The sequence below is a fragment of the Exiguobacterium sp. KKBO11 genome, from assembly GCF_001644945.1.
Taxonomy (GTDB): domain Bacteria; phylum Bacillota; class Bacilli; order Exiguobacteriales; family Exiguobacteriaceae; genus Exiguobacterium_A; species Exiguobacterium_A abrahamii.
This window is the reverse complement of record NZ_LUCU01000033.1, coordinates 1-57,388: the sequence shown is the minus strand read 5'-3', so window position 1 is coordinate 57,388 and position 57,388 is coordinate 1. Positions and strand designations below refer to the sequence as shown.

Below are 57,388 nucleotides of genomic sequence, written 5' to 3'. Positions count from 1 at the left end.
GCGCCTTTTGGTGATACGCGTTCGTTAATCCCAGTCGCTTACCGCGTCGATACAAAACATAGTAACGCCTTGATCTTACTCGAATATGAACTTGTCGTGCAGTATTCGGAATACAGCAACTCTTTAGGTTTCCATTCCCTGAAGAAAGGCGAATCGAAACGTCTAATCCAAGTCATCGATCGCTATAAGAAGTGGAAGAAGAACATGAAGAAGCGCGCGTTCAAGTTCCGTCGTTTTACATTTAAGGCGATCTATAACGTTACGAAATGGACGCAACCAATTCAAGAGAACAAAGTCATCCTCGCTTCGGATTCGCGGAGTGATATCAGTGGGAACTTTGCTTATATCTTGGATGAAGTCAAACGCCGCGATTTAGATCTTGATGTGAAAACCTTCTTCAAACCGAATCTTCAGTCTCGTCGTGATTGGCGTGACAAATTTGCCTTGCCATACCACTTAGCGACAGCAAAGACGATTCTTGTCGATGACTTCTATCCGATGATCTACCCGTTGAACATTCGTAAAGGCAGTGATTTGGTTCAAGTCTGGCATGCCGTTGGCGCCTTCAAGACATTCGGGTATAGCCGTCTCGGAAAACCAGGTGGTCCAAGCGCGAACTCGCTCAGCCATCGAAATTATACGAAAGCGATCGTCAGCTCGCATAATGTCGCCCGTCATTATGCTGAAGGCTTCGGGTTACGGGAAGATCAAGTCATCGCGACCGGTATTCCACGGACGGATATGTTCTTTGATCAACCGTTCATCGAGGAAGCGAAAGCACGTATCTATGAGGAATATCCCATCTTCAAACAAAAGAAAGTCATCATGTTCGCGCCGACGTTCCGAGGAAATGGTGCGAAGAGTGCCTATTATGATTTTGATCAACTCGATCTCGATGCGCTGTACGAAGCACTTCATGAGGAGTACGTCTTCGTCCTTAAACTGCATCCATTCATTCGCCGCCGAATGGAGATTCCAGAAGTCTACGCTGACTTCTTCCTCGATTTAACGGATCATCGTGAAATCAATGAGTTGCTGTTCGTCTCAGACATCTTGATTACGGATTACTCATCGACGTGTTTCGAGTTCTCCCTATTGAATCGACCGATGTTGTTCTTCGCGTATGACCTTGAGGACTATATCTCAAAACGTGATTTCTATTACGACTTCGAGGAATTCGTTCCGGGTCCAATCGTCAAGACATCAGAAGAGTTGATTGAACGGATTAAAAACAAAGACTTCGAAATGCATAATGTCAAAGCATTCGCAGAATATTTCTTTGAACATCAAGACGGAAAATCGAGTGCCCGGTTTGTTGATCAAATCCTGCTGGGTGAGAAAAAATGAATCGCCCCATCAAACCAGTGACCACGCCAACGTACGATCATTGGCTTGGGAACTATAAGGTCTTACTCATCTTCATGGTCGTCTTTGGTCATTTGATCGAGACGTTTCGAGATTTACCGGGAAACGATAGTGTGAGGATGGCGTATAACGTCATTTACTTGTTGCACATGCCTGCCTTCATCTTCATGAGCGGCTATTTTTTCAAACAAGTTCGACCTCAACGCATCCTCGCATTCGTTGCCCTGTATTTCATCTGGCAATCGATTCACGAAATCTATTTGTCCTACACGCAGGATGATTCCTTACATGAGATGCTCGATGGGTTACTCCATCCGCTCGTTCCGAATTGGACGCTTTGGTATCTGCTCGGGATCATCATTTGGCAAACCGTCACCCCGGCATTCCAGGTGATGCGTTTCCCGCTGATCGTCAGTGTCTTATTTGCTTTGTTGATCAATGCCAATCCAGACTCGATCACGAACTTCCTGTCGTTACAAAAAGTCGTCAGTTTTTATCCGTTCTTTTTGATGGGTTACCTCGTCAAAGAGCGTGGTTGGTTAACTGACGCTGGCTGGCGAAAGCAGATGACAGCACCGATCGGTCGACTGACCGGACTAATCGTCTCGCTCTTGATTGCCGTCTTCATGATTCTCTGGACAAAAAATGGATTTGATACGGTCTGGCTCTTCTACCGCGACACCTACGGGGAATTTGAAGTCTCGCTTCTAAAGGGAGCAGCGATTCAATTGTTCCTCTATGCCGTCAGTACGATCATGATCTTCTCGGTCTTGTTGCTCGTGCCGCACCGGTCATTCGGAGATCGATTCGACCAGATCGGCATACAGACGCTTGCGATCTACTTGATTCACTCGTTCATCGTCCGTTTGTTCCGTGATTCGGTTCCACCAGCCATTACGGAGTCGCCACTGTTACTAATCGGACTGTCCTTCTTGCTCGCTACCGGATTCGTCTGGTTGCTGTCGAGTCGACCCGTCGTGACGATCTTCCGACCGTTGCTATCACCGAACATCAAATGGTTATTAAAAAAAGAACAATAAGTCTGAACTGACTTCATCCTTCTCAAAGGATGGAGTCTTTTTTGAATCCTCGACTCGTCTACATTGACAGGTCCTTTAGCTTGAATCTAAGATAATGAAGGTGAAACAAATAACCGCTTACAGAAAGCGGGTCGAAAGAAGGGGTCCCCTTGCACGCGGATCAACGAAAAAAATTAACGGTCCTCATGATCAATATGTTTATTGCGATCGGGAGCTTCGGGATCATCATTCCGATTCTACCCGCTTACTTAGCTTCGATTGGACAAGGTGGGACGGCGGCTGGATTAATGATCGCCATCTTTGCAGGAGCACAACTCGTCATGTCACCGATTGCCGGAAAATGGGCGGACCAATACGGTCGTCGCAAGATGATCATCTATGGATTGATCGGCTTGACGCTCTCGATGTTTGTCTTCTACTTCTCCAATTCCGTCACGGTCCTCTACATCTCGCGCGCAATCGGCGGTGCCGGTGCTGCACTTCTGATTCCAGCGATTTTTGCTTACGTCGCGGACATCACGACGATGGATCAACGCGCAAAAGGAAACAGTTACGTCTCAGCTGCGATGTCACTCGGAATCGTCATCGGTCCTGGAATTGGTGGATTCCTTGCCGAATACGATTTAAAATTGCCACTACTTGTCTCAGCGATCGTCTCAGGTCTTGCCGTCTTATTCAGCGTCCTGTTACTTCAAGAAAGCGAAAAACACGATGCGACAGCGATGGCACCAGACGAAGGTTCAATGCTCAAGAAACTGGGGACATCATTTAAAAAACCGTACTTCGTACCGCTCGTCATTACACTCGTCATGAGCTTCGGTCTCATGGCATACGAATCAGTACTTGGTCTATTCGTCGATGACCAATTCGGTGCTTCACCGAAAGACATCGCGATCATGGTGACGTCGACCGGGATCATCAGTGTCATCGCTCAAATCTTCATCGTCGATAAGCTGTCACGTAGTCTCGGAGAAGGAAAGGTCTTGAACCTATTCCTGTTCATCGCAGCGCTCGGCTTCCTATTGTCATTATTGACATCAAGTTACGGTGGATTCTTTGCGATCACTCTCGTCATCTTCCTTGCGACATCAATTTTACGTCCCGTCTTGAATACGATGATTTCAAAACTCGCTGGTAATGAGCAAGGCTTTGCTATGGGGATGAACAACGCCTACATGAGCATCGGGAACGTGCTCGGACCGACGCTTGCAGGTGTCCTATATGACGTCAATATTCTCTATCCGTTCGCACTCGGTCTGATTTTCCTCGTCGTGACGTTCATCGGATCGTTCATCTGGCAGAAACGTCAATCGCGTTTAATTAAAAAAGTCGAACAAACTTCTTAAAGTCAAAAAAGCAATGCGTTCCCGATTTTTTATTTCGGAAGCGCATTGCTTTTTCATTCATTCATTGCTTTTAAATCACCTGTTCCAAAGTCAGCATCAAAGGCACGACACCAAATGACGACACGGCTATGTTTTGTCAAATCGACGTCTTTTGGAATCATATAGTTCTGATTTCCTTGATTCCCTTTTAAGGCACCGAGACGAATTCCATCTGCTGTATCTTCACCGGGTTCGACCAAATACACAAACAGATCCGGACCGTTCGTCGTTTGAAAATCTTCAAAACGTAGGTACAATGCACCGTCTACAGTTAGCGTCTTGATGTTCCCTGATGTTTTGTAATTTTTTTCACCGTCCATGAATTGGGCCTGATAATTCAGCTTCCGTTTCTTCAGGAGAAGGTTGTGACGTTTCGGGGGTGTTTTCCTCCTCTTTTTGTTCCACTATCGAAGAACCTGGTGGCAGTCCTTCATCGACTGATTCATTCAAAAAAAGAGGTGATGCGAGCCACCAAACTAAAGCCAGTACGAAAACAATGACGATTCCCACGATGACTTTTGATCCTGTTCGCACTACTTCCACTCCATTCCTCTATTAGAGAATCGCAATTTAACCATATTGTTTTTGATGTTCCCGTTTTAACGCCAAGTACTCTTCATCCGCCCGAATCAAATCCCATTTTTCTTGGAAGATGGCCGCAGATTTTGCTTTTTCTTCGTCGATCTCGCGCGTGTGCAATTCTTTGGTCTCTTTATCTTTATATTTACGCCCACCCTTATAGTTCGCGTAACGTCGTGCGCGCGTATGTCCCATCTGAATGAACTTCCGCGCCATATCCATGCCGACGAAGTCTCCGTCTTCTTTATAAGCTAAATACATCTCATAAATTTTCTCAGACGATTCCTTTGCGATGTCCGGCGTCTTAAAACGCCAATGCGGCAAAATCTCACTTTTATAAGGTTCGACGAGTAAGACCCCTTGCTCCCCACGTCCAACCCGGTACTTTTCCGGCTCCTTACGAAAATCCGTCGTCTTGAAATCGAGATCGTAATCAAACGCCATCCCGGTCACGCTCCCTTCTACTTCGAAACGTTCCCTTCCCGTCCGTTCATCAATCCTCGATCCGGTAGAGTCCTTGCGTATAAATCGTCGCTAAGACGTGCGCAATCTCTTCGATCGTCGCTGTCGCCTCTTCACGGACGACTTCGAATAAATACATCTCATTCGCAAAGAACCAACCACGGGCGACGAGTTTCGAGTCGACATCCTGCCGCGCAAGTCCTGTCTCCTGCGCATACTGGATATCCTGACTGATCCGATCAATAAAGCGTTCCCGAATCGCTTTCCATTTTGCACGGACGATGTAAGACACGCCGATTGCTTGCTCGACAATCCGTAGTATCGCTCGTTCTTCTTCCGCGAGACGTAAGAAATCCGTCGCTTGCGTCACGATGCGTTCCTTTGCCTCTAGCGGCGTCGTCGGTTCGAATGTTCGTTCCGCGATCGCGTGGAAGCGGCTCATGACATCTTCCATCAGGACGACGAGCAGCTCATCTTTTCCTTCAAAATGGACATAAGCCGTTCCGTAGCCGACGCCCGCTTGTTTAATTACTTGTGAAATCGTTGCCGTTTGAAACCCTTGTTCTAAGAAGACGTCACGTGCCGCACTCAACAGTTTCTCGCGTGTCCGCACCGTGCGCAGATGACGTTTATCGATTTTTTCTGGTTGAGAAGATGACATATCCTTCACTCCTTTTGTTTTCTCTATTCGATAATATTGACACAATGTCAATTTGTTTGCTACGCTTTTGTCAAAATTGATTGAGCATTCATTTGAGGAGGATGACGTATGACACTGCAAGCAAAACGGACCGATGCTGTTGCTCGGGATGAGCAAGATGCACTCGCTGCCTATCGTGATGAGTTTTATCTGCAACCGGGTAGTATCTATATGGACGGAAACTCGCTCGGCTTATTGTCGAAGCGTGCCGAGAAGACGTTGCTCGAGTCGCTATCAGACTGGAAAGAACTCGGAATCGATGGCTGGATGAAAGGACGTCATCCTTGGTTTGAATTATCGGAACGTCTCGCTGCTCTCAACGCTCCGCTCGTCGGCGCACAAGCTGAAGAAGTCATGGTCACTGGTTCGACGACCGTCAATCTCCATCAACTCGTCGCGACATTCTTCCAACCAACAGAAGGACGAGATAAGATTTTAGCGGATGCGCTGACGTTCCCGTCGGATATCTATGCCCTCCAAAGCCAACTTCGCTTACGTGGTCTGGATCCGGAGACACATCTCATCCAAGTACCGAGTCGGGACGGTCGCTTTTTAGAAGAAGACGATATCATCGCCGCGATGACGGATGATATCGCGTTAATCGTCTTGCCGGCGGTACTTTACCGAAGTGGACAAATTCTCGATATGGAGCGTTTGACGAAGGCGGCACACGACCGTGGCATCCTGATTGGCTTTGATGGTTGTCATTCCGTCGGAGCCGTTCCCCACGCATTCCATGACTGGGGCGTCGACTTTGCCTACTGGTGTAATTACAAACACTTGAACGGTGGTCCTGGAACGGTTGGTGGATTATTCGTCCACGAACGTCATTTCGGAACGTTGCCTGGTCTGACGGGCTGGTTCGGTTCGCGGAAGGATAAGCAGTTCGATATGGATCATACGATGACACCGGCGGCGCATGCCGGTGCCTTCCAGATCGGGACACCACACGTCTTAAGTCTCGCTCCACAAATCGGTGCGTTAGAGATGTTTGACGAAGTCGGTATCGAAGCCGTTCGGACAAAATCACTCGCGCTGACGCAGTACATGATGGAACTCGTCAAGCAGGAACTCACACCGTACGGTTTCGTCATCGGAAATCCGATTGACGATAAACGCCGCGGAGCGCATCTCAGCCTCGAGCACCCGGAAGCAGCACGGATCTGTAAAGCACTCAAGGAAAATCGGATTATCCCCGATTTCCGGGCACCAAACATCGTCCGTCTAGCACCCGTCGCGCTCTACAATACGTTTACCGATGTCTATGACGTCGTCGCGACACTCAAACGAATCATGGAAGATAAAGAATACGAACGTTTCGCGAATGAACGCGAAGTCGTTGCTTAAGGAGTACACCATGGAACAACCTACTGAACTACGGCGTGAACTCAAGACACGCCAACTTACGATGATTGCAATGGGCTGTGCGATCGGAACTGGTCTCTTCCTCGGAAGTGGGCTTGCGATCGGGCTTGCCGGACCGAGCGTTTTGATCAGTTACGCAGTCGGTGCCTTCATCGTCCTACTTTTAATGGGCTGTCTGGCTGAAATGACGGTCGCCCATCCGACATCTGGCTCGTTCGGTACGATTGCCGAACGATACATTAGTCCTTATGCGGGTTTTCTCGTCCGCTATTCATACTGGATCGCAAATGTTCTCGCGATCGGCGTTGAGGTCAGTGCGATTTCGATCTATATGAAATACTGGTTCCCGGGCGTTCCCGGAGTCGTCTGGATTCTCGTATTCGCTGCCGCGCTGATCTATATCAATGCCACAACAGTCAATACGTTCGCGACCTTCGAATACTGGTTCTCAGTCATTAAAATCAGTGCCATCTTGCTATTCATCCTTCTCGGTGCCTACTTGGTCATCGGTAGTCCAAGTCCTGAGATTGGTCCACAAAACTTCACGAACGACGGTGGCTTCATGCCGTTCGGTTTCTCAGGTCTCTGGATCGCAATCTTCATCTCCCTGTTCAGCTTCCTCGGAACGGAATTGATTGCCGTAACTGCTGGTGAAGCGAAGGACCCGGACGTCGCCGTACCGAAAGCATTAAAAGCGACAGTCTTCCGTCTCTCGACGTTTTATGTCATCACGATTGCTTTGATGTTGATGATCGTCCCGTGGCAACAAGCGGGCGGCGTCGATCAAAGTCCATTCGTTAAAGTAATGGAGATGCTATCGATTCCGTATGCAGGCGGCATCATGAACTTCATCATCCTGACGGCGGCACTGTCTGCGATGAACAGTCAGCTGTATGCTTCGACACGGATGATGTATTCCTTATCGAAGGCAACGTATGCGCCAAAAGTATTTGGTCGTTTGAATCGAAAAGGTGTACCGCTCTTCGCACTCGCCGTATCAACGCTCGGGATTTTTCTCGCAGCGATCATCAGCAGTCAATCGAGCGTTTCTTATCCATTCATGATGGGAATTTCGATGTTCGGGGCGATTTTCACATGGTTCATGATTTTCATCTCCCACCTGTACTTCCGTAGAGCATGGGAACGTGAAGGTGGACGGACGTTACCGGTCCGGATGATGGGCTATCCGTATTTGACTGCCCTCGGTGCATTGTTGTTATTCGCACTCGTACTAACGACATGGTTCACAGATTTTCAAATCGTCTTGAAGTTTGGTGTACCGTGGTTAGTGTTCTTATCGATCGCCTATTTCTTCTGGAAGCGGGCGCATCCGGAACAACCACAGACCGCTGAAAAACGAAAACTGAATTAATTCGATAAAGGGGATGAATGGGAATGACAAAGACAGATCCTACGTCTATTGAAGCATCGATTCAAACGGATTTTAAGAAAGATATGTCCTACGGGGATTATTTGCAACTAGATCCATTGCTTACGAGTCAACATCGCTTATCGGGGCATCATGACGAGATGCTGTTCATCATCATTCATCAAACGAGCGAACTATGGATGAAGCTGATCCTGCATGAGATGCGAGCAGCGACGCAAGCGGTCGCAAACGATGATCTCGAATCATCGTTTAAGATGCTCGCACGCATCTCAAAGATTCAGCACCAGTTGATTCAGTCGTGGAATGTTTTGTCGACCTTGACCCCTGCCGAATATCTGGAATTCCGTGATGCGCTCGGTCACTCATCCGGTTTCCAATCGTATCAAAACCGCCAAATCGAATTCGCGCTCGGCTTCAAGAATGAGCAGATGCTAAAAGTGTATGCGCATGACGAAACACTCTATCCGATGATGCTGAAAGATCTGAAGACACCAAGCATCTACGACGAAACAATCCGGGCGATGGCGCGCCATGGGCTACCGATCGACCAATCCGTCCTTGATCGTGATGTCACGCAAGACTGGACGCCGAATGCAAGTGTCGAAGCAGCTTGGGCGACCGTCTATCGGGATGTCGAACAATACTGGGATCTGTATGAGCTCGGTGAAAAACTACTTGATATCGGGAGCCAGCAGCAGATGTGGCGCTTTAACCATATGAGTACCGTCGAACGGATTATCGGACAAAAGCCAGGAACGGGTGGTTCTTCTGGCGTCAGTTATCTACGACGTGTGCTCGACCACCGCTTCTTCCCGGAACTGTGGTCAGTCCGCACGACATTATGAGGAGGATGAAGCGATGACACGATGGATTGATGTTTCACAACCACTTGATCGCCACGTCACGACGTGGCCGGGGGATACACCGTTTGAAGCAACATTGACATGGAATAAGGCAGACACCGGTTCCGTCAACGTCGGAAAGGTAACGATGAGTCTGCATACTGGCACTCATGTCGACGCGCCGTTTCATTTTGACGATGCCGGACAAAAAATCATCGATCTTGATCCGGATCTCTACATCGGACATGCGCGCGTCATTTACTTACCAGGTCGTACAGACATCACAGCTGCTGATTTAGATGGCTTTGAGCTAAATGACGTCCAGCGCCTGATCATCAAAACGGATGGTTGGATCGACAAATCAACTTTCCCGGAAGCGATTCCCGTCTTGACGCCAAGTCTTGCTGAGCGTCTCGGGGAACTCGGAATTTCGCTGATTGGTCTCGACTTACCAAGCGTCGATGCGATCGATAGCAAGGAAATGGCAGCCCATCACGCACTAGCGCATCATGGAGTCCATATCCTTGAAGGACTCGTTCTCGATGCGATCACGCCTGGTGATTACCACCTCAACGCCGTCCCACTCCCGCTCGTCGATGGCGACGGTAGTCCCGTCCGTGCCTTACTTCGTCCATACTAAAAAATCCGTCCAGCAGACTCTCTGTTGGACGGATTTTTTGTTACTTAGGTAGTGGTTCGAACAAACTGGCTTCGATTTGACGAACGACATGTCCAAGGACTGCAAGCGATGGATCGACCTCGAATCCTTGATCCAGAGAATGATTCGCTCCTTCAATAACATCAATCGTCAGTTGTGAGGTGCGACACGTTTCAAGTGCCGCTTCATCATAAAACTTATCGGCTGTTCCGATGACAAGGAGTCCAGCTTGCGACGATGTGGCGATTTGATCGACTACTTCGGCTTCAAGAACGGGTGTTAAGAAGACGAAGCGTGCTGTCTGTAGATTCGGCTTAGCAAGTAATGCCGCTAGCGGAATCGTTCCTAACGACTTTGCGATGAACTGGACGTTTTCGTATGTATGCGTCGCCAGCACTTCTGAGACGACAGCGTCGACCCGGCGCGTCATGCAGGCATTCGATTCAGCGTCTGTCATCGAAAAGAGCTCTTCCGTCACATAGTGAATACAGATGACATCGATGCCTCGAGCTAGTAGCGCCATCCGGCTGTAGTAAAAGTAAGGATGGTCGTACAGGTACGATGCTCCCGAGAGCAAGAAGCAGACCTGTTTGGACCCCATTTGAAAATGATCATATGAAATGGTCGTCTGATCGACGACGATAGATGATTGTTCGATATGCATGAAACCCCTCCACGTTTTTTCTAGACTTTACCATTTCAAAAGTAGACTGTCATGTCTTTTTCGGCTCTCGCTTATAAACTAAAAAAGGCGATGCACCACATGGGGTCACCGCCAATCCTATATCTTTATCCAATCGGAGCAAAAACGGACTGTTCGACTTGTTTTAATTCATAGAACGCCCCTTGTCGCGCCATCAATTCGGCATACGTTCCGACTTCGATGACGTGACCTTGATCCATGACAATGATTTGATCCATCGCTTCAAGACCTGCTAACCGGTGGCTAACAAGGACAAGTGTCGCGTCCGCTGCCCGTGCGAACAGTCGATCGAGAATCATCTGTTCCGTCAAAGCATCGACGGAAGACGTTGGTTCGTCAAGCAAGTAAAGCGACGCTTCCCGCAAAAGCACACGGGCAATTGCTAAGCGTTGTTTTTCTCCTCCAGACAAGTTCTCGCCTTTTTCAAATACACGATCGTTTAATTCGAACGTCGTTAATCCGACATCATCGAGCGCTTGACGCATCGCATCATCCGTCGCTGCTTCGTTTGCGAGCAATAGATTATCGCGAAGCGTTCCATAAAAGTAATGATTCTGTTGCAAGACGACATTTGCGTGTTGCCAAAGCCCTTCCGGATCAACCGTCCGACTATCTTGACCAGCAATCGTTAATCCGTCTGTCGGATACATCCGTAACATCAATTGAAGTAACGTGGATTTCCCAGAACCACTCGCCCCGACGATTGCCGTCTTCTTGCCGGCAGGAATCGAGACGGTAACGTCACGTAAGACCGGGCGCGGTGCATCAGGGAACGTGAACGTCAATGCATTCGTTTCAAAGGATGGTGCCTGATCGAGAACGAACGTGTCATAGATTGGCTCCGCTTGTTCGGTCACGACTTCATCGAGTCGTTTCGCAGCATGGCGGCTATCTTCAAAGAAGCCTGGTAAAATCGCCATCGGTGCCGCATTCTCGAAGACCGTCAGTGATGTCATGACGAGTAATGCAAGGAAGACACCTTCGAGTTGTCCACTCGCGACGAGATAGGCACCGACACCAAGAACGAGCCAAGAGATGATCAGCGTCACCATCGTATTCAAAGCCAAGTTCGAGACGGCATGTAATCCATTCCGTTTTTCTTCCTCGACATATCGTTTCGCGACGGCATTCAGGTCCTGTTCTTTTTGATCAAGCTGCTGGTAAATCTTTAAGTCACGATAGCCTTGGAACAACTCTGTCACTTCTGTCGACAAGTCACCACGGCGGACACGAACTGAGCGTGCGAAACGCTGTTCGCGGTACGCGAACCAACCCGGAATCAAGAAACCCGTCAGAATCAAACCAAGTAGTAGAATCCCGGCAATCGTCCACGAGAAGAAACTGACGAAAAAGATCGTACAGAAGAAGACCAGCAACAAGACGATCGGTGGATAGAGAACACGTAAGAACGTATTTTGCAGACTTTCGACGTCACCGACGATCCGAGCAAGTAAGTCCCCACTCCGGTATTTACCGAAAATTCCTGGCGCGAGCGGCTCGAGTCTCCGGTAGAACGACGTCCGGATATCACTAAGGATCGTAAACGTCGCCCGGTGCGAATAATAACGTTCCGCATACCGACTGACGGCGCGCGTCAGACTCGAGATTTTTTGCAGAGCAATCAAGACAGCAAGCGTCTGGATCGGTGGCAACAAGGCTGCCTTTGAAATCAGGTATCCACTTGCTGCGAATAAACCGACCGCTGTCACACCGGCGAGGACACCGAAGAAGATCGACCAGGCGATATCGCGTTTTTGATGCACCATCAACCGAAAGACTCCTAATAATTCCTTCATCGTGTTTCCTCCCCTCTCTGGACGCTACGCATCCGCGCATATTCCGAATCGCGACCAAGCAATTCATCATGGGTGCCACGATCGACGATTCGTCCGCCGTCGAGAACGACGATTTGATCCGATCGTTCAATCGTATGCAAACGGTGCGCGACAGTGATGACCGTTGCCGATTGTCCGAGTTGCTCAATCGCTTGTTGAAGCAATCGCTCCGTTTTGACGTCGAGTCCTGTCGTCGGTTCATCAAAGACGATGACGTTCGGTCGTTTCAAGAACGCGCGTGCCAACGCAACGCGCTGTTTCTCGCCACCTGATAGACCACGTCCACCTTCTCCGATCACCGTGTCGATCCCTTCAGGTAACGTCGCAATCAGCTCCTCGAGCCCTGCTGCCTGCGCCGCCTCAAAGATCTCTTCCGGCGTCGCTTGACGGAGTTCACCGATCGCGATGTTTTCTGCCAGCGTTCCGGCATACAGATACGGATGCTGCGAGATGTAGCTCAACTGACGGAACCAGCTCGCTTCCTCCACCTGACTGCGATTAATCCCGTCGAGCAGAATCCGTCCTTCTTTTGGATCCGCGAGTCCGGCAATCAACTGTAAGACAGTCGACTTACCGGCACCACTGCGACCAATCAACGCCACCTTTTGATACGGCTCAATCGCAAGTGTCACGTCTTGTAAGGCAAAACGTCCTTCTTGATACGTAAAATCAACTTCATCCAAAACGATTCGTGGTGGACAGTTCATCGCAAGTTCTGATTGACCAAAGGCAACAGGACGATCGTCTGCCGTTAGTTCGGCTGCAATCTGTTTCGCTGCCGCGACACTACCGCGTCCTGTATGGAAGGCAGCACCCATCTCTTTTAAGGCAAGATAGTACTCTGGTGCCAATACGAGCATCAGGAATGCCGGGATGAAGGTGATGCTTTGGAACAGAATCAAGCGTAGACTGACTTCAAGTGCGATCATTCCCATGCTGAGCATCGAGATGAACTCAAGCATCAACGACGACAAGAAGGCGAGCTTCAAGACCGTTAACGTCGCATCCCGGAAATCAAGACTGCTTTTTTCGATGACGTCACGTTGTCGTTTCGCACGACCAAATAACTTCAAGGTCGTCAGTCCTTGCAATGTATCAAGAAACGTTCCCGAGAATGCCGTCATCTTCTCGAGTTGAGCATCCGCCCGCTTTTGCGTCATGATGCCGATGATGATATAGAACAACGGAATGAACGGTGCTGTGATCATCATGACGAGACCGGTGATCCAGTCATAGCTGAATGCCGCGATCAAGACCATCAAGGGAACGATCGTCGTCTGAACGACTTTCGGCAAGTATTGACTGTAATAGCTGTCCATCTCGTCTACTGCGTCGAGCAAGACACTGACCTTCTGTCCTGCTTGCCCTTGTAGCATCATCTCGACCGAGCGACCCGTGTATTTCGCGACGAGTGCTTCCCGAAGCGCCTGCTTCATGTGTGCCGATAACGTCGTACCGAGACGACCGTTCCAATACGTCACGGCGACCCGGAGCAACAGCATCCCGAGGACGACGAGTAGTAACGGAATGACGGCTTCAAACGGTTGTTCCTTCAGGAAAATCCGATCGACCGTCAACACGATACCATACGATTGACCAACGACCGCAACCCCCATCAGGAAAGCTGCAATGATGAATTGAATGAGAAAACTACGTGGAATCTGAACGATTCCTTTTAATGGATTCATATACAAACGTCCTTTCACAAAGTGTGAACGACTTTTAGTGAATATTTTCACATATCGTACATTTAGTATACCGAATCCGGAACGGGGATGCCATGCAGATGCTGTCGAAAAGGTGTGACGGTTTTGTGAGAGCATATGACTCGACAATTCTTTCGTATAAAACTATTATGGATATACATTATCCACGTTTAACAAAAGGAGACTTCTCATGCAAATGAAAACTGGGGTTGAGCAATCCGTCTATGCGATGTTGCTCTTGACCTTCCTTCCGGATCGCGCTGTGTTGCCCGGTGAATTCATCAGCCAGCAACTCGGTGCCTCGCCAACCTATTTTCAAAAGCTCTTACGAAAACTCGTCCAGGCGGATCTATTGTATTCCGTACCCGGTGTCAAAGGGGGCTTTCGCTTACGACGTCCGGCAGACGAAATTCAAATCTTTGACGTCTATCAAGCGATCGAGGGCAAACAAACGTTGTATGCGTCAAGCGGTGTCTTCGAGGATTTGATGGGAATTCAAGAACAGGAAATCGGTCTACTCTCGAATCTGATGACAGAGGCGGAAGAGGCGTGGCAATCGACGTTGAAGCGCGAATCGATCGGCTCGATCCGTCAAGCGATTGATGCCTCCTGTCCACCGGAGCATTTAGAACGATTGCATGCGTTAATCACAGACCGGATGATGACACTTTAATGTACAGAAAGAGGTTTTTACTATGGTATTGAATCGTTATTTCGACTTATTCGACGCGTCACGCACAGACGCACATGCTTTCGAGGATCTCGTTTCCTTATTCACGACAGACATCACGTTCGTCCTGAACGGACAACCAAAGCACGGCATCGACGCCTGGAAACAGTTCGTCCGTCATGTGTTTACGGCGAATCAAGACATTAAGCACATGTATGCAGGCTGGGAAGAAACAACACCAGGAACATATGAAACACGCTGGGCAGTTTGCGGAAAACGGGCAGACGGTAGTGTCTTCACGCAAGACGGAAAAGATATCGCACGTCTCGATGAAAACGGACGGATCGCTTACCTGGAGAACGTTCCAGATGATCCGACGATGTTCCGTTCATAAGATGGCTTTTAAATACAAAAAACCTGTGTTCCGCGTAAGCAGAACACAGGTTTTTTGTATTTAGCGCTTCAGTACGAGCCGTTTCAACAAATAGCCCGTGATGACAAGTAATGATGCAATCGCGATATAGACCATGTAGACCAACAAGTCTGGCGCAAATCGTGACACGATGTACGTCAATACGACGACAGCCGTATACAGCAATAAAAATAGACTGATCTGCTTCAACTTCGACACTCTCCTTTGAATCCTTCCCTCTTCTTTACGGAAACGACTGGAAGATGTTTCAAAAGGACTGTCGTTGCTCTGTCTTATAGATTCTTCGCTTTGAATGTGTCTCCACCTTCGATCGTGCCGTTATCAAAGCCTTTTTGGAACCAACGCTCCCGTTGCGCCGATGTGCCGTGAGTGAAACTTTCCGGTACGACATATCCTTGTCCTTTCTCTTGTAACGTATCATCTCCGACAGCATTCGCTGCCGTCAACGCTTCTTCAAGATCGCCTTCTTCGAGCAAGTTTTCTCCTTGCGCATGATGCGCCCAGACGCCGGCATAATAATCGGCCTGTAGTTCGAATCGAACAAGGTACTTGTTGAACTTCTCCTTACTCATTTGCTCTCGAAGTGGCATGATCTCGTCCGACTTTCCGAGTAACGTCTGGACATGGTGTCCGACCTCGTGCGCAATGACATAAGCCATTGCAAAATCGCCCGGGGCCCCGTACTTCGTCTGCAGTTCGTCATAAAAGCTTAAATCAATGTATAATTTCTGATCACCGGGACAATAAAAGGGACCGACGGACTTCCCTGCTTGTCCGCAAGCCGAACTGACTTGATCCGTATATAAGACGAGCTTCGGTTTTTTATAGGTCTTACCATCTTCTTTGAATTCTTTCGTCCAGACCCGTTCCGTATCCGCTAAGACGACGGAGACGAAGTCCGCTGCTTCCTTTTCCTGTGCTGTTTCTTCATACGTCGTATTTTGCTGATTTCCACCGGTTAAGTCTCCGAGTAATTCAGCTGGATTACCGCCCATCAAGGTGATGACGATCAGCAGGATGATCCCAACACCACCACCGATGCCGGCAATTCCTTTCCCTCCCATTCCCCGTCGATCCTCAACGTTCGAACTCCGCTCTCTTCCCTTCCATTTCATACGCTTTCCTCCTACTCGTTTCGTTGTAGGTCTTTACCCGGAAGCATTCGTCCGTAACGCTCCGTCTTAGGATGGACGTTCCTTCTCATATTCATTGCTAAAATAAGTACATCCATTTCTAGGAATATCGCCCTCCTGTAGAGAAGAAGTTCAGCACGGATTTTCGCAGAAAGGAGTTGTCCGATGCACTCGTTCCGTCAACGTCTCAAGAACTTCATGCATACGTACCGTAAGGACATCCTTGTCCTATCTGGTATGTTTGTATTCATCCTAATTTATAGCTTCCCGTTGTTTCGTTCCGGTATGGTGACGTTCAGCGATCTATCCTTCGGACTGTCCTCACATCGCTATTTAGAAGAAATCTACGGTGCCTGGAACAACCGCTGGAGCACGACGACGCTTCTGAATGTCGCACGACTTCTCTACATCCTACCGTTCTATGCACTCAGTCTATTGTTTGGCTCTTCCGGTCCTGTTTTGATCAAGTCGTTCATCATTGGACTGTTGACGATTTCTGCCCTATCGATGTTCGCTTTTACGAAACGGCTCCATTCCGTTTATATCTCGAAACACTTTTCCTATCTCTCACTGATCGCCTTCGCAATCGCTGCGTTGTTTTATGCCTTAAACCCATGGGTGATCACACGGATTCAACATATCTATTTATTGTGTGGGTATTCCGTCTTCCCTTACGCTTTGATGTTGTTCTTCAACATCTTCGACCCGAAGTTTCGGGAACAGCTCGATCCCAGTTTTCGTTTGTCTGATCAGTTGAGTCGACGAACATGGATTGATATCACCGGACTATCGATCGTCTTCGCCTTCATGGCGGCGGGAATTCATTATTTCTTCTTCTCACTGATCTATATGGGTATCATGGTCGGACTTATTTTTCTAAAGACGAGTTGGACACGTCGCAAAGAACGGATTTGGTCACCGTTACTGTGGTTTTATGTTCGGGCAACCTGTGCGTTTGGTCTCGTTTTTCTACTATTCAACGGGTATTGGTTCTTGATGTACGTCGGCTCGATTCTGACCGGATCGCAAGCCTCACAGCACAACATCAATGTCTCCGATACGTTGATGTTGTTCAGTCGGCACTCGAGTTGGACGAATGTTTTATTTTTAACGAGCTATTGGTGGCCGATGTTTGATTTGACGACGTTACCGCTGACGTTTTGGATTGCTGGCGCCATCACGCTTTTACTCATTTTACTAGGAGCTATCGTCGCATACCGACAACCAATCCACCTGTTCTTCGGTCTACTCGCGATTCCGCTAATCGTCTTTGCGACCGGTACCCATGAGCAGGTTGCGGATGCGTTCGTCCTGTTCGTGACGAAGACACCATTGATCGGCGCGATGTTCCGCGATCCGAATAAGCTGGTTGGTCTCTTGATGGTCAGTTACAGCTTACTGCTTGCCGTCGGGTTGAACGCTGTCTTTATCCGTGCGTCCCGGACGATTCCACTGAAGTTGTACCGGGTCGTCTCGATCGTCGGAACACTGATCGTCGTCGCCTGCTTTTTTCTTCCTTACCGGACTGTCTATATGGAAGGCTTTTATCATCCAGTCAAAATGCCTAAGGAATACACCACTATCCAAGAAGAAGTCGATGGGAAGTGGTTGCAGTTCCCGATTGCGGACGAGATGACGCAACCGAGTACCGGCATCGCGACTCCACGCTGGAATCAAAATCCACGAAAAGGTGGCGAAATCAAAGCAACAGGTGACGTGCAAGTCTATACGTCGGCACACGATACCGTCTTTCATCATGAAGGGGCGTCGCCGACGATTGGTTACATGATGACGTTCATGCAGTATCTACTCGACACCGGTCGATCCGAACAAGCCGGACAAATCGCGAAAGCGTTCGGACTGAAGCAGTTCGCCTACCGGGATGAGTACACGGGGATGAAGGAGCGACAAGATTTCAATCTAAAGGTTCTAAAGGAACAACGTGATCTCGTACAGACGAAACAAGTCGGCTTGTTCACCTTGTTCGACTTGATCGCACCGCTCGATACACGGACCGTCCCACAATTGATTTTGACCCCTTATGGACTCGAACGGTCGATCAGTTATCCGACACTGGATGGCTACGATCTTGGTCGTCAATCGATTTTGTATGCGACACAAGGACATCAGGATAGCCTCTCCTGGATGAAAAAAGGCGATATCGTCGAGATGATCGAGGAGAATGATCTTGTTCTCAGTCAGGTACCGGAAGAATACTATTGGAAACCGTTCGAAGCGATTGATTCAGCGAATGCTTTCCTGAACTGGGGTAAGACGTTCCTCCGAAATAATGACTGGCGCTGGTATTTGCGGACGCAAGGTATGACGAACCCGTCGTTTGACCTCGACTTCGGAGACGGGATCGGTCTATCGTTTGCTTCTGCCCGGATTGACGCGCCCGTCTACAAATTAGACGGATTAAAAGCGAAACAGGTCGCCTCTTTTAATTCCATGCTTGAGGATGAGACGTTCTTTAAAGCCGATAATCCAGACATCGTTGACTTGTCTCCGAATCCGATGTCAAAAGATAATAACCTGCCTGTCCTTCATGCTGAAGTCGCAGAAGGCGACCCGAAATATATCTGGCAAGTCGCGAAGTCCGGTAAGCTGCCGGCACGCCCGAATAACGCCTATCGCTTTGATATCACAGCGAGCGGTCGCGGGGTCGACCGGCTCCATGTCAAGGTCCGGTTCTTTGATGAGAAGGATCGCGAGCTGAATCAAACGTATGTCGTCGCCCCCCGTGATTCCGGTGATGTCGATGCGATTCACTTACAAGGTGAATATGTCACGCCACGAAACGCAAAAACGATGCGGATCGATCTACTCAGCTTCCAGCGCCCCGAGCGGAAAACGTACTGGTGGGTCCATGATATTAAAATCTTCAGCTATGAGGATTATATGATCCCGAATACGTTTACGATGACAAAAGACTTGCCTGCCGGTCGTTACGCTGGTTTTGCTCGCGTACTGTTGAACCAAAAAGGCGGACAACTCGATCTGACATTCAATAAACGAGGCGTCACGATTCCAACTCAACAACGATCAGGTGCCAAACTCGCCTGGGTCCCGCTCGGTTCGTTCACGACGCCGAGCGGTCCTGCGACGCTCAGCGTGACGAACACGGAAGGCTTTAATGCCATTCAAAACATCGTCCTAATACCGGAAGAAAAGCTAACCACTCTACAAAAACGCGTCGACGATACACTTGCCTTCACGAATACCTTGATGGTACTCGAGGCAGAGACCGGATTCGATTACACGGGGCACTTGCAGTCGGAACGAAACTATCCTGGACTAAGCTTTGGGAAAGGGATCGCTGCGCAACGTGGACGTTTACAGCGTTCGATCGATATTCGGGAAACGACCGATTATCAGCTCCAGTTGATGTTAACTCCGCCACCAGGAAACGATGGTCGGATCACTGTCAAAATTCGAGACGGAAAACAGGTCGTCTTCGAACGCGCCTTGTCTCGTTCTGACATTCTAGCCGGTCAAAAGCACCAACAGCAGATCGGTAATCAGACGGTGACGTACAATCCGCTACACTTAGCGTTCCCGTACCGGATGACGGAGTTGAGTGACGTCTACCAAGCGTTATACGATGTGAAGTTATCCGATATCCCACTCGAGAAGGGACGCTATCAGCTAGAACTATCCTATGCGAGCAAGGTGCCGTCACTCGTCGATTGGAAGGATCTACACAAGTTTGATCCAAACGAGATTGTCACCGACAAAGCTCTCGCCGCACCGGAAGCGGCAGCGAATTGTGCGACGTGTGTCTCGATCACGGATGATATGTTCGACGCGAGTGAGACTGAAGATGGCTACACGATTGATTACGAGCCGACCTGCTCGTGCGATTGGTATATATATGCCTCGCAAAAAATGAAGGTGAAAGCTGATCACGAATATTTGATTCAGTTCGACGCTGTCAGCAAGAACGTCCGTCAACGACACCTCAAAGTGTATTACCTAGATAAAGATGATCGTGTCATCGGTACGGATTTCATCAATGAAGTCGAAGAAAAGAAAAAGAAGCAGTGGAACCATTACGAACAAATCGTCATTCCACCGAAGAAGACCGTCCGGATGCAACTGCATATCTGGACGCGTGGAAATGAGAAAAAGGCTGGGCAATTGCGTCTGAAGAATTTAGAAGTGTTACCGTACGATCAACTGATTCTAGTCGATCAACTCGTTCTCTCCGAGCAAAGCGGTACGCTGTTCGCAACAGAACCTGCCCGTGCGCTTGACGTCGATGCCTCACAGATGGGACGCGATATAAAAAGTGATGCGCCACTCGGTCGCTTTACGGTTAATGATTCTCCGACACCGTTATTTAAACTCCAGACGGACCAGGAAATGATGCGTGGTGACACGGCATTAAACGGCGTCAGTCAGTTGTATCGTTCGAACGAAAAGACGGCACATGTGACCGTCGTATTGCGTCCGATTTATTACGCTGGACTGACCATTCTCGTCTTAGCGCTCCCACTTAGTACCTTGTTGATTTATTTCATGACAAGCAATCGTGGTCTGGCTATCCGACAACGTCTATCGTCCGTGTTCAAGCAACGAATTCCTACCCTGAAACGAAACAAAAAATAGTCTATCTAAAGAGGCTGGGACATAGCTAGCTGATTTTAACGAAAAGAAGGAATTGCCATCGCTCAGATGTGCAATTCCTTCTTTTTTTCATCTATGAAACTGAATTATGTTCCAGCCTCTTCATTTGACCGGTACTTCGTCTTTCCGGTGGCGCTGATACAGGCTGACCATCGTTTTTAAGAAAGCAACGGAATCCTTGACGAGATTGACGTGCGATCCTTCGCGTTCGATGCAGGTTACGGGCTGTTGATAGACCCGCAAGCGTTCTTTTTTTGCTGCATACATCAACTCTAAATCGATCGCGAGACCACTCTCGACGTGCAGATAAGGCAACAAACGATGAACGACACGACGGTTAATGATCTTTAGACCGGTCTGCGAATCGGTCACACCTTTTGGTAAGAAGAACCGTGTCAGATTCCGTTTACCGAAACTCATGAAACGGCGGACAGTTCCCCGGTCTTCGATCGTCAAATCCTTCGTTCCGACGACGATGTCATAGTATCCCTCTTGCGCTATCGTCAACAACCGGGCGATATCTTCAATCCGAAACGAATTGTCCGCGTCGACGAACACATAATAATCACTCGAGATATTTTTCATCCCTTCGATGAATAGACCGGCTTTTCGTGTATTTTGCTCGACATGATGAACCTCCAGATAGCCGACCGTGAATAACGTATCCGTCGCGTCCATGACGATTGAACGGTATTCTTGGAGGAGTGCCTTGGATCGGTCAGACGAAGCATCATCAAAGAAATTGATCGAAGCGTGGATATAATCTTCACTGATGAAGGTTGCAAGAGACTCTAAAAAATCTTTTACATAATTAAAACGTTTCTCTTCGTTAAATATTGGCAATATAAAGGCTATAGTATCCTTTAAAATGGGATATTCAGGATGGATAATATGCTGGATTTCAGCAAACAATTCATTCGGATAGGCGGGACGATAGGAAAACAGACGGAGCATTCCATCTCCTTGAACGGTATGGTACGGAAAATCGCCCTTTAAACGAACTGCTTCTTTGACAATCAGAATTTTAGATCGCGGACGGACAGCTCGAATTTGATTGGCGATTGCTAGCTCCTCTCCACGCGTCTCATAATCAATGATGTATAGAAGAATATCGTGTTCCTCAGCTTCCTGTATTTCAGTGCTGGCAATCTGTTCGAAAGAGTTCGGGCATTTACCCGGCTGTGTGTAGAACAGGACAGGATAGTAGGAAATCAACGATTCGTATGGAATGTGCCGAGAATGATCGGTAAATACAGCGATATGCCCTTGACTCATAAGTCTCATCCTTTCCGTAAAACAGCTCTGACTGATGGGAGGTGGCTCCATGACAAGTTTCATCCAGCGACATGCCGTTTTATTGATTTTCCCGATTCTAGATGTAGCGCTGAACCTCGTGAACTATGCCTATCATTTGTTATTAGCCCGGGAGCTTTCTAGTACAGTATATGGATTATTGAACGCCTACTTGGCTTTTTTGGGTCTTCTGCTCATCATCGGTGGTGCTTTACAATGGACCGTGACTCGGGACTATAGTCAACAGAAAACGAACGATTACCAAAAGCTACGGTTCCGCATACTGGCGGTTACAGGATGCTTCTTACTTATTTTACTTTATGCATTACCTTATTTCCTGCCGTTTACCAAAATAAACCTGATTATTGTTTATTTGATCATCGTGTTTCATATCCTTCTATCTTTTCGTCGTGGTGTCTTACAAGCGACTGAACGCTTCTATGCCCTGAACCTCTCTTATTACATCGAATCCGTCATCAAAGTCTTAGCCACATGGCTCTTGATTCAACAAACGAACGTCAGTTATGCACTATTGTTCATCTTGGCTGGCATGATTGCTTCCTACCTATTAAGCCTGATGCAAGTCACGTTTCCCGTTAGTAGCGGGCGTATCCAGGCGAACGGACTCGTCCATATGGTTCATACACAAGTCGTCATGACGCTGTTTTTCACACTCGATAGTTTACTCGTCACCCGTTACTTCCCACAGTTAGCAGGAGATTATTCGGTTGCCTTACGATTTGGTCAACTGCTGTTGTTCGTCGCGTTATCACTCGCACAATTGTTGCTACCGCGCTTAAGCCAAAAAAGTCAGGACGAAGACTTTCTTCTTTGGGAGCGTCGCTTTTACCGCATTTTATTAGGTGGACTCGCTCTTGCCGTTTTAGTGTATTGGACGATCGTCCCTTATTTGATTCCGATTCTATTCGGGAGTGGTTATGACGCGGCAACTCATTACATCAAATATATGGTTTTCGTTTATGTCGGCATCACGTTGATTCAATATGAAGCACTCGTCCAGTTTTCACTACACAGAACTGGATACTTGAAAGGCTATTGGTTGATTCTGATTCTGTTCATCATTGTCTTGACGACATTTCATTCGACCGTCGAGACTTGGTTGCTCGCGCAAGCAGGTGTCTTTTTACTCGGCGCCTTGATATTACGTTTCACCTTACCCCGACACCCCCATTCAGTGAAGGAGGCGTAACATGAAACCACATCTACTTTTTTTATCTTGGCGCGATATCAAACATCCGAAAGCAGGTGGTGCGGAAGTATTCACCCACGAGATGCTCCGACGTGTCAGTGATGAGTATGAGATCACTCACTTCTCTCCCGCATTTAAAGGCGGACACGATGTCGAGTTTTTGGACGGCATCACTTATATCCGGAGAGGTTCTGCACTTTCCGTCGTTCCGCTCGCCTTTTCTTATTACCAGTCGCATGCTGCGACGATTGATTTAGTCGTCGACCAGATGAACACGCATCACTTCTTCACACCCCTGTATGTTCCATTAGCGAAACGTGCCCTCTTCATTCATCAACTGACACGTGAAATCTGGCAAATCAATGTTCGTCCTCCATTTTCATACATCGGCGAATGGACGGAGACGCCGCGTCTGCAGCTGTACCGGACCGGTCGCGCGTTGACGGTCAGTCAGTCAACTGCAGACGACCTGCTTGCTGTCGGCTTTTCCAAAGACGAGGTGACGATTCTACCGGAAGGTCTCTCCTTTACCCCATGGAACGAGGAGGACTGGAAGCCGAAAGAAGCATATCCGACTTTTTTATACGCTGGACGGATGTCTGCCTATAAAGGAATCAATGATGCACTCCAAGCTTTCGTCATCGTCAAACGGGAGTACCCAGACGCTCGTTTCTGGGTCATCGGAAAAAAAGACGAGGCATATATCGCCGAGCACCTTAATCCGATCGTCCCAGAAGAAATGCGTGACGCCATCACTTATTTTGGATTCGTCAGTGAGGAAGAAAAGCTCGAACGGATGAGTCGCGCGACGGCGCTCCTGTTTCCTTCCAAACGAGAAGGTTGGGGGCTGACGGTCAGCGAAGCGGCGGCCGTTGGCACACCGACGATCGTCTATGACGCACCTGGACTACGCGACGCCGTCCAGTACGGCATGACTGGTTACATGGCAAAGAGTCAGACGCCAGGTGCACTCGCTGCCGAGATGCGCGCCTGCTTACGTGACCCGGAAGAATACGAAATGATTCAAGCAGCCGGTCATCGTTTCGCTCAGACCCTGCACTGGGATCACACAGGTCAAGCGTTTCGAAACTGGTTGCAACGCGAATTGATACCCATCGCACTGAAGGAGGATTTTTCATGATTGGAATCGCTATGTCCACATACGAAAATGAAGCAATCATCACGGAAACGATCCGCTCACTTCAGGCACAACATGCTTCTTTCCTTTGTGTCATCGCGGATGATGGTTCGACCGATTCTACCGTCGCGACGATGCGTCGGTTAACCGCAAATGATACGCGATTTGAAGTGCTCTCGCTTCCGCACGGTGAACGAGGTATCGCCCGCAAGACTGCGATTGATCGCTTGAAGCAACACAATGTCGATTATCTCTACATCATTGATTCCGATATGGTACTCGAAGAACAGCTATTAAAAAGCTGCCTCTTGTATCTTGAAGCGCACTTAGATGTCGGAGCTCTTGTGATTCCTGAACGTGCATATAGCGATTATGATAATTACTTCAGTCAAGTGAAGGTCTTTGAGCGTAACCTGTTCAATGTTCCGACGGATCAACTCGACACGCATACGATGGAAGCCGCGCGCTTCTGGCGGCTCGAAGCGTACGTCGCCTCGGGCGAGATTGATCCAACGCAAATCAGTTTCGAAGAGACGCAACCGACGATCCGTTATTTAGAACAAGGCGGGATCATTCGCCGTGCGACGTTCACCTACGTGCACCACAATGAAAAGCAGGTCGAATTAAACGACCTGCTTCGAAAGAAACGCTATTACTTTGATGTCATGCCCGCGACGCTCGACGCGGAACAGGGCGGCTTCATGAAAGCCTTACGACGTTGGTATTTCTTCCGTCCTGTTCTCTATCATCAGGCTAATTTAAGAAAATACAGCCGTCATCCGCTGTTGACCGTTGGCGTCATCTACATGTACTTGCGCCTCAGCTTCATTGGTGTAGAATCTCTCTTCTTCAAACGGGTTTCGTAATGCTTCCGACGACTGATTGATACAAGATGTAGGTACCGAACTGCGTGGGGAATTCTAAACGCTGTATCTGATCTTCTTCACCCACCTCTTGTTCGGAGTGACTAATGATTAGAGAGCGTTGGCTGGCAATCGTTCCGTCTTCAAAAAATAAACAATACGGACGATCTGAACTCAAAAGCACGCTCTCAAAATGGTTGACCAAATTACGTTTCCGTTGCTTCGTCTCGACGACTTCATCACCAATTTTAGTCATGATAGAGAGTATTCGCTCATCAATTTTCAAAGGTTTCGTCATCATACGACTGACATTCCCTGCATTTACTGCTGCGAGCAGCGTATGCACCTGCATATAATCAGTCAACACGATTTGTTTCGTTAATGGCGCACGTTGTTTGGCAATACGTAACAGCTCGACACCATCCATTTCCGGAAGTCGAAGTTCCGTTAGTAAGACATCAACGTCGGAATTGCTGAGTTGTTCCAAGGCCTCTTCTCCTGATCCTGCTTCCTGTACGTCTTGTCCCGCTGCTAAAAGTTTACGACGTAGAATCTGTCGTGTCGGTTCATGTGAGTCAACTAATAGATAAAGTGCCATATGCTATCGCCTCCGTTTTAAAAAGAAAGGATGGTCGTCAATGTATATTCTTTTACTATCAGGTGGATCTGGAAAACGGCTTTGGCCGCTCTCGAACGATTTGAACTCGAAACAGTTCTTAAAGATCCTAGAAGATCGCGATGGCAATAAACAATCGATGATGGAACGTGTCTTTCAGCAGCTTCAGGAAGTCGGTCTGGACGACCGGACCGTCATTACGACGACGAGTTCACAAGTCGATGCAATTGAAAATCAGCTGGGCTTCCGTACTTCTATCATTCAGGAACCGTCACGTCGCGATACGTTCCCTGCCATCATGCTCGCGACGAGCTATTTGGCAGAACGAATTGATTTAGAAGAGACGGTCATCATCATGCCGGTCGATCCTTACGTTGAATTATCGTTCTTTGAACGCTTCGAGCAACTGGATCAAGCCGTCCAAGAACATCCGGATGTGCTTCATTTAATGGGTGTGGAACCGTTACATCCTACATCAAAATATGGCTATATCATTCCGCGAACTTCCGAAAACATGTCTATCGTCGAACGCTTTCAGGAAAAACCGACTGTTGAGGTCGCGAGTGACTTAATCGAACAAGGTGCATTATGGAACTGTGGTGTCTTTGCCTGTCGCCTTGACTTCTTGATGCAGTGTCTAGAAGCGCAAGCTGTGCCGACGTCTTTCGAGGCGCTCCGTTCGAACTATGAGGCACTAGAAAAGACGTCATTTGATTATGCGGTCGTTGAAAAGACCGATTCTTTATTCGTTCATCGGTATGATGGCTACTGGAAAGATCTCGGAACGTGGAATACATTAACGGAAGAGATGCCACATCCGCTTCATGGAAACGCCCGGATGATCCACTCGAAAAATACGCATATCGTCAATGAATTACAGGTTCCTGTCCTTGGAATCGGACTCGATAACTTAATCGTGTCGGTGAGTCCAGATGGTGTCCTCGTTGCGTCAAAAGACGAGACACCTGCCTTAAAGGAATATTTGACGGATGACACTTTGCCACCACAATTTGAATGGAAACGCTGGGGATATGCGACGATTTTACATCAACAGCAACTAGAGGACGGACGTTATGCCGTGACTCGACGGCTGCATATCAAGGCGCATCAACAAATCAGTCATCATTATCATGCGCATACCGACTCGACATGGAGTATCTTACAAGGTCGCGCCGAGGCACTGATCGATGGTCAGTCACAGCAACTCGGACCGACTTCTGTCGTACACATTCCACAAGGTGTTCCGCATACTCTGACAACACTAGAAGATCTGATTATGATCGAAATTAAATATTCCATTGATTGGACAGAGCAGGATAACTATCCGCTCCCGACCTCCATCCGGTCCAAACCATGATGTTAGAAAGGGCACCTCCTAGTGGTGCCCTTTCGTCTGCTCTAGTCTAAAAACACTTCACTCGTCACGAATGTGACGGATCCAACTATCTCGTAATCTCCCGCTCGACGCGGTACAAAGAATTGTTTCCCTTTCTGTAAAGGAATCACGCGATTTCCTTGCCGCGCTTCTCCTTTACCATCGATGACAGTCAATAAACGAAAGACCGGATGATCATGCAATGCATACCGACCGGTCACTTCATGACGGATGACCGTAAAGGAAGGTACTTGAAGCAACTTCGTCATGATGCCCCCCTCCTTGATGATCGTCTCTGGTTGGTTCGTCCACGGCTCATCTGGAATCGTCGTGACAGCGATTGCCTTCTCAACGTGTAATTCTCTCGGTTTCCCGTCATCTCCTAATCTGTCGTAATCATATAGTCGGTACGTCCGGTCGCTCATCTGTTGAATCTCAAGAAGAACGATGCCTGGTCCTAGAGCGTGGATTGTACCACTCGGAATGTAATAGAATTCGCCAGGTTTAACTTTTTGATGCCGAAGTGACGTCTCCCAGTCCTTTTCTTGAGCGCACCGAAACAGGGCATCTCGTGATTGTAGATTGTGACCAAGAATGATTTCTGCCTCTGGTGCAGCCTCTAAGATATACCAGCACTCATTCTTGCCGTATGGTTCTCCTTCTAGCCGTCGTGCCTCCTCATCGTTCGGATGGACTTGAACGGATAAGTAGGCGGACGAGTCCAGAAATTTTACATGAAGCGGAAAGGCATCCAGCAGATAATCACCGAATAGTTCTGTCCGTTTCGTTTGCCATAATTCATCTAGCGTCTTCCCCTGATCAGGTCCATCTAAGAAGTACGTCCGCCCACTCGCGTGAGCAGATGCTGTCCAACATTCTCCAATTTGTCCTTCTGGTAACTCAAACTGAAACAACGCTTCTAAACGTCGACCGCCCCAAATTCGTTCTTTGAAAATTGGTTGAATGGCATACATATCGACGCGGACTCCCGATAGACTAGGAGCGACGCTTCACCTCCATCTATACGTTTGGTTACCTCTTTATACCCATTTTTATGTCTATATTATCCAAATAAAACAGATTGAATCATAAAAAAACCAACTCTTAGTGCGTCCCTAGGAGTTGGTTTTCGTATATTTGACTGGCTCTTTTACTGTTCGAGATAATCGATGATCATCTGCGGATCAACGCGTTTTGTATAATCCGATGGTACTTCTGCGAAACGAATCACACCGTCCGTATCAATGATGAACGTCGCCGGTTTCGGTAACTGCCAATCCTCATTTCCGTTGTGCTTCGCTACATCAAGTCCCGATGCTTTGTAAATTTCAATCAAATAATCTGGCAGGTCGAACACCAAATCAAATTGACGGGATACATGTAAATCAACGTCACTTAAGACAGGGAAACTTAACGCATTCTTGTTTGCTGTCTGCTCAGCAAATTCAGGTGTCTCCGGACTGATTGCAACGACAGTCGCTCCCTGAGCACGAATACGGTCGATTTCCCGTTCATACGCGCGAAGCTCGAGATTGCAGTATGGACACCAGCCACCCCGATAGAACGTCAAGATGACAGGACCTTGCTCGAGTAATGTCTCGATCGCCACCGGCTTGCCGGATACATCGGGTAACGTAAAGTGTGGAATCGTATCACCGACACCTAAACCTTTTGCGATACCAGAAGCAGCCAGCTCAGCTGTCGCTTCCGCCATCAATCGTTGTTTCTCAGCAGGTGCCTTTTGTCGGAATTCCGATTGATACTGTTTGATTTCTTCGAGTAATCGTGTCATATGTTCTCCCCCTTTGTTGCTGTATAGAATAACAGGGAGATTACTCGTTTGTCTCTTCTGACGACTCCTCCGCCTTCTTCCTGAATCGTTTCACAAACCCCATTAGTTGTTCCGGTGTCAGCTCGAGCTTATTCTCATAGACATATTTTGTTCCATATCCGAGTGCAAGGGTGGCGGTCGAAGCAACGCCCGCGGCAATGACGGCACCATACCCCGGAACGAGCTTCGCTATTTGCCGAAAGGCGGTTTTTCCGGAGTTTCCGACGATCGTCACGACAAGCAACTCCTTCGCACTCTCTTTGGATAACTGTCGTTCGTACAGATTCGATAACTTGAGCATCAAGCCGATTTGAATTGAAGTCAATGGAATGATATCAGCTCCCGGGAACGGGACAGCACCGATCGCACCAGCGGCTGTTCCGGCACCGACAATCCAGTTGTTGGCGATCTTGCCTCGAACGGTCGGATCCATCTGACGAACGAACACATTATCCTTGTCGAACTTTTTTAAGATATCGAGGACCTCCCGACGGAGCCGATCAATGTTCGTCCCTTCTCGTGCTGATACGGGAATGATTTTGGGTCCTGGTAGTTTTTCTGCAATATGCTGAACGATCGTGTCGACATCATCCGTCGCATCCATCTTCGTAACGACGATCAAGACATTTTGGTTATGTTGATAGATCTTACGGAAGTTTTTCGTCTCCGTCTCAGATAAGACGGTACCTGCCGCATTTAAAAAGTAAAGGATGACATCGGCACTTTGATAGTACGTCCACGTCGCTTCCGAGTTCTGTGTATTGGCATCATTTAATCCTGGTGTATCGACGAAGATGACTTTATCCTCCGGGTGCTGCCTTACTTGATCAATCCGGACCGTTTCACCCGGGCGCGCCCCGACCGTTGCGACTTCACGACCAAGAATCGCGTTCAAGGTTGAGGATTTCCCCGCATTGACGTCTCCGATCAAAGCAACCGTCACGTCCTGCTCCAGCGATTGATTGAAATCCCGTCGCTCCGATTCAAACGACTGATCAAAGATTTCCTCCAGTTTGCGTTTCCGTTTTTGTTGATTGGTCTCAAGTCCTTCACCAAAAAAATCATCCATCGTGATCCCTCCCCCTTCTTCTGCTGTCTGTCTTTTCCCATTATCCCTTGCTTTCAACACAAAGAAGGCAAGGGAACATTGTGTCCACTTGCCGAATTTTAGAGATATGTGCTGCGTCGCTCGAGCAATACCGTATCGCGCCATCTGCCTCCGAGCCGACCAATTCGCTCCCGGCGACCGACTTCGCGAAAATCAAATCGTTCATGAAGGCGTAGACTCGCTTGATTTTCCGGAAAGACTTGCGATTGTAAGGTCCAGATCCCGGCTGCTTCACTTGCTTGAATGACATCTTCCATCAAGCGTGTGCCGACACCTTTACCGCGTGCTTCTTCCGCGATATAGAGGCTGATTTCAGCGACACCGGCGTATGCCGGAATCGAAGAGAATGGACTTAACGCGACCCAGCCGAGCAGTTGCTCGTCTTCCATCGCAACGAGGCGGCTGTGTGCGTGGTGATGCTTCGTCCATTCTTCGTACGGTAATGCTTCCGTGCGAAACGTCGCATTCTCCGTCTTTATTCCTTGTTCGTAGATTCGAACGACTTCTGGGTAATCGTCCGCTGTCATTTGACGTACTTTCATCTCATCAGACTCCTTTGTTGCTCACATGCTGATTCTAGTTCGACAGCATGTCAGGAGTCTCCTGTTTAATCGACGATGAACGGAATCGGTTTCAAGTCGATTGGTGTGTTCGTCACGGTGTTTGAATAGCCCGTTTGTAGATAGAAGTCATCGATTGCATCGATTTGTGACGCCGATAACGTGAACGTCGCCCGTAATAACTTTTGTTTTTCATCGATGACTTCAACAGTCGGTTTAATTTCACGACCATCCGGTGGTTCGTTTCCTTGAATCAGGAACATGCTGTTTTTAATATCCAACTTGATATCTGAATTTTTTCGATCCGAGTTCGTCAAGAAATCGACCTGTACATGAGAACCGGACGTCTCTACCTGTTGAATCGTCATCTTCAATGGATGATGCGCATCTTGTTGCGTATAAGGGAAAGACGTCTTCTTTAATGACAGCCAATGTGTCTTCGGTGAAAGACGTAAAGAAGGATGCAACGTATAAGAACCGGATGGAATCACATAATTTCCGAATCGAATCCGCGAGACATCCGTTCGTTGCGACCCGCTGACCGAACCACTTACTAACGATGTTCCGACTGACCAGTTTTTGATGATTTCATTCCCTTTATCATCAAATAGAGCCAGTTCTAGCCAATACCGATCCGACTTCGGATAAACCACTGTATAATCAAACGTCGTACTTGCCTGTCCTTTTGTCATCTGTTTTAACGTGACATCGACCGCATAATCAGGATTTTTTACCGTCGTATTAAACGTCTGTTCAATCGCTTGCAATCGTTTGACCGGAACCTCGAATTGCCAGTTCCCGTCTAGACCAAACATTTCCGAAATCACGAGTGGTACCTGCATGGAATCACTTAATTTCTGTAAGCCGACATCATATTCAATTCGGGCTTTCCATGCCTTACCGTCCTGTTTGAAATATGCCAGTTCTTGATTTTCAGTACCTTCGAATCGTTTATCACCTTTGAACACTTCATAAAACGCCGCTCGTTTCGTTTCGTTGACGTCTGGTACACCAGTTGCCGTCAGGTTCATCCCGATCGTCATACCATCATAGTAGGCGTCGACGACCTTGATCGTAATGCCTTGATCGGTTACCGTCTGATCAATTGCTGTTGCAAGTTGTTTCTTCTCGATTTCCGTACCGACTGTGCCCTGTTCTATAAAGGGACGATACAGTCCACCAATCAATGGAACATGCGACATCGCGGAAGCGAACGGTGGAACGATGAACGTCGTCACGAATAGCGAGGCGGCAAGACCCGCGATGGCGACGTACTGTTTCCGACGAGGACGTACGTGTTGCCGTTCCGCTACGCCTTGCGTAATGCCTTGACGAATCCGGTCTTGTAAGGCGTTCGTTGGGACAGGAATTTTTTCATAATCATTTCGTAGATCGTGCTGCTCCATAATTCATTCCTCCTAACTGTATCTTCAATTCTTCGCGTCCTCGCTTTAAGTACGTCTTGACCGTATTGAGAGTGATGCCGATGAAGCTTGCGATCTCTTTCATCGGAATATCATGAAAATAGAAGAGAACTAAGACGTCCCGGTATTCTTTTCGCAGATGCGATAAAGCGTGCACGAGATCAAGATGTTCGTCTCGCGATTGGTCTTCCTGCACTGGAATATGAAGTAAGATGTCATCAGTTGGTGTTTGTTTTTCCAACACACGATAACAATTGCGGATCAGGATTTTCGTGATCCATGTCACGAAATGTTTCGGTTCCTTCACTTGTTCGATTGAGATGAACGCTTTATAAACTGTCTCTTGTACGACGTCCAAGGCATCGTGTTCATTTTTTACGTATAGATATGCTGTTCGGTAGAGCTGTTCGCTATGTAGGAGCACCAATTGCTCAAATGCCGCTTCATCGTGCTTCATCGCACGGCGGACGAGTGTCGTGTGCTCGTTTCGTAAGTCCATCGTGTTCCCTCCCTTTACTTATTAGAGCATGACGAGTCACAAAAAGTTTCAAAAAATATCCAAAAGAAAAGGACTCTTGCGTTTCAAGAGTCCTTCCATCCTTCAAATATCTAATCGCACTGCCATTTCCCGACCGAATCGATCCCCGTGGTCGATGAAGCCGAGACTTGCATACAGACGGTGTGCCGCCTGATTATCCGGCCGATAGCCGACGACGATTCGTTTCGCTGCAGGTAACACGCGCATCTCGTCAATTACGGCTTGCATCGCTAATCGTCCGATTCCGTTCCCTTGCTGCGCTTGATCGATCATGATGCGGTAAATCCAGTAGCCGTCGAGTTCTTCTAGTTCCGTGTTGTACATCACAAAACCAACGACGGCTTCATCTGCCATGATCGCCCGAAGGACAAGGCTAGGTTCGAACTTCGCTTGCGCGATCGAGTAGACGTTCGCTTCCATGAAGTCTTGCTGTCCTGCTGTCAGTGTCAGCTCACAACACGCTTCCCAGTTCTCTGCTGTTACCGGTACAAGTTGAATCATGTTCATTTCCCCTTTTAGTTAGACGGGAGTTGTCTCCAGCGTCTGTTGATCACATCGTTGCACAGTGATCGCCCCCTTTCCTTCTCTCTCCTATCGGTTGGTTTGATTCATTGTTGAAGGACTGCTGCGTTTTCAAGCAACGTAGGTAGTTCGGCTAACGACGTAATCGTAAACGTCGGCTTGATATCCGCCGCTGATTTTCCTTCTGGATTAAACCAACATGTTGCGATACCAGCTTGATTGCCACCTGCGATATCAGCTGACAAGGAATCCCCGACGATGATCGTTCGCGCCGGGTCGAATTGCGAAATTCGCGCAAACACGTGGTCGAAGAATCCTGCCATCGGCTTTTGAAAACCCGTCTCCTCTGAAACGAAAATCCCTTCAAAGAAATCCGTTAATCCAGCGCCCTCGAGCCGTGCGCGTTGCGTCTTCGAAATACCGTTCGTGACGACGTACATCGTGACGTTTCCGGCTAGCTGCTCAAGCAGCGCCGTCGCACCCGGAATCAATTCTGTTCCTTGTGCGAGATAGCCGCGATACGTTTCGTCAACTTCTCGTCCGTCGACCGTCCGTCCTTCTTCCGCGAAGAACGTCACGAACCGTGAGTGAATGACTTCCTCGCGTGTCACCTCGCCTCGTTCAAGTGCTTTCCAAAGCGCTTGATTGAGTGTTTTATAGCGCGTTTCTCGCTCCGGCGTCCACTGCAACTCTTGTTGCTCGAGCAGGCGGCGAAAGGCAATCCGTTCCGTCGCTTCAAAATCGAGTAATGTATGGTCAATATCGAATAATACCGTTGTGTAAAACATATTCAAGCTCCTTTTCGTACGTGTTGTACAGTCGTTGTTTTCCCGCCCAGTTGAAATAACAGCACGCCGCCACCAATCAATAGGACACCGAGTGCTTTCGTCCACGTAAACGGAACGGTCTGTAAACCAAACCAGCCGAGCGTATCCCAGAGCAAGGCAAACAGGATTTGCGATACCATGACGATCGAAATCGCTCGACTCGGTCCGAGTTGTTGAACGCCTTGTGTCACACAGAGGACGACACCAACACCAATGATTCCGCTGAACCAAAACCAGGTTTGTGCCTCTTTTAGTGCAAACAGTTGTGATCCTTCGACGATCAAACCAATCGTCAGTGAAGCGAGGAAACCGAGTCCAAGGACTAGCGTTGTCGTCGCCCAAGCACCGACGTGTTCTTTGACTTTTGCGTTAAACGTATTTTGAATACAGACGAGCATGCCCCCACAAAGGGCAAGGATGATTCCCGTAACCATGTCGCACCTCCTTCATTCGTAAATGCTTTCTCCGACTCGTTCCATCAATCCGTCTCGATCAATGATCTCAATCGTATGCTGTGTCCGGCGAATCAACCCATCGTCGACGAACTGGCGTAAGACACGATTGACATGACGATAGCTCGTTCCGATCAAATCTGCCGCATCGACGAGTTCCTTACTCGCAAAAGCATCCGTATTAGGTGTCATCGACAACAAATAACTGGCTAGCCGAACTTCAACCGGGTACAACAGATTGAAGCTGAGCGTATGCGATTTTAATTCAAACTTTTTCGTGATCGTCTCGAGTAAAAATAATAAAAAGGCAGGATGATGGACACGTGCTTCTTCCAAATCCGGATAGGCAATGCGTAAGACGGTCACTGGTGTCACTGCCTCGACCGTGTTCATCAAATCAATCTTTCGGACGAACTCAATATCGCCGACGAGATCAAACGGATGCTTGAAGGACAACACGAGACGTTTCCCCGTTGCCGACATATGCGTGATCTTCAATTTTCCTTCGACGAGCAGGTAGAGTTCATGCGCAACATCACCTTGTCGGCATAAAGCCTCACCCGGTGCGAACGTCTGAATGTGCATCGCCTTGCGTAGCGATGCGTCAAAGACATGCGTTAACTGATACCGTTCCAAATAGCTCACAATGTCCGTCACTTCTTCTCCTCCTTAGCTCTTTAAGATGAAGATGCCTGCGACCATCATCAAGATGCCGATGATCTGCGGTCCCCGCAGTCGACGTTTCATGACGCCGAACCAGCCTCTTCCGTCAATCCAGAGTGCCAGTGCTAATTGCGCCAGTAAAAAGAGCGAAATCGTCAAGGTCACGCCCATCCGGTGGACAGCCGTCATGTTGCTGAATAATATGATCGCCGCAAAGGCACCCCCTGCCAGATAAAGCGGTTTGACACGGCGCATTGCTGAAAAACTACGATCCCGTAAGACGATCGCTAAGAGGATCGCAACGATGAACCCAGTCATCTGAGTGATCGTTGCCGCTTGCCACGTCCCGATCGTTTGACTGATCCTAGCATTAGCGACACTTTGAAGCGTTAAGAAAAAGCCACCAGCAATCGCAAATAAGACACCACGCATGTGCATACTCCTCTCTTGTTCCATGATACTTTCATTTAACGAGAGTCCTTCTGATTTGAACAGGACATTTGTCCTGAGAACGCGTCAAGATGTAAAAAAGGATGAACGATATCAACCTCGTTCATCCTTTCATCCAGTTCAAACAAAATTCTAAATCCAGTTGAAGATGCGCTTTCATCAATCGCTCCGCTTCTTCCGGTTGATGATTTAAAATCGCTTGATAGATCTCATCATGTTCTTCAATCAAGAGTGGTCGTTTATGGTGGACAACGGTCTTACGGAATAGATAGATGATGGATTGCATCCGATCAATGATATCAATCATCACCGGGTTGTTCGTTGCCCCGACGATCACATCGTGAAATTCCTTGTTCGCCGCCATCACTTCTTCGAGTTCGCCCGTTCTACCGATTTCGACACACTGCTTCAACTTTTCTAAATCGGCTTCTCGCATATATGTCGCACAATGACTGGCTGCGAAACCTTCAAGCAACATCCGGACTTGAAAGATGTGTCGCAAATCCATGTCGCTCGGATTGACGACACGTTTTTGCTTAATCAATCCTTCTTGCTCCAGTTTTCGAATCGAATCTCTGACGGGAGTACGGCTAATTCCCATTTCCTCAGCTAGACGCTCTTCGACTAACTTCGTTCCACGTTCCAGTTCTCCGTTTAAGATGCGATCCCGGATGTATTCATATGCCTGAACATATGCTAATTGCGTCGTTTTCTTCCCCACAGACATCGTCTCCTACATTCGAATTTCTTCTAGTTCAAAGTATAAGTTTAATATTGGGAATTGGAAAGAGACATATTTTTGTATACATTTTTAAATAAATTGTATACAAAAACGAACTTAGTGTGTACAATTCGGTTAAAGACTTTATGAAAGCGCTATCTTTTTATGAAGAGGAGTTTGATTAGATGAACACACGCGTTGGATTTATTGGTTTAGGCATCATGGGAAAACCGATGGCCTTGAATATACTAAAAGCCGGTTATGACGTCACGGTGAATGATTTAAATACGGAAAGTGTCGAGACACTCGTTCAAGCGGGTGCGGTATTCGGAACACCTGCTGATATGGGAGCGACGTGTGATGTCATCATCACGATGCTACCGGCGTCGCATCATGTCGAGCAAGTCGTCCTTGGAGAAAACGGTCTCTTACAAACGGCTACAGCTGGAACGATCTTGATTGATATGAGTTCGATTTCCCCCGTCGCCTCGGTCGAGATTGCACAACAAGCAGCACTACGCGGAGTCGAGATGCTCGACGCACCCGTCAGTGGTGGAGAACCGAAAGCAATCGACGGGACGCTTTCCATCATGGTCGGCGGGAAAGACGACGTCTTTGAAACCGTCCGACCACTCCTAGAAGTCATCGGTGCCAGCGTCACGCTCGTCGGCAAAAACGGGAGCGGTGTGACGGCTAAGCTTGCCAATCAAATCATCGTCAATTTAAATATCGCTGCCATGTCCGAGGCATTGACGCTCGCTGCGAAAGCAGGCATCGATGTGGAGAAGATGTACCAAGCCATTCGCGGGGGACTTGCTGGAAGTGCCGTGCTCGATGCGAAAGTACCGTTGATTCTAGAGCGAAACTTCGTTGCCGGTGGACGCATCGATATCAACTTAAAAGATATGACGAACGTCATGGAAACCGCGCATGAGATCGGTGTTCCTTTACCCCTCTCTAGCCAACTCGTTGAGATTTTCCATGCGTTGAAAATTGATGGAAAAGCTGCGGATGATCACGGCGGCATCATTCAGTACTACGAAAAATTAGCACATGTTGAAGTAAGGAAGGTGTAAAGGATGATTTCGACATTCCCGACATTACCAAGTAAAACGACACTCAACCAATTACCATCCCTACCGGATGCAACAGTAATAGATGAATTGTTAGTTGAAGCCTTACATCAGTTTCCTCATAAAATCATCGTCCTCGACGATGATCCAACAGGTGTGCAGACTGTCCATGGCGTGTCTGTCTATACTGACTGGACGAGCGAAAGTATCGAGGCCGGATTTAGCGAAGATCAGTCGATGTTTTTTATTTTGACGAATTCTCGTGGATTTACGCGTGAAGAAACACGACAAGTCCATGAAGACATCGCGGCTACCGTCCAAGCCGTTTCCGATCAACGAAATCAGCCGTTTATTTTAATTAGTCGTGGTGATTCGACACTTCGTGGACATTATCCGCTCGAAACGGACGTCTTACGCCACACCCTCGAACAACAATCCAGTGGTCACTTCGACGGTGAAATCCTGATACCATTCTTCCAAGAAGGTGGTCGTTTTACGATCAACGATGTCCATTATGTGCTTGAAGACGACACACTCGTACCAGCAGGGCAAACGGAGTTCGCAAAGGACCGGACGTTCGGTTATTCCGCTTCGCACCTTGGGGAATGGGCAGAAGAAAAATCGGGTGGGGCTTTCCCAGCTGACAACGTCATCTCCTTATCACTGGATGATTTACGGCAGGTACGTCTTGACGCACTCGTGGCACAACTGATGAACGCTCAAGATTTCAATAAAATCATCATCAATGCGACAGATTATCTTGATGTCAAAGTCGCGACGATTGCTCTGATTCGCGCAATGAATGCAGGAAAACGATTTTTATTCCGGACGGCCGCAGCTTTTACGAAAGTCATCGGTGGAATCAATCAGCGTCCCCTCCTGACAAGAGAAGAACTCGTGTCCGATACGACGTCTGGCGGTTTGATCATGGTTGGATCACATGTCCAAAAAACGACAGAGCAACTAGCCGAATTAAAAACGTGTGACTTCATTCATTTCATTGAGTTTGATGTCCATCTTGTCCTGTCTCCTGATCAATTCGAACAAGAAATTAATCGAATCATCACGACGACGGAACGATTGATTGCATCTGGACAGACAGTTGCCGTCTATACGAGACGAGAACGTCTCGACCTAGGAGAGAATCAACAAGAGAATGAATTAAAGCTATCCGTTAAAATTTCTGATGCTGTGACGAGCATCGTCAGCCGTCTGCATGTACGTCCAAGCTACATCATTGCTAAAGGTGGAATCACGTCAAGTGATATCGGGACGACTGGTCTGAAAGTCAAACGAGCAACTGTTGCCGGTCAAGTCAAACCGGGCATTCCGGTTTGGAAAACAGGAGCCGAAAGTAAGTTCCCCGGACTGACATACGTCATCTTCCCAGGGAATGTCGGTTCAAAGACGACGCTAAAAGAAGTCGCAGAGTTACTTCACACTTGATATTTATGTAAGCGGATACAAAGAGTGAGTCATCACCTCAGTGGAATTCATGATATGAAGGAGAGATCTTGATGGTTACGGGTAATTTATTGGTCGTCATTTTTATTCTGTCTCTAGCTCTACTGTTCTTTTCCATCCTAAAGCTTAAAATCGAACCGTTTCTGGCACTTGTAGCGATTTCCATCTTGACGGCTTTAGCCATCGGGATGCCTGTCAAAGAAGTCGCATCCGTCGTCACGACTGGTTTCGGGAACACACTCGCGGGTGTCGGTATCCTGATTGGTCTTGGTGTCATCTTTGGTCAATTTCTTGGTGCATCGGGTGCTGTCGAAAAGATTGCCCAAGCTGTCTTGAATGTGTTCGGACCTAAAAAGTCCTCTGCCGGACTTGCCCTGACTGGAACAGCGGTTTCCATTCCTGTCTTTTTTGATGCAGCTTTCGTCATCTTAAGTGGATTGATTCGTTCGCTCTCTTCTAAAACAGGTATCTCCGTCGTCAGTTTCGTTACGGCACTCGGGGTCGGTCTAATCGTCTCGCATAACATGATCGCCCCGACACCTGGACCACTCGTCGTCGCAGAAAATACAGGATCAGAGCTCGGCTTCTTTATTCTGTATGGGATCATCGTCGCCATTCCAGCTACTCTCGTTGGTGGTTACCTGTACGGTATGTTCATCGGAAAACGAATTAAGCATTCTGGCGACATCGAAGAACTATCGATCGACCCAGCGGATTTACCAAAGAAAGAAATCGGCACAGGGCTTAGCTTCTTCATGTTAGCTTTACCCATCGTCTTGATCTTATTGAATACGGTCTCTCAACTGCTATTTCCCGGAACTTCGATTGCGACGTTCTTTGGATTCATCGGTGAGAAAAACGTTGCCTTATTGATTAGTGTCTTTGCTGCTGTCATCTTATTACGCCCATACATCGCAATCCCAAATGCACGCTTATACTCGGAAGCAATCAGTTCAGCCGGAATCATCATCTTGATTACCGGAGCCGGCGGTGCCTTTGGAGCCGTCATCAATAATAGTGGCATCGGGGATCATCTCATTACGACGATGCAAAACTGGAGCATCCCGGTTCTCTTACTGGCATTCATCTTTTCGCAGATCCTCCGGGCGTCACTTGGATCAGCGACGGTCGCCCTCGTAACGACATCGAGTATTCTCGGTCCGATGGTCGGAGAATTAGGTGTCTCTCCGATTCTTCTCGGTCTAGCGATTTGTGCTGGTGGAATTGGACTTTCTTTACCCAATGATTCAGGTTTTTGGGTCGTCAACCGGTTTGGTAAATTGACGATTCCCCAAACACTTCTTGCTTGGACGGGCGGTGGCTTTATCGCTGGTTTAACAGCGCTCGCTACAGTCTTCCTCTTAAGTCTATTCACAGGGATTTTACCTGGACTCTAACTCAAAAATGCCACCGATGACGTTCATCGGTGGCATTTTTGTTCATTCGTTTTCCAATCGTTTAATCGCTTCATCTAGTTGTTCCTGATCCTCTTCCGATAACTTCGGATATTGCGGATCAATTTCCTTCAAAACATCATTCATGACTTCAGTGACGATATAGCGGGAATACCATTCGTCATCTGCCGGCAAGATGTACCACGGTGCATACGATGTCGATGTCGCCGAGACAAGCTCAGCAAAAATCTCATGGTATTCGTCCCAGTGCTTGCGTTCTTCAATATCACTGAACGAGAATTCGAAGTTTTTCTTTGGATCCTTCAGACGAGTCAACAATCGTTGCCGTTGCTCCTCTTTTGAGACATGGAATAAAAACTTGACGACCCGGAAGCCGTTCTCGACGAGATAGCGTTCAAAGTCATTGATTTGGCGATAGCGCATCTGCCACACATCTCCGTCATCCGGCTTTTCTTCCTCCTCGAGCAGATCATGGATTCGTGGCGCAATGACTTCCTCATAATAGGAACGGTTCAAGATGCCGACTTCCCCTTTTTCCGGTAGTCCTTCGTGGATCCGCCATAGATAATCATGTTTTTGCTCCGTATCCGACGGTTTTTTAACGGAAATCGTCCGAAGTCCTTGTGCGTTCAAGTTGGAAAAGATGTAGCTGATCGCCTCATCCTTCCCCGCTGCATCAATCGCTTGCAGGATGACGAGGACGCCGTTCTTTTCTTCAGCATGCAAACGCCAGTGTAACTCTTGTAACGTCTCGACACTTTTGGGAATCCGCTTCTCTCGCAATTCCGCTTCCGAAATCTCATGTTTTTCTGATGTCGGGTAATTCGAAAACGAGACTTGCTCGCCTTCCTTAACACGATAGGATGACAGTTTCATGGTAGGGCTCCTCCTTTAATTGCTTCTAAAGGGGGTTTACCCTACTCGTTCATCCTAAAAACGTTCAGATGAACTTATCTTTTCAAAAGGAGACGGACTCCCTCTTCTAGCGTCGTCACAGGACGACCGAGTAATTCTTTAAAATCAGTACTTTCCACTGCCAGAGTTCCGGCTGCGATATCTGCCTGGATACCCGTCAACATTGGAATCAAGAAGTCAGGTAAGCCAGCTGCTTGCATCCGCTCGCCATAGGTCGCGCCATCTACTTCATCTACAGCGACCGATCGTTTAAGCACTGTTCCGACTGCAGTCGCGAGTTCTGCTTGTGTATGCAATGGTCCAGAGAGTTCATAGATTGGTTTTGGATGTTCAAGCGTCAGCCCCGTCGCAATCGCCTGCGCATACTCATCTTGTAACGCCCATCCGACTTTGCCTTCACCTGCTGCCGTTAACCAGTCTGCGCCTTGTGAAACGGCATCCATCGTTCCGAGTTCATTTTCGAGATACCAGTTGTTGCGGAAAAAGACATACGGGATACCTGTCGCTTGAATCGCTTCTTCTGTGACCCGATGTGTTCGCGCAAGTCCGTTCGTACTGTGTGCCGCATTGGCGATACTCGTATAGCCGATCAGCTTGACGCCTGCCGCTTGTGCTGCCGTGACAGCGGCTTGATGTTGCCGAATCCGTGTTGCTTCTTCACCGTCCGTCGAGATGATCAGCAGACGATCGATACCTTGAAACGCGTGTCCGAGTGTTTCCGGCTGATCGAAATCACCATGCCGGACGTCGATTCCTTGCGCTGCAAGCGACGCTGCTTTTTCAACGTCACGGACACTAACCGCTACCTGTTCGTTACCGACTTGTTCACTGAGATGTTGCACGATGCGCGCACCTAATTTTCCGGTTGCTCCTGTAATTAACCATTTCATGATGAAACCACTCCTTTGAAGTTTGATGTTGTTCTTCATGATACGCCAGGTGATACACTAAAAAAAGTAGGCACTTATCTGAAACTAGGTCCCTCAAAACGAACCAATGGGAGAGGATGAACGTGGCTGTATTCGATTCAACAACTAATCAACGGACGGCTTGTCCAGTCACTCGGGTCCAACAGATGGTCGCTGGCAAATGGAAGATCATCTTGCTCTGGCACCTGACACACGGGACGCATCGTTTTCATGAACTGCAACAATTAACAGGCATCTCTAAAGGAACATTAACGCGTCAGCTTCGCGAGCTCGAGGCGGACGGTTTGATTCAACGACACATCTTTGGCGAAGTTCCTCCTCGCGTTGAATATTCCCTGACGGATGCCGGACATAGTTTTTTACCGATTCTTGACCAAATGGCAGCTTGGAGTGAGCAACACTTCCAGGGGGGATGATCGTGAGTAACAAAAAAACATGCGCTTCTTCTCGATTCAGAAAAGAAGTGCATGTTGTCGTTCATTCCGTCGCTGTCACCGTCTGACGTAAGTGGGTATCAATCGCCTCTGCGACGCGTAATCCGGAGATGACAGCACTCTCGACGCGCGTCCGCCCTGACGCATCATCGGCTTCAAGGAACGCATCCCCGGCAAGCCAAAGCGGATGTGCCGCTAGTTTCAAATGCGGTGTCCGGTAAACCGCACGTGCCTGAGCGTAACGCCAACGTTTAAGCTGACGCGAAACAATCGTCACCGGTCCGAGTTGCTGTTGTAATAGCCGCTCGACTTCAGCGAGTGTCTCTTCTTCCGCACGCTCGTACCACTCTTCACTGAAGCGGGCTGTCATATAGACGCTCAAGAGTGTCGTCTTCGAAATCTGCTTCTCGGCATTATTGACGAGTTTTAACATCCCATCGACGAGTTGTTCGTCTTGTAGACCGACTTCCCCGATCGTGAGTCGCTCTTTGATTTCAAACAGACCTACGAATGTCGGCTCGAACGTCACTTGGCGTAACTGCTCATGATCGTCATCTCCGAGCGCCAGATCAGAAGACTGCAACAGTTCATATGCTTGCGGCACAGGCGCCGTCACGAGTAACGCATCATACGTACCTTGATGATCCGTCGCTTGTGTGACGAGTTCATCCTCTGTTGCCGTAATATGCGTGACCTGCTTATTCAATTGGACGGGAATTCCTCGACCAATCGCTTGTACGAGTTGATTCATGCCATTCGTTGCGACATAGCGTGGAAAATCCGTTCCGAACCACTTACGAACCCATCCCTTCTCAAGCCATTCGTCGACTTCGCGTTCCAACTCTTCCGTCCGAACCGTGAAGAAGACGGCACCATGATCCGCTGTTCCTTGATCAATCCGACGAGTTGCCATTCGCCCCCCGACGCTCTGGCTTTTTTCGATGATTTCAACAGCATGTCCTGCTGCCTGCAATTGGCGTGCCGCAAAGATTCCGGCGAGTCCACCACCGATGATTCCGATTCGTTTCCCTGTCATCTCGCTTCCCCCTCATATTCCTCATTTCCCTAAGTATAGAGGTTTCTTCCAAGACATGGGTGAATCAATACCCGTCCGATATGCTCGTCGTTTGTAATTCCTGCTCGATGAGCGCGATGTTCTCCTCAAAGAACGCCCGGTGCTCTTCTAGTCCACGTTTGATGCACCAGCCAACGGCCGTGAGTGCTTCCCACAAACGATAGTATGCCAAATACGTCTCGATCGGCACGTCTGAGTGTAACGTCGCGTATCCTTCTTGAAATGTCGTGACGTAAACGGAACCGAACGTATTGAGATTACGGACGATCTTCGTGAAGTCCATCTCGACGGCCCCGTAGCGGGTTGTCTCGAAATCGATCACCCCTGTGACTTGATCACCTACCGTCAATAAATTCGCTAGGCGGAAGTCACAATGTGTGGCAACGGGACTTGAAGGCTCCGGTAACGACTGTTCTCGTCTGACTAACTCTGTTTGGATGTTCTCTAAAAAAACGGGGTCGAGTTCGGACGTGATGAACGGCATGAATCCATCGAGTTTTTCATTCCGGAAGCGTCGCCAGTCCTGAACCGGATAGGCATAAAATCCATCTTCCGTATACTCGCCGTAAGCTTCTCCTGTACACGTATGCAGCATTGCGAGCGTTCGACCAATTTCGTACGCCAATTTTTTAGTCATCGTGACTGGTGCCTGTCCCGGTAAGGCAGCAAGTACGAACGCCCCTGTCGTCTGCCCGGGAGCTGCTTCAGCTAAGATGTGCGGCACGGGTACAGATCCTTCTAGTGCATGAATCCAGCCACGTTCCCGGTACCACTTTTCAGCCGTATACGGGCGCTTCAAGAAAACGACCTGACCATCCGTTAGGACGAGACGATCGACTTCAGAACTATACGATTCGTCGACAGTCGCGCATGCTGCGACATCGAGTTGAAAATGTTCAATCCATTCGTCTCGCGTCATTCTGTCGTCCCCAATATTTTCTGTAGCGTTTCACCTGGTAGACCGTCAATCGGTCCAACATAGGTCGATTCAAAACCTAATCCGATCAAAATACGGCGCGACGCTTCATGTGCTGGATCAATCGTCGCCGTGACGACCTGTAACTCTTCTTCTGTCGCTAACTGTAAGAGACGCTCTGCAATGGCTGTGCCGTATCCGCGTCCCCACTGATCGGGTAGTAGCATGTAACCGAGCTCTGCTTCGAACGGTTGCGTTTGATTCCGGGTCATGTGCCCGATTCCAATCCATGTCTCTTCGGCATAAATCAGATACGATCCTAGTCGGTCGTGCTGTTGTTGCTCAAGGATTCGGTCAAAGCGCTGTTTCGTTTCCGTATCTGTTAATGCCTGCTCCGTGATGTAACGCATGACACGTTCATCTTGGACGAGCGTCGCGTAGCGATCGTAATCGGACGCTGTTATTTTTCGTAATTCAATCATCTTATTCTCCTCTTCATGTCCGGTAGTCATTGTGGGTTGGGGTGAAGACATCTTCCGTCGACGGACGAACAATCGCAAAATGTTCGACGTTATAATGACCGTGCAAGACTTGATTGTGGTGGGCGATCATTTGCTCCGGCGTCAGGACATCGGACCCGTTCGTCGTATGCCCGTCGGCGACGAGTGTGACATCAAAACCATGCACCGTTGCACTGCGCACCGCAGTATCGATGCAGTGTTCCGTCTTACAGCCTAAGACGATCAGATGTTCAATCGATGCTTGGCCTAGATAATCAAGCAAGGGGGTGCCATGAAACGAATTCGTCGCCGCTTTATCGAACGTGACACTGGACGCTGGAACGGGAATCGAGTCATGAACTGCAAACCCAGGTCCTGTTCCGCCAGCGACGTCCAGATCCCGAATGAAGACGATCGGGATGTTCCGTTCGTCTGCTTCAAGTACGACTGCTTCGATGACATGCGCGACTTGTTCTTTTAAGTATACCGGACGTTCTTCCGTGTTCCCGTCGACGAGTTCCTGTTGAAAATCAATCACTAGGACCGCTTGTTTCATCGTCATGTTCCTCCTTGTAAAATCGACTACTTGTTTCCTTCCCGTTCTTCTGAATGATTTCCTGCTCCTGACGGACGTGAAACTTTTTAGCTGTTGGATTCGTTAAGAAGAAGGAAAGGATGTGTCTGGATGATTTGGTTTGGCGTCATCTTCTTATGTGTGCTTCTCGTCAATCTGACACTGGAGAAACTGATCATGAACCGGACGATGACTGGTCGTTGGTTCGTACGCAACTTACTCATTTGTCTCGGAATCACTCTATTACTATTCGGAATCGAACGTTATGTCATATCCGGATTCTAAAAAAGCAGATAGCGATTTTCGCTATCTGCTTTTTTAGTTAATAGACTTCGTAATTTTGCCCCGTCTGCGCCCCTTCGACACTCTTTTCGAACGCCGTCGCGACACGTGACGCCGGAACGGCTTCAAAACCACGGAAGAAGGGTCCGTACTTCTCGAGCGACTCGATCAGTACGTTCGGACTGACGCTATTGATTCGAATGCCTCGTGGCATCTCGATCGCTGCTGCATGAACGAACGCTTTGACTCCACCGTTCGCAAGCGCAGCAGATGCGCCTTGGCGAATCGGATCATCCATCATGATGCCAGTCGTCAGCGTAAAGCTTCCCCCGTCTCGTACTGACCCTAAACCAAGTAGGACGAGATTGACCTGACCTTTTAGTTTACTGTCGATTCCGATTTGATTAAGCTCCGGTGTTAAGTCCGTCAATGGACCAAAATGAGCGCCACCTGTGGCACTGATGACGGCATCAACAGAACCGACTGTTTCATACATCGCTCGAATACTTGCCTCTGACGTAATATCGACTTGTACATCCGCTCCACTTCGCCCGGCACGAATGATGTCATGTCGCCCACTCAACCGTTCGACGACTGCCTGCCCAATCGTTCCGCTTGCTCCTACTACTAAAATTCGCATGATCCCTTCCCCTTTCACGTCTAGCTTACTTATCTAGCCTACTGCACAGCAGATGATGGTTTCAAGGAATCTACCGGATGCGTCTTCAAGAAGATAAGGATTTCTTCGAACAAACGTTGTTTATCCCGATCGAGTGTCAGTAGATGTTTACTGTTCGGAAGAAGGACCTTTTTCTGATCTCGGCTCGGCACTGTCGTTTCGATTCGCTCGAGACTTGCATGATAGACGGCATCATCTAAGGCGCCAAGGAATAGAGCGATGGGTTGCGTGATCTTCGGCAAGACGACTCCCGTGTCGAGGATGAACTGTTGCAGTGCTCGTAAGTCTTTTTCCGGACGTGGAAAATGACGGTCGACAAAGTCTACGATCCACTCCGGTGAACGATCGTCAAACTGAAAATACCGTTCTGTATACCGACGGACGCGGTGCTCGAGTCCCGCAATCGTCCGCTCAAGAATCGGCGTTGAGAGTAAGACGAGTCCGGCACATCCTGACTGTTCTGCTAATCGAAGTGCCATCACTCCACCGAGTGATTGTCCGATCAAAAAGATGTCGTTGTGTCCTCGATCTTGTAAAAACGCAAGTCCGGCTTGCGCGGACTGCCAGACGTCTTCGATTGTCGTCGCAAACAAGCGCTCCGGCGATTCCCCGTGCCCGGCGTAATTGGGCGCGTAACAGGTATAGCCGGCTGTATGTAAAAAACGAGCGAGTCCCCGCATCTCATTCGCACTTCCCGTAAAACTATGTAACAACAAAACAGCAGGTCCAGGTCCTTCTAAGTACAGATCCTTTGATTTCGTAATCAAGTGCGCCCCTCCTTTTCATCTCTTCACACTTCCTCTACCGAAGCATCCTCCCGTAACGATTCTATAATCCGAAAGCCTGGGTAGTCCGCTTCGGATCGTCGTTCGCCACTTGACCGATAATAAGCATTCCAGTAACTGATCATCCGGTCTTCGATTCGCTTCATGTATGCCGGATCATCCTCGACGAACCGCCGCTTCACTTCCGGATCCCATTGCTCGATTGCGGGTACGATGATGTCGACGATGTCACGGACGTATTCACTAGCAAGTTCGATGATATAGGCGAGGACCCATCCGTCGTGTGGATGGTTTTTAAGTAACTGCTGAAGATAACGCTCACGAACATGACCATCATGGTGACGGGTGTAGAGACAATATAACATCGTCTGTTGTGTCGACGTCAGTTCCTCGATCCGCTCCGAGTCGATTTCTGACACGTATAAACGCATCGGAATCTGTATGTGTTCCTGCTCTACTTTCACTTTGATTGTTCCTGGTGATAAGCGTGTCCATGCAAATGGTAAACACGCTTTAACGACCCGAACGTCCTGTTCATATCGTTTAGGAAATGCGGTGATCCAGCGGTTCATCTCGTTCTCCTCCTAATATAAAAAACTCCAAACGGCAGACGCTTACACGCCTGTCATTTGGAGTCGATTTGTTTCCTTATTCAACCGTTACCGACTTCGCCAAGTTACGTGGCTTATCGACGTCACAGTCGCGACCGAGTGCCGCGTAGTATGAGATCAATTGAAGTGGCAAGACAGACAAGAGCGGTGACAAGAGTGGCTCGACTGCTGGGATGACGAATGCGTCTGTCGGCAATTCAAGACCTTCTGCTGCGATGACACACGCATTGGCACCACGTGCGACGACTTCCTTGACGTTCCCACGGTTGTTGAGGTGAACGTGTGGTTGTGTCACGAGCGCGATGACCGGTGTGTTGTCTTCGATCAAAGCGATCGGACCGTGCTTGAGCTCTCCACCCGCGTATCCTTCTGCTTGGATATACGAGATCTCTTTAAGTTTTAATGCACCTTCCATCCCGACATAAGCATCTTGTCCACGACCGATGAAGAACGCGTTACGTGACTCAGACAAGTATTCTGTCGCGATTTCTTGGAAACGATCTTTTTGAGACATGACTGATTCCATCGCACTTGAGATTTTACCGAGTTCCTTCATGAGATCGAAGTTGACGGCAACTCCTTTTGCTTGAGCAAGGTCAAACGCAAGGACAGCAAGAACAGCGATTTGAGCTGTATACGCTTTTGTTGAAGCAACAGCGATTTCTGGACCCGCGTGGAGCAGCAATGTTGCGTTTGCTTCACGTGACAATGTTGATCCTGGAACGTTCGTGATCGTCAGTGCCGGGTGACCGAGTTTCTTCGCTTCGACGAGAACGGCACGGCTATCCGCTGTTTCACCTGATTGTGAAAGGAAGAGGAAGAGCGGTTTCTCTGTCAATAATGGCATGTTGTAGCCGAACTCAGAAGAGATGTGAACTTCTGTCGGGATGCCTGCGATTTGTTCGATCAACTGTTTCCCGATCAAACCAGCATGGTAGCTTGTTCCACAACCGATGATGTAGACACGGTCACGACCGAGTACGAGATCACGGACCGATTGGTCGAGTGTGATGTCGCCTGCTTCGTTTTGATATTTTTGAACGATGTTCCGGATGACTGCTGGTTGCTCATCCATCTCTTTGAGCATGTAGTGCGCGTATGTTCCTTTTTCGATGTCTGATGCATCGATTTCAGCCGTGTACGCTTCACGCTCTTGGACGTTCCCATCGAGATCTTGGATCGTGACGCTATCACGCGTCAAGATGATCATCTCGCCATCATGCAACTCGATGAATTGATCCGTTACTTGTAACATTGCCATTGCGTCTGATGCGACGACGTTGAACGTACCGTCACCGAGACCAACGAGAAGTGGTGATTTGTTTTTTGCGACGTATAAGACGTCTGGATTTTCAGCATCGATCAATGCGAGGGCATACGAACCGTGCAAGACGCGGAGTGTTTGACGGAATGCTTCCGCGACGTCACCTGTCTCGTTGAAGTTCTTTTCGATCATCTGAACGATGACTTCTGTATCCGTGTCGCTGAGGAGATCGACATTCAATTCTGCTTTTAGCTGCTCATCGTTTTCAATGACGCCGTTGTGCACGAGTGTGAAACGTGCTGACGCACTTTGGTGCGGGTGCGCGTTTGGTACGCTTGGGACACCGTGTGTTGCCCAGCGTGTGTGTCCGATTCCGACTGTGCCGTCTGCATCAGCAGGAACGACTTCGCGTAGCGCAGCAATCCGGCCTACTTCTTTATGGACTTGGACGCCGTCGTTGACGAACGCAAGACCTGCCGAGTCATAGCCGCGGTACTCGAGCTTCTCGAGACCTTTTAATAAAATTTCCTTCGTGTTGACCTGTCCGATCATACCTACGATTCCGCACATGTTACATCTCTCCATTTACAAGTATTTCCCTAAAGAGGAAACGGCTCTTGTTGAGAGGATCCCGATCGGTCTGTTTGTCCGTCCAATCACTTGAACGATTTCAGAACGATTTACGGTATGGATCTGGTACCGGGAGGCATCCGCCGAATGATTCGATAAACCTCCACCTCGTCAGCTTTCATCCTACGAAGAAAGCCCTGGCGCTTCTTGTTTCCGTCTGACCCCGTTTCTGTCCGACTTCACCATCATACGAACTTTAATCTGAAAAAGCAAGAAAGGTAACGTATTTGTAACTATTCCCGATATTTTTCTAATCAATACGTATAATCCCTATATTTTGTAAAAATCTCAATCTGTTTTTCTAAAATAATTGTAAAAAAAGAAGCAGAGCAATCGCTCTGCTTCAGGCTGCTTAGTTTTCTTGTAACGCGTAGTTCTCACGAACGACGTTCGCGATCCGCTCGACGTATGCATCACATGCTTCTTGTGTCGGAGCTTCTGCCATGACACGAACGAGTGGTTCTGTTCCTGACGCACGAACGAGGATCCGTCCGTTCCCCGCCATCTCTGCTTCGACTTCATCAATGATCGCTTGCACGGCAGGACCGCTCATTGCGCCATTTTTGTCTGAAACACGGATGTTTACGAGACGTTGTGGGAAGATCGGCATCTCAGCTGCGAGTTCCGATAACTTCTTCCCTGTCGCTTTCATGATTTGCAACAACTGGACGCCCGACAACATGCCGTCCCCTGTCGTTGAGTAATCCATGAAGATGATATGACCAGACTGTTCGCCACCGAGTGTATAGTCGTTCTTACGCATCTCTTCGACGACATAACGGTCACCGACCGCTGTTTGAAGCGCCGTCATCCCGTTTTCTTCGACGGTTTTATGGAAACCGAGGTTACTCATGACCGTCGCAACGATCGTGTTGTCTTTCAGACGACCGAGTTCGTTCAAGTATTTCCCGCAGATGAACATGATTTTATCGCCATCGACGATATCACCGTTCTCATCGACTGCGATCAAGCGGTCGCCGTCTCCATCAAACGATAAACCAACATCTGCGCCTTTTTCCTTAACGAAGGCAGCGAGATGTTCAGGGTGTGTCGAACCAACACCATCATTGATGTTGAGTCCGTTCGGAGTTGTACCGATCGTCGATACTTCTGCTTCCAAGTCACCGAATAGACGTGGTGCGAGGCTTGACGTCGCCCCGTGTGCGCCGTCGATCGCGACATGGATGCCTGAGAAATCTTCATCCGATGTCTGACGAAGCATGTGGAGATATTTCTGAGCCCCTTCATAGTAATCATGAACGAAGCCGAGTTCTTTTCCGGCTGGACGTGGCAATGTATCTTCTGCTTCATCGAGTAATGCTTCGATTTCAAGTTCTGTTGCATCATCGAGCTTAAAGCCGTCTGAACCGAAGAACTTGATCCCGTTATCTTCCACTGGATTGTGCGATGCAGAGATCATGACTCCGGCTGTCGCATCCATCGTTTTTGTCAAGTATGCGACACCTGGTGTCGAGATGACACCAAGACGCATGACTTCTGCACCGATTGATAACAGACCCGCGATGAGTGCATTCTCAAGCATTTGACCAGATACACGTGTATCGCGTCCAATCAAGACTTTTGGTCGTGTGCTTTCGTGTTTCGTCAACACGTAACCACCTGTTCGACCGAGGCGATACGCAAGTTCCGGTGTCAATTCTACGTTTGCGACGCCGCGTACGCCGTCAGTTCCAAAATACTTACCCATGTGTTATTTCCTCATTTCACTAATTTGTTTTAATTGGTCGGAATGGATGTCCGGGGAATCGCTTTTAATGTGACATCCATATTATCCGGACGCAGGACATCAAAGGCTTTTGATGTCTGATACGAGATCGGCAATCCATGCGTTCCTTCTTTTAATCCTGTCACGTCGATGACCGCTTTGATATCCGTCGCATCAATCGATGCTAAATCAGATTCTTTCCCACGGACGACGACATCAATCGTTTGATTATAATCAATCGTATACTTTGATTCATCGAATCCATTCAACGTGACCGTCACACCCGGAATCGTTTTCTCCGCTCGATCCTCGACGGTTTCTGTCGTCGAATTGGCATTTTCTTTTTCGACGACGATATTGACGGTGACCTGTGTCGGATCCATCGCCGTCGCGTTTTCCGGTTCGACGAGTTTGACGGTTTTTTCCGTCGTCTTCGTCAATCCTTTGAGCGAGACTGCTTCCGTATCAACAGAACCGATGCGCTCTAATTCTTCTTTTGTTCCATATAGACGAGCTTCCGTCGTGACGGGAACGATCTTGACGACGGTATACCCTTTTTTGACGTTGTCTTTTGTCTTCACATTAATCGGTACCGTCTTACTTTCCTTATAGATCGGTACTGTGATTTCTAATTGTTCCGGTTGATAAGATGCACTGATCGTATTCCCGTTCGTGTCAGTCGCTTTAGCATTGAACGTCTCTTTGAACGTCTCTGCCCGACCGGTCACATCGATCGGTACTTGGATTGCTGAAATCGCCTGTAACTTCTCCGCGCCTCCCGTGACTTCAACAGTTTGTTGGTTTGGTTGCGCTTCCCCAGCGACATATCCTTCAGCGATTTTGTTTTTATTGAGTAAGGCGACTTGTACCGGTACTTCCTTTGTAATCTTCTTATCGAGGAAAACTTCAATCGTCTCCTGTTTCGGTGTCACCTCGACATCTTTTCCGAAGCCGGTTGCTGTGACACGGACACGATGATAGCCAGGGTCGAGTCCTTTCAAATCAATCGATAATCCAAAATCTTGGACGAGCCGGAGCATCGTCAAGCTACTCGACGGCCCTTTGACGGTCACTTCCATACTATCTGGAATATTATAGGCGACCCACTGCGATTCATCATACTGGACCGTGACCGGAACGTCAAATTTCGTCGAACCTTGTCCTGCGATCGGTAATAGACTAGCAGCATCACTTTTTCCCGTCGTATTCGAACCTGCGACCATCAAATACAACATGACGGCTAAGGCGACGGCAACGATGCGTAAAAACCAGCGTTCATTGAACCACTTTTCGAACATTATTTTTTCGCCCCCATCCAGTTCAAGAAGGAAGTATTCGTCGGTTCGGCCTTGACGATCGTCTCAAGTAACTTCGTCCGTAAGGATTCTTCGTCGAGTTCCCGGTACAGACGTCCATTGATAGCGAGTGAGACACCACCCGTTTCTTCCGAGACGACGAGCGTGACGCTATCCGTCACCTCACTGACACCGATGGCAGCGCGGTGACGTGTTCCAAGCTCTTTTGAGATATGTGCACTCTCAGACAGCGGTAAGTAACAAGCGGCTGCTGCTAACTTGCCTTGCTGGACGATGACGGCACCATCATGTAAGGGTGTATTCGGAATGAACAAGTTGATCAACAACTGACTCGTGATTTGTGAACCGAGCGGAATGCCCGTCTCCACGTATTCACTCAGTCCTGTCTCGCGTTCAATCGTCACGAGTGCTCCGATACGCCGTTTTGACATGTACTGAGCAGACGATACGAGTGCATCGACGATTCGAACTTGTTCATCTTCATCACTGATGGCACTACGTGAGAAGAATTTACTCGTTCGTCCTAAGTGTTCCAGTCCACGTCGGAGTTCAGGTTGGAAGATGATGATGATCCCCAGTAACCCGTAGGTGATGATTTGATTCAATAAGAATTGCAATGTTTTGAGTCCAAAAAAGCCACTCAAGAACCAACTGATCAAAATGACCGAGATCCCTTTAATGAGCTGGACTGCTTTTGTTCCTTTGACAATGATCATGAGACGGTAAATGACGAACGTCACGACCGCAATATCAATCACGTCATTAATATAATCGTACCAATGTACGTTTTCTCCCAGTTTCAACAATTGAAATTGAAGTGGTTGCCAGCTGAAGTAATTCACCAACCGTGCCCCCTAACTCATCTGATTTAAACAGTTTCCATTATAGCACAAAGGGACGAGTTCGACTCGTCCCAGCTGATTATTGAAATAGACGCTTGATTCCGTACCAAACGCGTTCGAATAATTGATCAATTTCCTTGATTTCTCCGGTCACGCTACCAGCACTCGCCGTGTAAGCTTTCCCGTCAACGGTCATGACATCGCCATTGACTTTCCCTTCGATTCGGACGTTCCCACCTTCGACATATAGATCTTGATCGACCGTGACGCCTTTCGGGACGACGACCTCGCCATTTTGAGCGACGATGCCTGGTGCATTCGTATAGGATAAGTCATGTTCTTCTTGTGCCATATAACCACCTAGGCTACCGACCGACAAGAGTAAGAAAACAGCCGCTGCCGCGAGCAATGGGTACTGCTTCATCTTCCCTCCAAAACGAGACGGTTGCGGTTGGTGTAGCAAAGCAGCGCTTGGCGTCTCCACCTGTTCAGGCAATTGTGCCAGCACGCGGGATGTAAAATCTGCCGATAATTTAGGCGCTGGAAGTTGACGCAGTCGAGCATCAAGGAGCCGATACTCTTCGAACTCGTCCATCGCGTCTACTTCTCGTAACTCTGCTTCTAATCGCTCGAATTCCTCAGGTGGTTGGTTTTGGTCTAAATAATCCTGGATCCGTTCATGTACATGCTCTCGTGACATGGTGAGTTCCTCCTTCTCATCGTTTAGCAAAATGCTTCTTCAGCGCTTCTCGCCCACGATGAATTCTAGTTTTGACAGTAGCGACAGGTAATTCGATCATTTCACTGATTTCCTTTAGCGAAAGATCCTCTACATATTTCAGGACGAGTGGGACACGGTATTTTTCTGGTAAAGCTGCAATCGCGTCCCCGACTTCGTTTCGTTGCTCGTTATCGACCACTTGGTCCTCCGGCAAGGTGTCCTTGCTCTCGAGTTGTGAATACAATGTCAGTCCTTCAGTACCTGACATCTCAGCATCAAGAGAATAGTCAGGTTTCTTTTTCCGTAATCGGTCAATCGATACGTTCGTGACGATTCGGTACAACCAAGTCCGGAACTTCCATTGTGCATTATACGAATCAATCTTCGTAAATACACGGATGAAGGCTTCCTGTGTCGCATCCTCCGCTTCCATTCGATCGCGCAAGACGCGGAAAGCCACAAGAAAGGCACCTTCCTTATATAGATCAACAAGTGCCGCGAATGCATCACGGTCTCCCTGTTTCACTCGCTCAATTAAGCGTAGTGTCGTTTCTTCCACTTTGAATACCCCCCGCTCTATGCGGTCAATCTCTTATACGAAGTCGACCGATAAATGTTTCATCTCCTTTTAAATTGTAACAAAAAAAACTTGAACCCCGATGAAAAGAGTTCAAGTTCTATCCATTATTTTACTAAGCGATGTGTTTCCATTGCCAAAAGTAGATCTCCGATCAGTTCATTCGCAAGTTCTGCTGTTCCATTTCCTTCTTCAAGCAACGGATTCACTTCAACGAATTCAGCTGCAATGAAGTCTTCTGCCGTTGCGCAATGCTGGAGCACCGTCTTCGCGTCGTCTAAGAAAATGCCATCGGTGACACGTGTTCCTGTACCAACGACGAGTGATGGATCGAGACCATCCATATCAAAGCTAAGATAGAACGCATCCGTCGTTTCCTTCAAATAGGCAATCGCTTCTTCCATGATCGCGTCCATTCCCCGAGTTCGGATCGCTTCCATATCATAGACACGAATACCAAGACGATCAATCAGCTCTTGTTCGCCTGGATCAACGTCACGTAATCCGATGAAGACGAGATGTTCCGGTTGCAGCTTGACATCTGTTCCTCCGACTTCCGTTAAACGCTGATGTCCTTCCCCAAGGGCTACAGCGAGCGGCATACCGTGGATGTTTCCAGACGGTGATGTTTCCGGTGTATTCAAATCACCGTGTGCATCGAACCAGATTACGCCAAGACGTGGTACAGTCTGGCGTAATCCTGCAATCGTTCCGATCGCCATGCTGTGATCACCACCGACTAATAACGGAAAACGTTGCTCCGATAACGCATCACGTACAATTAGATGCAAGTCATTCGTCGTATGGACGACGCCTTCAAGACGTTTCAGCTTCGGATCTTCTTCTCGGACCGCATCCTCGGATAAAACAGCCGCTTCCCCGTAGCGTACTGCTTCTTGTCCCCGTGCTTCGAGTGTCGCGAGTAGACCCGCTTTTTCGACAGCAGCAGGTCCGTGTTCAGTGCCTGGCTTTCCTTGTCCATAACGGTACGGTACGCTGATATACGCGATGTTCATACGATATTCCCCCTATGTCATAGTCACTTCTACATATATTGTAAGCGGTAACAAACAAGTGGTTCAACTCAACAAAAAAACGCATGAATATACAAAAAAACACCGTGAAGGGAATCACGGTGTTCTTGCGTACGTACTCTGGTTATGCTTGGCATTTCATATAAAAAAAACTTAAGACGAACGAAACTCGCTTAAGATCTTTAAATAAAATTGGTGGAGCCTAGCGGGATCGAACCGCTGACCTCCTGCGTGCAAGGCAGGCGCTCTCCCAGCTGAGCTAAGGCCCCAAAAGAAAAAGCGGAAGACGGGATTCGAACCCGCGACCCCGACCTTGGCAAGGTCGTATTCTACCACTGAACTACTTCCGCAAGAAATGAGCCATGCAGGATTCGAACCTGCGACCCTCTGATTAAAAGTCAGATGCTCTACCAACTGAGCTAATGGCTCGACATGGTGGGGGGGGGCGGATTCGAACCGCCGAACCCGAGGGAGCGGATTTACAGTCCGCCGCGTTTAGCCACTTCGCTACCCCCCCAGTTTGTCTAGGAAACTTATACAATTGAGAAAAAACAGTGCCGGCAACAGGAGTCGAACCCGCGACCTACTGATTACAAGTCAGTTGCTCTACCAGCTGAGCTACACCGGCACAAAAAGTATAATGGTGACCCGTACGGGATTCGAACCCGTGTTACCGCCGTGAAAGGGCGGTGTCTTAACCGCTTGACCAACGGGCCATTGGCTCCGCAAGTAGGATTTGAACCTACGACCTACCGGTTAACAGCCGGTTGCTCTACCACTGAGCTATTGCGGAATAAATTAAATGCCTGGCAACGTCCTATCCTCACAGGGGGAAGCCCCCAACTACTTTCGGCGTTCAAGTGCTTAACTTCCGTGTTCGGCATGGGAACGGGTGTGACCACTTGGCTATCGTCACCAGACGATCGGGCTCGCGCCCTCAAAACTGAAGTCATCAACAAGCATCTGCTAGAACAAGGCCTCGACCGATTAGTATCACTCAGCTCCACATGTCGCCATGCTTCCACCCGTGACCTATCTACCTCATCGTCTCTGAGGGGTCTTTCTTGATTACTCAAAGGGAAATCTCATCTTGGAGGGGGCTTCATGCTTAGATGCTTTCAGCATTTATCCCGTCCGCAC

General features: G+C 48.4%; 58 protein-coding genes, 7 tRNA genes and 2 rRNA genes (1 of these 67 cut by a window edge). 19 read left to right on the top strand and 48 right to left on the bottom strand.

Annotated features, from left to right (window positions below):
• The 3 genes from AYO36_RS11355 to AYO36_RS11345 all read left to right on the top strand — a co-directional run.
• Positions 1-1,347: the 3' portion of a CDP-glycerol glycerophosphotransferase family protein gene (locus AYO36_RS11355; RefSeq protein WP_231884708.1), read on the top strand. Its footprint begins 420 nt before the window's first position; the window shows 1,347 of its 1,767 coding nt (coding positions 421-1,767); its start codon lies off the left edge, out of view; it ends in the stop codon at positions 1,345-1,347.
• Positions 1,344-2,405 (top strand): acyltransferase family protein, encoded by a 1,062-nt coding sequence (locus AYO36_RS11350; protein WP_064300477.1) that lies wholly within the window; start codon positions 1,344-1,346, stop codon positions 2,403-2,405. Before AYO36_RS11355 ends, AYO36_RS11350 begins: the two co-directional genes overlap by 4 nt.
• A 149-nt stretch (positions 2,406-2,554) precedes the next feature.
• Positions 2,555-3,751 (top strand): MFS transporter, encoded by a 1,197-nt coding sequence (locus AYO36_RS11345; protein WP_064300476.1) that lies wholly within the window; start codon positions 2,555-2,557, stop codon positions 3,749-3,751.
• Between the two features lie 53 nt (positions 3,752-3,804).
• Here the strand turns inward: AYO36_RS11345 and AYO36_RS17050 are convergent, their stop codons facing one another.
• Genes AYO36_RS17050 through AYO36_RS11330 form a run of 4 tightly spaced genes read right to left on the bottom strand, consistent with a single transcriptional unit; the run spans position 3,805 to position 5,492 of the window.
• Positions 3,805-4,110 (bottom strand): DM13 domain-containing protein, encoded by a 306-nt coding sequence (locus tag AYO36_RS17050; protein WP_231884707.1) that lies wholly within the window; start codon positions 4,108-4,110, stop codon positions 3,805-3,807.
• A complete protein-coding gene (locus AYO36_RS17045) occupies positions 4,100-4,300 on the bottom strand; it encodes a hypothetical protein (RefSeq protein WP_231884706.1) in 201 nt (66 codons plus the stop codon). Before AYO36_RS17045 ends, AYO36_RS17050 begins: the two co-directional genes overlap by 11 nt.
• A gap of 60 nt (positions 4,301-4,360) precedes the next feature.
• Positions 4,361-4,813, bottom strand: a complete 453-nt coding sequence (locus AYO36_RS11335) for a DUF4385 domain-containing protein (protein WP_035399231.1) — start codon at positions 4,811-4,813, stop codon at positions 4,361-4,363.
• 49 nt (positions 4,814-4,862) lie between these two features.
• Positions 4,863-5,492 carry a TetR/AcrR family transcriptional regulator gene (locus tag AYO36_RS11330; protein ID WP_064300475.1) on the bottom strand — a complete coding sequence of 210 codons (630 nt, stop codon included), beginning with the start codon at positions 5,490-5,492 and terminating at the stop codon, positions 4,863-4,865.
• A gap of 108 nt (positions 5,493-5,600) precedes the next feature.
• Between AYO36_RS11330 and kynU the strand changes: the two genes are divergently transcribed.
• The 4 genes from kynU to kynB are packed head-to-tail and all read left to right on the top strand — an operon-like array spanning position 5,601 to position 9,768.
• Positions 5,601-6,878, top strand: a complete 1,278-nt coding sequence (gene kynU / locus AYO36_RS11325; RefSeq protein ID WP_064300474.1) for a kynureninase — start codon at positions 5,601-5,603, stop codon at positions 6,876-6,878.
• A gap of 10 nt (positions 6,879-6,888) precedes the next feature.
• A complete protein-coding gene (locus AYO36_RS11320) occupies positions 6,889-8,268 on the top strand; it encodes an amino acid permease (protein WP_064300473.1) in 1,380 nt (459 codons plus the stop codon).
• Between the two features lie 23 nt (positions 8,269-8,291).
• Entirely contained in the window at positions 8,292-9,131 is an 840-nt protein-coding gene (kynA, locus tag AYO36_RS11315) for a tryptophan 2,3-dioxygenase (protein WP_064300472.1), read from the top strand.
• Positions 9,132-9,144: 13 nt separating this feature from the next.
• Complete coding sequence (gene kynB, locus AYO36_RS11310) at positions 9,145-9,768, top strand: arylformamidase (RefSeq protein ID WP_064300471.1); 624 nt, start codon at positions 9,145-9,147, stop codon at positions 9,766-9,768.
• A gap of 40 nt (positions 9,769-9,808) precedes the next feature.
• Here the strand turns inward: kynB and AYO36_RS11305 are convergent, their stop codons facing one another.
• The 3 genes from AYO36_RS11305 to cydD form a co-directional block, all read right to left on the bottom strand.
• Positions 9,809-10,450, bottom strand: coding sequence for an alpha/beta hydrolase (locus AYO36_RS11305; protein ID WP_064300470.1), 642 nt, complete (start codon positions 10,448-10,450; stop codon positions 9,809-9,811).
• Positions 10,451-10,575: 125 nt separating this feature from the next.
• Positions 10,576-12,285, bottom strand: coding sequence for a thiol reductant ABC exporter subunit CydC (gene cydC / locus AYO36_RS11300; protein WP_064300469.1), 1,710 nt, complete (start codon positions 12,283-12,285; stop codon positions 10,576-10,578).
• Positions 12,282-14,012 (bottom strand): thiol reductant ABC exporter subunit CydD, encoded by a 1,731-nt coding sequence (gene cydD / locus AYO36_RS11295; protein WP_064300468.1) that lies wholly within the window; start codon positions 14,010-14,012, stop codon positions 12,282-12,284. Before cydD ends, cydC begins: the two co-directional genes overlap by 4 nt.
• A gap of 208 nt (positions 14,013-14,220) precedes the next feature.
• On the opposite strand from cydD, the gene AYO36_RS11290 reads away from it, so the two are divergent.
• Positions 14,221-14,703, top strand: a complete 483-nt coding sequence (locus tag AYO36_RS11290; RefSeq protein WP_064300467.1) for an Rrf2 family transcriptional regulator — start codon at positions 14,221-14,223, stop codon at positions 14,701-14,703.
• 22 nt (positions 14,704-14,725) lie between these two features.
• On the top strand, positions 14,726-15,094 hold the full coding sequence (locus AYO36_RS11285; protein WP_064300466.1) for a nuclear transport factor 2 family protein: 369 nt from the start codon (positions 14,726-14,728) through the stop codon (positions 15,092-15,094).
• A gap of 60 nt (positions 15,095-15,154) precedes the next feature.
• Here the strand turns inward: AYO36_RS11285 and AYO36_RS16795 are convergent, their stop codons facing one another.
• Together AYO36_RS16795 and ypfJ are read right to left on the bottom strand one after the other, a co-directional pair.
• On the bottom strand, positions 15,155-15,322 hold the full coding sequence (locus AYO36_RS16795) for a hypothetical protein (protein ID WP_156501855.1): 168 nt from the start codon (positions 15,320-15,322) through the stop codon (positions 15,155-15,157).
• 83 nt (positions 15,323-15,405) lie between these two features.
• Positions 15,406-16,248: a KPN_02809 family neutral zinc metallopeptidase gene (gene ypfJ / locus AYO36_RS11280; protein ID WP_064300465.1), complete on the bottom strand. Its 843-nt coding sequence runs from the start codon at positions 16,246-16,248 to the stop codon at positions 15,406-15,408.
• 183 nt (positions 16,249-16,431) lie between these two features.
• Between ypfJ and AYO36_RS11275 the strand changes: the two genes are divergently transcribed.
• Entirely contained in the window at positions 16,432-20,877 is a 4,446-nt protein-coding gene (locus tag AYO36_RS11275; RefSeq protein ID WP_064300464.1) for a polysaccharide biosynthesis protein, read from the top strand.
• 120 nt (positions 20,878-20,997) lie between these two features.
• On the opposite strand, the gene AYO36_RS11270 is transcribed toward AYO36_RS11275, so the two are convergent.
• Positions 20,998-22,170 carry a glycosyltransferase gene (locus AYO36_RS11270; protein WP_064300463.1) on the bottom strand — a complete coding sequence of 391 codons (1,173 nt, stop codon included), beginning with the start codon at positions 22,168-22,170 and terminating at the stop codon, positions 20,998-21,000.
• A gap of 49 nt (positions 22,171-22,219) precedes the next feature.
• On the opposite strand from AYO36_RS11270, the gene AYO36_RS11265 reads away from it, so the two are divergent.
• Genes AYO36_RS11265 through AYO36_RS11255 form a run of 3 tightly spaced genes read left to right on the top strand, consistent with a single transcriptional unit; the run spans position 22,220 to position 25,402 of the window.
• On the top strand, positions 22,220-23,398 hold the full coding sequence (locus AYO36_RS11265; RefSeq protein ID WP_064300462.1) for an MATE family efflux transporter: 1,179 nt from the start codon (positions 22,220-22,222) through the stop codon (positions 23,396-23,398).
• 1 nt (position 23,399) lies between these two features.
• Entirely contained in the window at positions 23,400-24,539 is a 1,140-nt protein-coding gene (locus AYO36_RS11260) for a glycosyltransferase family 4 protein (protein WP_064300461.1), read from the top strand.
• A complete protein-coding gene (locus tag AYO36_RS11255; protein ID WP_023466699.1) occupies positions 24,536-25,402 on the top strand; it encodes a glycosyltransferase family 2 protein in 867 nt (288 codons plus the stop codon). The genes AYO36_RS11260 and AYO36_RS11255 overlap by 4 nt, the downstream gene beginning before the upstream one ends.
• On the opposite strand, the gene AYO36_RS11250 is transcribed toward AYO36_RS11255, so the two are convergent.
• A complete protein-coding gene (locus AYO36_RS11250) occupies positions 25,386-25,997 on the bottom strand; it encodes a response regulator (RefSeq protein ID WP_064300460.1) in 612 nt (203 codons plus the stop codon). The two genes, AYO36_RS11255 and AYO36_RS11250, sit on opposite strands and share 17 nt — an antisense overlap.
• Before the next feature lie 40 nt (positions 25,998-26,037).
• Between AYO36_RS11250 and AYO36_RS11245 the strand changes: the two genes are divergently transcribed.
• Entirely contained in the window at positions 26,038-27,372 is a 1,335-nt protein-coding gene (locus tag AYO36_RS11245; RefSeq protein ID WP_064300459.1) for a sugar phosphate nucleotidyltransferase, read from the top strand.
• A gap of 41 nt (positions 27,373-27,413) precedes the next feature.
• Here the strand turns inward: AYO36_RS11245 and manA are convergent, their stop codons facing one another.
• The 12 genes from manA to AYO36_RS11185 form a co-directional block, all read right to left on the bottom strand.
• Complete coding sequence (manA, locus tag AYO36_RS11240; protein WP_064300458.1) at positions 27,414-28,364, bottom strand: mannose-6-phosphate isomerase, class I; 951 nt, start codon at positions 28,362-28,364, stop codon at positions 27,414-27,416.
• 176 nt (positions 28,365-28,540) lie between these two features.
• On the bottom strand, positions 28,541-29,182 hold the full coding sequence (locus AYO36_RS11235) for a peroxiredoxin-like family protein (protein ID WP_064300457.1): 642 nt from the start codon (positions 29,180-29,182) through the stop codon (positions 28,541-28,543).
• 40 nt (positions 29,183-29,222) lie between these two features.
• Positions 29,223-30,290 (bottom strand): YcjF family protein, encoded by a 1,068-nt coding sequence (locus tag AYO36_RS11230; protein WP_029343131.1) that lies wholly within the window; start codon positions 30,288-30,290, stop codon positions 29,223-29,225.
• A 98-nt stretch (positions 30,291-30,388) separates the two neighbouring features.
• Positions 30,389-30,871 (bottom strand): GNAT family N-acetyltransferase, encoded by a 483-nt coding sequence (locus tag AYO36_RS11225; protein ID WP_064300456.1) that lies wholly within the window; start codon positions 30,869-30,871, stop codon positions 30,389-30,391.
• Between the two features lie 65 nt (positions 30,872-30,936).
• Positions 30,937-32,295 (bottom strand): DUF4179 domain-containing protein, encoded by a 1,359-nt coding sequence (locus AYO36_RS11220; protein WP_064300455.1) that lies wholly within the window; start codon positions 32,293-32,295, stop codon positions 30,937-30,939.
• Positions 32,270-32,812 (bottom strand): sigma-70 family RNA polymerase sigma factor, encoded by a 543-nt coding sequence (locus tag AYO36_RS11215; protein ID WP_064300454.1) that lies wholly within the window; start codon positions 32,810-32,812, stop codon positions 32,270-32,272. The genes AYO36_RS11220 and AYO36_RS11215 overlap by 26 nt, the downstream gene beginning before the upstream one ends.
• Positions 32,813-32,914: 102 nt before the next feature.
• Entirely contained in the window at positions 32,915-33,352 is a 438-nt protein-coding gene (locus AYO36_RS11210) for a GNAT family N-acetyltransferase (protein ID WP_082874231.1), read from the bottom strand.
• A 107-nt stretch (positions 33,353-33,459) separates the two neighbouring features.
• Positions 33,460-34,161: a YjjG family noncanonical pyrimidine nucleotidase gene (locus AYO36_RS11205; protein WP_064300452.1), complete on the bottom strand. Its 702-nt coding sequence runs from the start codon at positions 34,159-34,161 to the stop codon at positions 33,460-33,462.
• A gap of 2 nt (positions 34,162-34,163) precedes the next feature.
• Positions 34,164-34,634, bottom strand: coding sequence for a DMT family transporter (locus AYO36_RS11200; RefSeq protein WP_023466690.1), 471 nt, complete (start codon positions 34,632-34,634; stop codon positions 34,164-34,166).
• Between the two features lie 12 nt (positions 34,635-34,646).
• Positions 34,647-35,309 (bottom strand): Crp/Fnr family transcriptional regulator, encoded by a 663-nt coding sequence (locus AYO36_RS11195; RefSeq protein WP_064300451.1) that lies wholly within the window; start codon positions 35,307-35,309, stop codon positions 34,647-34,649.
• Positions 35,310-35,321: 12 nt separating this feature from the next.
• Positions 35,322-35,747 carry a DMT family transporter gene (locus tag AYO36_RS11190; protein ID WP_023466686.1) on the bottom strand — a complete coding sequence of 142 codons (426 nt, stop codon included), beginning with the start codon at positions 35,745-35,747 and terminating at the stop codon, positions 35,322-35,324.
• 121 nt (positions 35,748-35,868) lie between these two features.
• Positions 35,869-36,486 (bottom strand): GntR family transcriptional regulator, encoded by a 618-nt coding sequence (locus AYO36_RS11185; RefSeq protein WP_064300450.1) that lies wholly within the window; start codon positions 36,484-36,486, stop codon positions 35,869-35,871.
• Between the two features lie 185 nt (positions 36,487-36,671).
• On the opposite strand from AYO36_RS11185, the gene garR reads away from it, so the two are divergent.
• The 3 genes from garR (at position 36,672) to AYO36_RS11170 (ending at position 40,420) form a co-directional block, all read left to right on the top strand.
• Complete coding sequence (garR, locus tag AYO36_RS11180; protein ID WP_064300449.1) at positions 36,672-37,562, top strand: 2-hydroxy-3-oxopropionate reductase; 891 nt, start codon at positions 36,672-36,674, stop codon at positions 37,560-37,562.
• Between the two features lie 3 nt (positions 37,563-37,565).
• Positions 37,566-39,005, top strand: a complete 1,440-nt coding sequence (locus tag AYO36_RS11175) for a four-carbon acid sugar kinase family protein (RefSeq protein WP_064300448.1) — start codon at positions 37,566-37,568, stop codon at positions 39,003-39,005.
• Between the two features lie 71 nt (positions 39,006-39,076).
• Positions 39,077-40,420, top strand: a complete 1,344-nt coding sequence (locus tag AYO36_RS11170) for a GntP family permease (protein WP_064300447.1) — start codon at positions 39,077-39,079, stop codon at positions 40,418-40,420.
• 42 nt (positions 40,421-40,462) lie between these two features.
• On the opposite strand, the gene AYO36_RS11165 is transcribed toward AYO36_RS11170, so the two are convergent.
• On the bottom strand, positions 40,463-41,314 hold the full coding sequence (locus AYO36_RS11165; RefSeq protein ID WP_064300446.1) for a PPK2 family polyphosphate kinase: 852 nt from the start codon (positions 41,312-41,314) through the stop codon (positions 40,463-40,465).
• A gap of 74 nt (positions 41,315-41,388) precedes the next feature.
• Entirely contained in the window at positions 41,389-42,243 is an 855-nt protein-coding gene (locus tag AYO36_RS11160) for an SDR family oxidoreductase (RefSeq protein ID WP_064300445.1), read from the bottom strand.
• A 122-nt stretch (positions 42,244-42,365) separates the two neighbouring features.
• Here AYO36_RS11160 and AYO36_RS11155 point away from each other — a divergent pair, with 122 nt between their 5' ends.
• On the top strand, positions 42,366-42,698 hold the full coding sequence (locus tag AYO36_RS11155; protein WP_231884705.1) for a winged helix-turn-helix transcriptional regulator: 333 nt from the start codon (positions 42,366-42,368) through the stop codon (positions 42,696-42,698).
• A gap of 61 nt (positions 42,699-42,759) precedes the next feature.
• Here the strand turns inward: AYO36_RS11155 and AYO36_RS11150 are convergent, their stop codons facing one another.
• The 4 genes from AYO36_RS11150 to AYO36_RS11135 form a co-directional block, all read right to left on the bottom strand.
• Positions 42,760-43,752: an NAD(P)/FAD-dependent oxidoreductase gene (locus tag AYO36_RS11150; RefSeq protein ID WP_064300443.1), complete on the bottom strand. Its 993-nt coding sequence runs from the start codon at positions 43,750-43,752 to the stop codon at positions 42,760-42,762.
• Positions 43,753-43,816: 64 nt separating this feature from the next.
• Positions 43,817-44,710, bottom strand: coding sequence for a phosphotransferase family protein (locus tag AYO36_RS11145; protein WP_064300442.1), 894 nt, complete (start codon positions 44,708-44,710; stop codon positions 43,817-43,819).
• Positions 44,707-45,189, bottom strand: a complete 483-nt coding sequence (locus AYO36_RS11140; protein WP_064300441.1) for a GNAT family N-acetyltransferase — start codon at positions 45,187-45,189, stop codon at positions 44,707-44,709. The genes AYO36_RS11145 and AYO36_RS11140 overlap by 4 nt, the downstream gene beginning before the upstream one ends.
• Positions 45,190-45,202: 13 nt before the next feature.
• Positions 45,203-45,763, bottom strand: a complete 561-nt coding sequence (locus tag AYO36_RS11135) for an isochorismatase family protein (RefSeq protein WP_064300440.1) — start codon at positions 45,761-45,763, stop codon at positions 45,203-45,205.
• Between the two features lie 129 nt (positions 45,764-45,892).
• Between AYO36_RS11135 and AYO36_RS16790 the strand changes: the two genes are divergently transcribed.
• Positions 45,893-46,066: a hypothetical protein gene (locus AYO36_RS16790; protein ID WP_156357224.1), complete on the top strand. Its 174-nt coding sequence runs from the start codon at positions 45,893-45,895 to the stop codon at positions 46,064-46,066.
• Positions 46,067-46,103: 37 nt separating this feature from the next.
• On the opposite strand, the gene AYO36_RS11130 is transcribed toward AYO36_RS16790, so the two are convergent.
• The 19 genes from AYO36_RS11130 to AYO36_RS11040 form a co-directional block, all read right to left on the bottom strand.
• Positions 46,104-46,703 (bottom strand): short chain dehydrogenase, encoded by a 600-nt coding sequence (locus AYO36_RS11130; RefSeq protein ID WP_064300439.1) that lies wholly within the window; start codon positions 46,701-46,703, stop codon positions 46,104-46,106.
• A gap of 38 nt (positions 46,704-46,741) precedes the next feature.
• On the bottom strand, positions 46,742-47,509 hold the full coding sequence (locus tag AYO36_RS11125) for an alpha/beta hydrolase (protein ID WP_064300438.1): 768 nt from the start codon (positions 47,507-47,509) through the stop codon (positions 46,742-46,744).
• 23 nt (positions 47,510-47,532) lie between these two features.
• The gene (locus tag AYO36_RS11120; protein WP_064300437.1) at positions 47,533-48,099 is read right to left on the bottom strand and encodes a hypothetical protein; all 567 of its coding nucleotides are present in this window, start codon (positions 48,097-48,099) and stop codon (positions 47,533-47,535) included.
• Positions 48,100-48,175: 76 nt separating this feature from the next.
• Complete coding sequence (gene glmS / locus AYO36_RS11115) at positions 48,176-49,972, bottom strand: glutamine--fructose-6-phosphate transaminase (isomerizing) (RefSeq protein ID WP_064300436.1); 1,797 nt, start codon at positions 49,970-49,972, stop codon at positions 48,176-48,178.
• Positions 49,973-50,384: 412 nt separating this feature from the next.
• Positions 50,385-51,740 (bottom strand): phosphoglucosamine mutase, encoded by a 1,356-nt coding sequence (glmM, locus tag AYO36_RS11110; RefSeq protein ID WP_064300435.1) that lies wholly within the window; start codon positions 51,738-51,740, stop codon positions 50,385-50,387.
• 29 nt (positions 51,741-51,769) lie between these two features.
• On the bottom strand, positions 51,770-53,056 hold the full coding sequence (locus AYO36_RS11105; RefSeq protein ID WP_064300434.1) for a CdaR family protein: 1,287 nt from the start codon (positions 53,054-53,056) through the stop codon (positions 51,770-51,772).
• Positions 53,056-53,916 (bottom strand): diadenylate cyclase CdaA, encoded by an 861-nt coding sequence (cdaA, locus tag AYO36_RS11100; RefSeq protein WP_050676886.1) that lies wholly within the window; start codon positions 53,914-53,916, stop codon positions 53,056-53,058. Before cdaA ends, AYO36_RS11105 begins: the two co-directional genes overlap by 1 nt.
• A gap of 79 nt (positions 53,917-53,995) precedes the next feature.
• Entirely contained in the window at positions 53,996-54,616 is a 621-nt protein-coding gene (locus AYO36_RS11095) for an anti-sigma factor (protein WP_023466661.1), read from the bottom strand.
• Between the two features lie 16 nt (positions 54,617-54,632).
• Complete coding sequence (gene sigW / locus AYO36_RS11090; protein ID WP_023466660.1) at positions 54,633-55,196, bottom strand: RNA polymerase sigma factor SigW; 564 nt, start codon at positions 55,194-55,196, stop codon at positions 54,633-54,635.
• Between the two features lie 125 nt (positions 55,197-55,321).
• Positions 55,322-56,230 carry an arginase gene (gene rocF, locus AYO36_RS11085; RefSeq protein ID WP_064300433.1) on the bottom strand — a complete coding sequence of 303 codons (909 nt, stop codon included), beginning with the start codon at positions 56,228-56,230 and terminating at the stop codon, positions 55,322-55,324.
• Between the two features lie 211 nt (positions 56,231-56,441).
• Positions 56,442-56,517, bottom strand: a tRNA-Ala gene (locus AYO36_RS11080).
• Positions 56,518-56,526: 9 nt separating this feature from the next.
• A tRNA-Gly gene (locus AYO36_RS11075) sits at positions 56,527-56,598 on the bottom strand.
• 6 nt (positions 56,599-56,604) lie between these two features.
• A tRNA-Lys gene (locus tag AYO36_RS11070) sits at positions 56,605-56,677 on the bottom strand.
• Positions 56,678-56,681: 4 nt separating this feature from the next.
• Positions 56,682-56,765 (bottom strand) — tRNA-Tyr (locus tag AYO36_RS11065).
• A gap of 38 nt (positions 56,766-56,803) precedes the next feature.
• Positions 56,804-56,876: transfer RNA gene (locus tag AYO36_RS11060), tRNA-Thr, on the bottom strand.
• Between the two features lie 13 nt (positions 56,877-56,889).
• Positions 56,890-56,964: transfer RNA gene (locus AYO36_RS11055), tRNA-Glu, on the bottom strand.
• Between the two features lie 2 nt (positions 56,965-56,966).
• A tRNA-Asn gene (locus AYO36_RS11050) sits at positions 56,967-57,041 on the bottom strand.
• Positions 57,042-57,052: 11 nt separating this feature from the next.
• A 5S ribosomal RNA gene (rrf, locus tag AYO36_RS11045) occupies positions 57,053-57,168 on the bottom strand.
• Between the two features lie 47 nt (positions 57,169-57,215).
• A 23S ribosomal RNA gene (locus AYO36_RS11040) occupies positions 57,216-57,388 on the bottom strand; the annotation flags it as partial.

Coding starts and splice junctions, on each gene's coding strand:
- AYO36_RS11350 (WP_064300477.1), top strand. CDS start 1,344: ATGAATCGCCCCATCAAACCAGTGACCACGCCAACGTACGATCATTGG.
- AYO36_RS17050 (WP_231884707.1), bottom strand. CDS start 4,110: ATGGACGGTGAAAAAAATTACAAAACATCAGGGAACATCAAGACGCTA.
- AYO36_RS11335 (WP_035399231.1), bottom strand. CDS start 4,813: ATGGCGTTTGATTACGATCTCGATTTCAAGACGACGGATTTTCGTAAG.
- AYO36_RS11330 (WP_064300475.1), bottom strand. CDS start 5,492: ATGTCATCTTCTCAACCAGAAAAAATCGATAAACGTCATCTGCGCACG.
- kynU (WP_064300474.1), top strand. CDS start 5,601: ATGACACTGCAAGCAAAACGGACCGATGCTGTTGCTCGGGATGAGCAA.
- AYO36_RS11320 (WP_064300473.1), top strand. CDS start 6,889: ATGGAACAACCTACTGAACTACGGCGTGAACTCAAGACACGCCAACTT.
- kynA (WP_064300472.1), top strand. CDS start 8,292: ATGACAAAGACAGATCCTACGTCTATTGAAGCATCGATTCAAACGGAT.
- kynB (WP_064300471.1), top strand. CDS start 9,145: ATGACACGATGGATTGATGTTTCACAACCACTTGATCGCCACGTCACG.
- AYO36_RS11305 (WP_064300470.1), bottom strand. CDS start 10,450: ATGCATATCGAACAATCATCTATCGTCGTCGATCAGACGACCATTTCA.
- cydC (WP_064300469.1), bottom strand. CDS start 12,285: ATGAAGGAATTATTAGGAGTCTTTCGGTTGATGGTGCATCAAAAACGC.
- cydD (WP_064300468.1), bottom strand. CDS start 14,012: ATGAATCCATTAAAAGGAATCGTTCAGATTCCACGTAGTTTTCTCATT.
- AYO36_RS11290 (WP_064300467.1), top strand. CDS start 14,221: ATGCAAATGAAAACTGGGGTTGAGCAATCCGTCTATGCGATGTTGCTC.
- AYO36_RS11285 (WP_064300466.1), top strand. CDS start 14,726: ATGGTATTGAATCGTTATTTCGACTTATTCGACGCGTCACGCACAGAC.
- ypfJ (WP_064300465.1), bottom strand. CDS start 16,248: ATGAAATGGAAGGGAAGAGAGCGGAGTTCGAACGTTGAGGATCGACGG.
- AYO36_RS11275 (WP_064300464.1), top strand. CDS start 16,432: ATGCACTCGTTCCGTCAACGTCTCAAGAACTTCATGCATACGTACCGT.
- AYO36_RS11270 (WP_064300463.1), bottom strand. CDS start 22,170: ATGAGTCAAGGGCATATCGCTGTATTTACCGATCATTCTCGGCACATT.
- AYO36_RS11265 (WP_064300462.1), top strand. CDS start 22,220: ATGACAAGTTTCATCCAGCGACATGCCGTTTTATTGATTTTCCCGATT.
- AYO36_RS11260 (WP_064300461.1), top strand. CDS start 23,400: ATGAAACCACATCTACTTTTTTTATCTTGGCGCGATATCAAACATCCG.
- AYO36_RS11255 (WP_023466699.1), top strand. CDS start 24,536: ATGATTGGAATCGCTATGTCCACATACGAAAATGAAGCAATCATCACG.
- AYO36_RS11250 (WP_064300460.1), bottom strand. CDS start 25,997: ATGGCACTTTATCTATTAGTTGACTCACATGAACCGACACGACAGATT.
- AYO36_RS11245 (WP_064300459.1), top strand. CDS start 26,038: ATGTATATTCTTTTACTATCAGGTGGATCTGGAAAACGGCTTTGGCCG.
- manA (WP_064300458.1), bottom strand. CDS start 28,364: ATGTATGCCATTCAACCAATTTTCAAAGAACGAATTTGGGGCGGTCGA.
- AYO36_RS11235 (WP_064300457.1), bottom strand. CDS start 29,182: ATGACACGATTACTCGAAGAAATCAAACAGTATCAATCGGAATTCCGA.
- AYO36_RS11230 (WP_029343131.1), bottom strand. CDS start 30,290: ATGGATGATTTTTTTGGTGAAGGACTTGAGACCAATCAACAAAAACGG.
- AYO36_RS11225 (WP_064300456.1), bottom strand. CDS start 30,871: ATGAAAGTACGTCAAATGACAGCGGACGATTACCCAGAAGTCGTTCGA.
- AYO36_RS11220 (WP_064300455.1), bottom strand. CDS start 32,295: ATGGAGCAGCACGATCTACGAAATGATTATGAAAAAATTCCTGTCCCA.
- AYO36_RS11215 (WP_064300454.1), bottom strand. CDS start 32,812: ATGGACTTACGAAACGAGCACACGACACTCGTCCGCCGTGCGATGAAG.
- AYO36_RS11210 (WP_082874231.1), bottom strand. CDS start 33,352: ATGATTCAACTTGTACCGGTAACAGCAGAGAACTGGGAAGCGTGTTGT.
- AYO36_RS11205 (WP_064300452.1), bottom strand. CDS start 34,161: ATGTTTTACACAACGGTATTATTCGATATTGACCATACATTACTCGAT.
- AYO36_RS11200 (WP_023466690.1), bottom strand. CDS start 34,634: ATGGTTACGGGAATCATCCTTGCCCTTTGTGGGGGCATGCTCGTCTGT.
- AYO36_RS11190 (WP_023466686.1), bottom strand. CDS start 35,747: ATGCGTGGTGTCTTATTTGCGATTGCTGGTGGCTTTTTCTTAACGCTT.
- garR (WP_064300449.1), top strand. CDS start 36,672: ATGAACACACGCGTTGGATTTATTGGTTTAGGCATCATGGGAAAACCG.
- AYO36_RS11175 (WP_064300448.1), top strand. CDS start 37,566: ATGATTTCGACATTCCCGACATTACCAAGTAAAACGACACTCAACCAA.
- AYO36_RS11170 (WP_064300447.1), top strand. CDS start 39,077: ATGGTTACGGGTAATTTATTGGTCGTCATTTTTATTCTGTCTCTAGCT.
- AYO36_RS11165 (WP_064300446.1), bottom strand. CDS start 41,314: ATGAAACTGTCATCCTATCGTGTTAAGGAAGGCGAGCAAGTCTCGTTT.
- AYO36_RS11160 (WP_064300445.1), bottom strand. CDS start 42,243: ATGAAATGGTTAATTACAGGAGCAACCGGAAAATTAGGTGCGCGCATC.
- AYO36_RS11150 (WP_064300443.1), bottom strand. CDS start 43,752: ATGACAGGGAAACGAATCGGAATCATCGGTGGTGGACTCGCCGGAATC.
- AYO36_RS11145 (WP_064300442.1), bottom strand. CDS start 44,710: ATGACGCGAGACGAATGGATTGAACATTTTCAACTCGATGTCGCAGCA.
- AYO36_RS11140 (WP_064300441.1), bottom strand. CDS start 45,189: ATGATTGAATTACGAAAAATAACAGCGTCCGATTACGATCGCTACGCG.
- AYO36_RS11135 (WP_064300440.1), bottom strand. CDS start 45,763: ATGAAACAAGCGGTCCTAGTGATTGATTTTCAACAGGAACTCGTCGAC.
- AYO36_RS16790 (WP_156357224.1), top strand. CDS start 45,893: ATGATTTGGTTTGGCGTCATCTTCTTATGTGTGCTTCTCGTCAATCTG.
- AYO36_RS11130 (WP_064300439.1), bottom strand. CDS start 46,703: ATGCGAATTTTAGTAGTAGGAGCAAGCGGAACGATTGGGCAGGCAGTC.
- AYO36_RS11120 (WP_064300437.1), bottom strand. CDS start 48,099: ATGAACCGCTGGATCACCGCATTTCCTAAACGATATGAACAGGACGTT.
- glmS (WP_064300436.1), bottom strand. CDS start 49,972: ATGTGCGGAATCGTAGGTATGATCGGACAGGTCAACACGAAGGAAATT.
- glmM (WP_064300435.1), bottom strand. CDS start 51,740: ATGGGTAAGTATTTTGGAACTGACGGCGTACGCGGCGTCGCAAACGTA.
- AYO36_RS11105 (WP_064300434.1), bottom strand. CDS start 53,056: ATGTTCGAAAAGTGGTTCAATGAACGCTGGTTTTTACGCATCGTTGCC.
- AYO36_RS11095 (WP_023466661.1), bottom strand. CDS start 54,616: ATGTCACGAGAGCATGTACATGAACGGATCCAGGATTATTTAGACCAA.
- rocF (WP_064300433.1), bottom strand. CDS start 56,230: ATGAACATCGCGTATATCAGCGTACCGTACCGTTATGGACAAGGAAAG.